Source organism: Bacillus sp. JJ1566, assembly GCF_036962685.1.
Classification (GTDB): Bacteria; Bacillota; Bacilli; order Bacillales; family Bacillaceae_L; genus Ferdinandcohnia.
The window spans coordinates 857-58,527 of the sequence record NZ_JBALOP010000008.1; the positions used below are offsets into that span (position 1 = coordinate 857).

The 57,671-nt window shown below is 37.3% G+C and carries 55 protein-coding genes and 1 pseudogene (1 of these 56 cut by a window edge); 35 read left to right on the forward strand and 21 right to left on the reverse strand.

Going from position 1 to position 57,671, the window contains the following annotated elements; genetic code table 11:
• Positions 1 to 480 (forward strand): hypothetical protein (locus V7112_RS05200; protein WP_335416403.1); only part of this gene is annotated, 480 nt, incomplete at its 5' end.
• Positions 481 to 1,025: 545 nt separating this feature from the next.
• Here V7112_RS05200 and V7112_RS05205 read toward each other — a convergent pair.
• From V7112_RS05205 to V7112_RS05215, 3 genes are all read right to left on the reverse strand, one after another.
• Positions 1,026 to 2,054: a DnaD domain-containing protein gene (locus tag V7112_RS05205; protein ID WP_335416405.1), complete on the reverse strand. Its 1,029-nt coding sequence runs from the start codon at positions 2,052 to 2,054 to the stop codon at positions 1,026 to 1,028.
• Between the two features lie 110 nt (positions 2,055 to 2,164).
• Positions 2,165 to 2,668 carry a competence protein ComK gene (locus tag V7112_RS05210; RefSeq protein ID WP_335416408.1) on the reverse strand — a complete coding sequence of 168 codons (504 nt, stop codon included), beginning with the start codon at positions 2,666 to 2,668 and terminating at the stop codon, positions 2,165 to 2,167.
• Between the two features lie 101 nt (positions 2,669 to 2,769).
• Positions 2,770 to 3,039 carry a helix-turn-helix domain-containing protein gene (locus V7112_RS05215; protein WP_335416410.1) on the reverse strand — a complete coding sequence of 90 codons (270 nt, stop codon included), beginning with the start codon at positions 3,037 to 3,039 and terminating at the stop codon, positions 2,770 to 2,772.
• 197 nt (positions 3,040 to 3,236) lie between these two features.
• Between V7112_RS05215 and V7112_RS05220 the strand changes: the two genes are divergently transcribed.
• Positions 3,237 to 3,575 carry a hypothetical protein gene (locus V7112_RS05220; protein WP_335416412.1) on the forward strand — a complete coding sequence of 113 codons (339 nt, stop codon included), beginning with the start codon at positions 3,237 to 3,239 and terminating at the stop codon, positions 3,573 to 3,575.
• Positions 3,572 to 3,709: a hypothetical protein gene (locus V7112_RS05225; protein WP_335416415.1), complete on the forward strand. Its 138-nt coding sequence runs from the start codon at positions 3,572 to 3,574 to the stop codon at positions 3,707 to 3,709. The genes V7112_RS05220 and V7112_RS05225 overlap by 4 nt, the downstream gene beginning before the upstream one ends.
• 279 nt (positions 3,710 to 3,988) lie before the next feature.
• Here V7112_RS05225 and V7112_RS23800 read toward each other — a convergent pair.
• A pseudogene (locus V7112_RS23800) lies at positions 3,989 to 4,129 on the reverse strand (DNA/RNA non-specific endonuclease); the annotation flags it as partial.
• A 359-nt stretch (positions 4,130 to 4,488) separates the two neighbouring features.
• Here V7112_RS23800 and V7112_RS05230 point away from each other — a divergent pair.
• The 3 genes from V7112_RS05230 (at position 4,489) to V7112_RS05240 (ending at position 7,868) form a co-directional block, all read left to right on the forward strand.
• Positions 4,489 to 5,769 (forward strand): aconitase X catalytic domain-containing protein, encoded by a 1,281-nt coding sequence (locus V7112_RS05230; RefSeq protein WP_335416417.1) that lies wholly within the window; start codon positions 4,489 to 4,491, stop codon positions 5,767 to 5,769.
• Entirely contained in the window at positions 5,769 to 6,206 is a 438-nt protein-coding gene (locus tag V7112_RS05235; protein WP_335416419.1) for an aconitase X swivel domain-containing protein, read from the forward strand. Before V7112_RS05230 ends, V7112_RS05235 begins: the two co-directional genes overlap by 1 nt.
• A gap of 351 nt (positions 6,207 to 6,557) precedes the next feature.
• Entirely contained in the window at positions 6,558 to 7,868 is a 1,311-nt protein-coding gene (locus V7112_RS05240; RefSeq protein WP_335416422.1) for an MFS transporter, read from the forward strand.
• A gap of 370 nt (positions 7,869 to 8,238) precedes the next feature.
• Here V7112_RS05240 and V7112_RS05245 read toward each other — a convergent pair whose 3' ends face one another.
• Entirely contained in the window at positions 8,239 to 9,177 is a 939-nt protein-coding gene (locus V7112_RS05245) for a DNA/RNA non-specific endonuclease (protein ID WP_335416424.1), read from the reverse strand.
• Positions 9,178 to 9,846: 669 nt separating this feature from the next.
• On the opposite strand from V7112_RS05245, the gene V7112_RS05250 reads away from it, so the two are divergent.
• Both V7112_RS05250 and V7112_RS05255 read left to right on the forward strand, forming a co-directional pair.
• A complete protein-coding gene (locus V7112_RS05250; protein WP_335416426.1) occupies positions 9,847 to 10,122 on the forward strand; it encodes a VanZ family protein in 276 nt (91 codons plus the stop codon).
• 20 nt (positions 10,123 to 10,142) lie between these two features.
• Positions 10,143 to 10,289, forward strand: a complete 147-nt coding sequence (locus V7112_RS05255) for a VanZ family protein (protein ID WP_335416519.1) — start codon at positions 10,143 to 10,145, stop codon at positions 10,287 to 10,289.
• A 104-nt stretch (positions 10,290 to 10,393) separates the two neighbouring features.
• Here the strand turns inward: V7112_RS05255 and V7112_RS05260 are convergent, their stop codons facing one another.
• The gene (locus tag V7112_RS05260) at positions 10,394 to 11,551 is read right to left on the reverse strand and encodes a zinc ribbon domain-containing protein (RefSeq protein ID WP_335416428.1); all 1,158 of its coding nucleotides are present in this window, start codon (positions 11,549 to 11,551) and stop codon (positions 10,394 to 10,396) included.
• 613 nt (positions 11,552 to 12,164) lie between these two features.
• Between V7112_RS05260 and V7112_RS05265 the strand changes: the two genes are divergently transcribed.
• From V7112_RS05265 to V7112_RS05275, 3 genes are read left to right on the forward strand one after another with little or no spacing between them, the layout of a single operon-like run.
• The gene (locus tag V7112_RS05265; protein WP_335416432.1) at positions 12,165 to 12,734 is read left to right on the forward strand and encodes a zinc ribbon domain-containing protein; all 570 of its coding nucleotides are present in this window, start codon (positions 12,165 to 12,167) and stop codon (positions 12,732 to 12,734) included.
• A gap of 18 nt (positions 12,735 to 12,752) precedes the next feature.
• A complete protein-coding gene (locus tag V7112_RS05270) occupies positions 12,753 to 13,682 on the forward strand; it encodes a zinc ribbon domain-containing protein (RefSeq protein ID WP_335416434.1) in 930 nt (309 codons plus the stop codon).
• Positions 13,683 to 13,696: 14 nt separating this feature from the next.
• Positions 13,697 to 14,026: a hypothetical protein gene (locus V7112_RS05275; protein WP_335416436.1), complete on the forward strand. Its 330-nt coding sequence runs from the start codon at positions 13,697 to 13,699 to the stop codon at positions 14,024 to 14,026.
• Between the two features lie 42 nt (positions 14,027 to 14,068).
• Here the strand turns inward: V7112_RS05275 and V7112_RS05280 are convergent, their stop codons facing one another.
• Complete coding sequence (locus V7112_RS05280; protein WP_335416438.1) at positions 14,069 to 14,749, reverse strand: RDD family protein; 681 nt, start codon at positions 14,747 to 14,749, stop codon at positions 14,069 to 14,071.
• A 432-nt stretch (positions 14,750 to 15,181) separates the two neighbouring features.
• Between V7112_RS05280 and V7112_RS05285 the strand changes: the two genes are divergently transcribed.
• Positions 15,182 to 15,397: a hypothetical protein gene (locus V7112_RS05285; protein WP_335416440.1), complete on the forward strand. Its 216-nt coding sequence runs from the start codon at positions 15,182 to 15,184 to the stop codon at positions 15,395 to 15,397.
• 41 nt (positions 15,398 to 15,438) lie between these two features.
• Complete coding sequence (locus V7112_RS05290; RefSeq protein WP_335416442.1) at positions 15,439 to 15,663, forward strand: hypothetical protein; 225 nt, start codon at positions 15,439 to 15,441, stop codon at positions 15,661 to 15,663.
• Positions 15,664 to 15,989: 326 nt separating this feature from the next.
• On the opposite strand, the gene V7112_RS05295 is transcribed toward V7112_RS05290, so the two are convergent.
• The 5 genes from V7112_RS05295 to V7112_RS05310 form a co-directional block, all read right to left on the reverse strand.
• Positions 15,990 to 16,739, reverse strand: coding sequence for a WG repeat-containing protein (locus V7112_RS05295; RefSeq protein ID WP_335416445.1), 750 nt, complete (start codon positions 16,737 to 16,739; stop codon positions 15,990 to 15,992).
• Positions 16,740 to 16,753: 14 nt separating this feature from the next.
• Positions 16,754 to 16,936 (reverse strand): WG repeat-containing protein, encoded by a 183-nt coding sequence (locus tag V7112_RS23805; protein WP_438823860.1) that lies wholly within the window; start codon positions 16,934 to 16,936, stop codon positions 16,754 to 16,756.
• Positions 16,914 to 17,606 carry a WG repeat-containing protein gene (locus tag V7112_RS05300; protein WP_335416446.1) on the reverse strand — a complete coding sequence of 231 codons (693 nt, stop codon included), beginning with the start codon at positions 17,604 to 17,606 and terminating at the stop codon, positions 16,914 to 16,916. The genes V7112_RS23805 and V7112_RS05300 overlap by 23 nt, the downstream gene beginning before the upstream one ends.
• 388 nt (positions 17,607 to 17,994) lie before the next feature.
• Entirely contained in the window at positions 17,995 to 18,870 is an 876-nt protein-coding gene (locus tag V7112_RS05305) for an HNH endonuclease (RefSeq protein ID WP_335416448.1), read from the reverse strand.
• Between the two features lie 188 nt (positions 18,871 to 19,058).
• Entirely contained in the window at positions 19,059 to 20,084 is a 1,026-nt protein-coding gene (locus V7112_RS05310) for a hypothetical protein (protein ID WP_335416449.1), read from the reverse strand.
• 244 nt (positions 20,085 to 20,328) lie between these two features.
• Here V7112_RS05310 and V7112_RS05315 point away from each other — a divergent pair, with 244 nt between their 5' ends.
• Both V7112_RS05315 and V7112_RS05320 read left to right on the forward strand, forming a co-directional pair.
• Entirely contained in the window at positions 20,329 to 20,595 is a 267-nt protein-coding gene (locus V7112_RS05315; protein WP_335416451.1) for a hypothetical protein, read from the forward strand.
• Between the two features lie 172 nt (positions 20,596 to 20,767).
• Complete coding sequence (locus V7112_RS05320) at positions 20,768 to 22,219, forward strand: hypothetical protein (protein WP_335416453.1); 1,452 nt, start codon at positions 20,768 to 20,770, stop codon at positions 22,217 to 22,219.
• A 519-nt stretch (positions 22,220 to 22,738) separates the two neighbouring features.
• On the opposite strand, the gene V7112_RS05325 is transcribed toward V7112_RS05320, so the two are convergent.
• Positions 22,739 to 23,584 carry a M15 family metallopeptidase gene (locus V7112_RS05325; RefSeq protein ID WP_335416455.1) on the reverse strand — a complete coding sequence of 282 codons (846 nt, stop codon included), beginning with the start codon at positions 23,582 to 23,584 and terminating at the stop codon, positions 22,739 to 22,741.
• 580 nt (positions 23,585 to 24,164) lie between these two features.
• On the reverse strand, positions 24,165 to 24,656 hold the full coding sequence (locus tag V7112_RS05330; protein ID WP_335416457.1) for a hypothetical protein: 492 nt from the start codon (positions 24,654 to 24,656) through the stop codon (positions 24,165 to 24,167).
• Between the two features lie 219 nt (positions 24,657 to 24,875).
• Between V7112_RS05330 and V7112_RS05335 the strand changes: the two genes are divergently transcribed.
• Together V7112_RS05335 and V7112_RS05340 are read left to right on the forward strand one after the other, a co-directional pair.
• A complete protein-coding gene (locus V7112_RS05335; RefSeq protein ID WP_335416458.1) occupies positions 24,876 to 25,595 on the forward strand; it encodes a VCBS repeat-containing protein in 720 nt (239 codons plus the stop codon).
• 182 nt (positions 25,596 to 25,777) lie between these two features.
• The gene (locus V7112_RS05340) at positions 25,778 to 26,062 is read left to right on the forward strand and encodes a transporter (RefSeq protein ID WP_335416460.1); all 285 of its coding nucleotides are present in this window, start codon (positions 25,778 to 25,780) and stop codon (positions 26,060 to 26,062) included.
• 584 nt (positions 26,063 to 26,646) lie between these two features.
• On the opposite strand, the gene V7112_RS05345 is transcribed toward V7112_RS05340, so the two are convergent.
• On the reverse strand, positions 26,647 to 26,928 hold the full coding sequence (locus V7112_RS05345) for a hypothetical protein (protein ID WP_335416462.1): 282 nt from the start codon (positions 26,926 to 26,928) through the stop codon (positions 26,647 to 26,649).
• 470 nt (positions 26,929 to 27,398) lie between these two features.
• Here V7112_RS05345 and V7112_RS05350 point away from each other — a divergent pair, with 470 nt between their 5' ends.
• The 3 genes from V7112_RS05350 (at position 27,399) to V7112_RS05360 (ending at position 31,806) form a co-directional block, all read left to right on the forward strand.
• Positions 27,399 to 30,605: an immunoglobulin-like domain-containing protein gene (locus tag V7112_RS05350; protein ID WP_438823861.1), complete on the forward strand. Its 3,207-nt coding sequence runs from the start codon at positions 27,399 to 27,401 to the stop codon at positions 30,603 to 30,605.
• Positions 30,602 to 30,850: a hypothetical protein gene (locus V7112_RS05355; RefSeq protein ID WP_335416467.1), complete on the forward strand. Its 249-nt coding sequence runs from the start codon at positions 30,602 to 30,604 to the stop codon at positions 30,848 to 30,850. Before V7112_RS05350 ends, V7112_RS05355 begins: the two co-directional genes overlap by 4 nt.
• Before the next feature lie 332 nt (positions 30,851 to 31,182).
• On the forward strand, positions 31,183 to 31,806 hold the full coding sequence (locus V7112_RS05360; RefSeq protein WP_335416469.1) for an EcsC family protein: 624 nt from the start codon (positions 31,183 to 31,185) through the stop codon (positions 31,804 to 31,806).
• Positions 31,807 to 31,978: 172 nt separating this feature from the next.
• Here V7112_RS05360 and V7112_RS05365 read toward each other — a convergent pair whose 3' ends face one another.
• Entirely contained in the window at positions 31,979 to 33,574 is a 1,596-nt protein-coding gene (locus V7112_RS05365; RefSeq protein WP_335416471.1) for a PTS sugar transporter, read from the reverse strand.
• Positions 33,575 to 33,905: 331 nt separating this feature from the next.
• On the opposite strand from V7112_RS05365, the gene V7112_RS05370 reads away from it, so the two are divergent.
• The 3 genes from V7112_RS05370 to V7112_RS05380 all read left to right on the forward strand — a co-directional run bounded on the left by V7112_RS05370 (position 33,906) and on the right by V7112_RS05380 (position 36,980).
• A complete protein-coding gene (locus V7112_RS05370) occupies positions 33,906 to 34,805 on the forward strand; it encodes an AEC family transporter (RefSeq protein WP_335416474.1) in 900 nt (299 codons plus the stop codon).
• A 659-nt stretch (positions 34,806 to 35,464) separates the two neighbouring features.
• Positions 35,465 to 35,989 carry a sigma-70 family RNA polymerase sigma factor gene (locus V7112_RS05375; protein WP_335416476.1) on the forward strand — a complete coding sequence of 175 codons (525 nt, stop codon included), beginning with the start codon at positions 35,465 to 35,467 and terminating at the stop codon, positions 35,987 to 35,989.
• Positions 35,982 to 36,980, forward strand: coding sequence for an LCP family protein (locus V7112_RS05380; protein ID WP_335416478.1), 999 nt, complete (start codon positions 35,982 to 35,984; stop codon positions 36,978 to 36,980). The genes V7112_RS05375 and V7112_RS05380 overlap by 8 nt, the downstream gene beginning before the upstream one ends.
• A gap of 77 nt (positions 36,981 to 37,057) precedes the next feature.
• On the opposite strand, the gene V7112_RS05385 is transcribed toward V7112_RS05380, so the two are convergent.
• Together V7112_RS05385 and V7112_RS05390 are read right to left on the reverse strand one after the other, a co-directional pair.
• Positions 37,058 to 37,597 (reverse strand): GNAT family N-acetyltransferase, encoded by a 540-nt coding sequence (locus tag V7112_RS05385; protein WP_335416480.1) that lies wholly within the window; start codon positions 37,595 to 37,597, stop codon positions 37,058 to 37,060.
• 313 nt (positions 37,598 to 37,910) lie between these two features.
• A complete protein-coding gene (locus V7112_RS05390; protein WP_335416482.1) occupies positions 37,911 to 38,093 on the reverse strand; it encodes a DUF3896 family protein in 183 nt (60 codons plus the stop codon).
• Positions 38,094 to 38,620: 527 nt separating this feature from the next.
• On the opposite strand from V7112_RS05390, the gene V7112_RS05395 reads away from it, so the two are divergent.
• From V7112_RS05395 to V7112_RS05435, 9 genes are all read left to right on the forward strand, one after another.
• Entirely contained in the window at positions 38,621 to 39,730 is a 1,110-nt protein-coding gene (locus tag V7112_RS05395; RefSeq protein WP_335416484.1) for a LacI family DNA-binding transcriptional regulator, read from the forward strand.
• Positions 39,731 to 39,746: 16 nt separating this feature from the next.
• On the forward strand, positions 39,747 to 40,676 hold the full coding sequence (rbsK, locus tag V7112_RS05400; RefSeq protein WP_335416487.1) for a ribokinase: 930 nt from the start codon (positions 39,747 to 39,749) through the stop codon (positions 40,674 to 40,676).
• 24 nt (positions 40,677 to 40,700) lie between these two features.
• Positions 40,701 to 41,753, forward strand: a complete 1,053-nt coding sequence (locus V7112_RS05405; RefSeq protein ID WP_335416489.1) for a BMP family lipoprotein — start codon at positions 40,701 to 40,703, stop codon at positions 41,751 to 41,753.
• Between the two features lie 72 nt (positions 41,754 to 41,825).
• Positions 41,826 to 43,379 (forward strand): ABC transporter ATP-binding protein, encoded by a 1,554-nt coding sequence (locus V7112_RS05410; RefSeq protein WP_335416491.1) that lies wholly within the window; start codon positions 41,826 to 41,828, stop codon positions 43,377 to 43,379.
• A complete protein-coding gene (locus V7112_RS05415; RefSeq protein ID WP_335416494.1) occupies positions 43,369 to 44,460 on the forward strand; it encodes an ABC transporter permease in 1,092 nt (363 codons plus the stop codon). Before V7112_RS05410 ends, V7112_RS05415 begins: the two co-directional genes overlap by 11 nt.
• Positions 44,450 to 45,379 (forward strand): ABC transporter permease, encoded by a 930-nt coding sequence (locus tag V7112_RS05420; protein ID WP_335416496.1) that lies wholly within the window; start codon positions 44,450 to 44,452, stop codon positions 45,377 to 45,379. The genes V7112_RS05415 and V7112_RS05420 overlap by 11 nt, the downstream gene beginning before the upstream one ends.
• 40 nt (positions 45,380 to 45,419) lie before the next feature.
• Entirely contained in the window at positions 45,420 to 46,361 is a 942-nt protein-coding gene (locus V7112_RS05425) for a nucleoside hydrolase (RefSeq protein WP_335416498.1), read from the forward strand.
• Between the two features lie 268 nt (positions 46,362 to 46,629).
• Positions 46,630 to 47,568: a nucleoside hydrolase gene (locus V7112_RS05430; protein ID WP_335416499.1), complete on the forward strand. Its 939-nt coding sequence runs from the start codon at positions 46,630 to 46,632 to the stop codon at positions 47,566 to 47,568.
• A gap of 31 nt (positions 47,569 to 47,599) precedes the next feature.
• Positions 47,600 to 48,508: a nucleoside hydrolase gene (locus V7112_RS05435; protein WP_335416502.1), complete on the forward strand. Its 909-nt coding sequence runs from the start codon at positions 47,600 to 47,602 to the stop codon at positions 48,506 to 48,508.
• 355 nt (positions 48,509 to 48,863) lie between these two features.
• On the opposite strand, the gene V7112_RS05440 is transcribed toward V7112_RS05435, so the two are convergent.
• Positions 48,864 to 49,883 (reverse strand): acyltransferase, encoded by a 1,020-nt coding sequence (locus tag V7112_RS05440; RefSeq protein WP_335416504.1) that lies wholly within the window; start codon positions 49,881 to 49,883, stop codon positions 48,864 to 48,866.
• A 437-nt stretch (positions 49,884 to 50,320) separates the two neighbouring features.
• Between V7112_RS05440 and gloA2 the strand changes: the two genes are divergently transcribed.
• Positions 50,321 to 50,707, forward strand: coding sequence for an SMU1112c/YaeR family gloxylase I-like metalloprotein (gloA2, locus tag V7112_RS05445; RefSeq protein WP_335416506.1), 387 nt, complete (start codon positions 50,321 to 50,323; stop codon positions 50,705 to 50,707).
• Positions 50,708 to 50,787: 80 nt separating this feature from the next.
• Here the strand turns inward: gloA2 and V7112_RS05450 are convergent, their stop codons facing one another.
• Complete coding sequence (locus V7112_RS05450; protein ID WP_335416508.1) at positions 50,788 to 51,666, reverse strand: N-acetylmuramoyl-L-alanine amidase; 879 nt, start codon at positions 51,664 to 51,666, stop codon at positions 50,788 to 50,790.
• A 109-nt stretch (positions 51,667 to 51,775) separates the two neighbouring features.
• A complete protein-coding gene (locus tag V7112_RS05455) occupies positions 51,776 to 52,156 on the reverse strand; it encodes a hypothetical protein (protein ID WP_335416510.1) in 381 nt (126 codons plus the stop codon).
• A gap of 331 nt (positions 52,157 to 52,487) precedes the next feature.
• Here V7112_RS05455 and V7112_RS05460 point away from each other — a divergent pair, with 331 nt between their 5' ends.
• Both V7112_RS05460 and V7112_RS05465 read left to right on the forward strand, forming a co-directional pair.
• Entirely contained in the window at positions 52,488 to 52,955 is a 468-nt protein-coding gene (locus V7112_RS05460; protein WP_335416512.1) for a DUF3592 domain-containing protein, read from the forward strand.
• Positions 52,952 to 57,671 carry the 5' portion of an InlB B-repeat-containing protein gene (locus V7112_RS05465; protein WP_335416514.1) on the forward strand. 569 nt of this gene lie beyond the right edge of the window, so the window shows 4,720 of its 5,289 coding nt (coding positions 1-4,720); the start codon lies at positions 52,952 to 52,954; its stop codon lies beyond the right edge, outside the window. Before V7112_RS05460 ends, V7112_RS05465 begins: the two co-directional genes overlap by 4 nt.

Below are 57,671 nucleotides of genomic sequence, written 5' to 3' on the forward strand. Positions count from 1 at the left end.
TCTTTTTTAAGTAGTATTTATAAAGATTACAAAAATACCACAGATATTGAAGAAGAATTTCACTATGAAAGCAATATACGAAATCATCTAGTTTCTATTGGAGGTCCGGTACATAACCCACTAACTCATAAACTATTAGAACTTATTAATAGTCCAATTACATTTGATAACATTTCACATGAAATAGTGGATAAAAATACAGGGACCCAATATATTGCAGAGGTACGTGATGAATTTATTATTAAAGATTATGGTCTGATTATTAGAACTAATAACCCGTTTAATAAAGAGCGTACGGTTACAATTTTGGCAGGTAGTAGAACATATGGTACTCTTTCTAGTGCTGAAGCATTAACAATGCCATTTCTTAAAACCTTATTAAGAGAATTAGGCGATAGTAAAAACTTTGCTTTGTTACTTCATGTATATCCTCCAGGTAAACCAGAAATCATAAAGTTTTATAATTTAGATAAACAGTAGTTTTTAAAACTATAAAATGGAATTTTAATTGCGGGGCCAGTCCCCCGCAAACGTAAAAAGTCTAGCTACCAATTAGACAGGTGAAAAACTACAAATGGGCCAGATTATTGAAGAATGGATTGTACCTTTAAATCAGATGCCTGTCATGCCCCGAATTTTATCGAAGATTGATTAATAATATGGATAGTAGGATACGGAAACTATAGTATCAACTAAATATTGCTAGACGGTTGGTTGGCGCGCTTCTTCCCTTTAAAGGAAGGGAAAGGGTGGGGCGATTCATCTTGGAGAGAGGGAAAGGTCCTGTGTCCCACCTCTGAACTTTAAAAAATTTATGTTAGGGTACTTTTTTTTACTTTTACCTGTACTAATCGCGATATTTAATTTCAAACATACGTTTGATTAGCGTTCTAACTTAAGAGCAGCAGGCATTTGAAATTTCAAACAAACGATTGTTTGAACGATTTTTTGAGTGAGTAAGAAATGCTGTTATAGTGATGAAATGTGTATATTTAATATTCTGGAATAGGGACAGAGGGACAGGTTCATTGTCCCAAACCATCATCACTACTTTCTTCTTTCGATCTCCTAAGCCGTTCCTCATACAACCTCTTTTTCTCTTCAAAGGTTAGGATAGAGATCGTTTCCTGGTGCTGTTTGTCATGATGTAACCAATCTGGGATGAGTTCTTGCCGGATGGGTTTTTTTAGGGTTTGTTTCTGCCTTTGTTCTTTGTAGGCAAGACGGGCTGCATAAATATCTTCAAGGCTTTGATAGCCTTTGTCTACCCAATCTCTAAGGATGGCTTCCACATAGCTCCAACGCTTAGAGGCGTTTTCTATTGCAAGTTTCATAGCTTCAATTACTAGCTTTTCTGATAAATCGGTACTCCAAGCGTTGATTTTGTCGGCGATAAAGCTACCAATCGTACCAAATCCATTTTGTTCATAGAAACGGAACGGATTTTCATTGTCTTCTTTTTCGTTCGAGGGTTTTGAAGAAGAAGAAGTCTCTGTAGTACTCTTTGTAGTAATCTCTGAAGTACTCTCTGGTAATGGCCTGTTCAAATTGAGCACATCCTCTGCCCAATTTGAGCAGCTCGTCTGCTCATTTTGAACAGATGGTCTGTCCATATTGGGCAGTTCGTCTGTCTGATTTGAACACGTGGTCTGTTCATTTTGGTCAGATGGCGGGATTTCGTCTTCTGAAGGAGTATATTCGAGGTTCACACACCCGTTGTCGCTCGTTTTTAAATTTTCAAGTTTTTCATAGTTAATCGAATACCATTTTGTATTATCTATTTTCAATTTGTTGAATTGGTCTGAAGAGAGAAGACCTTTGTTTTCTAAATTTAAGATGGATCGGCGAATGGTGCTTTTTGAAATGAAAGGGAACTGCTTTGCAAGATCGTCATAGGTGAAATATACCCATTTACGGTTCAAATGGATATTATTCGTTCGTTTTAACCAGTAATGAATTTGTTGCAAGACAATGCTCTCATTTAAGCCGATCAAAGTAGCTAGAGTAGGGGCAACAATTAGAGGTCTATCATCCAGTAGAATATTTCCATACATGTCTATCATCATCCTTTGTATATTTAATTGAGGGGTGGGACAGAGGGACAGGTCCACTGTCCCACATTTTTTATATTGGTTTTTAGGCAAAGTAGACTTTTCCGGTACTATTAAATTCCTAGTAATGGATGCGCTATCATTTTTTCTTGAATTGCATATTGTAAGATGCACATGCCAGTACGAGTGTATTGCTTTTGTAGTAGATAGTGAGATTCGTTCATGGGAAGCTCATGATGATTTTTGAATTGGATAATGGATTGGATTGCTTTGCCTGTTTGAAGGGCCGGTACGATTGATTTAATATGGTGGTAGAAGATCCAGTTGCACTCAAACGCGGTTGGTGAGTGAGTGGGGAACGCGAAGATATTTCTTCGAGGGTTGATTGGAATGGGTACCTTTTGGATCGCACCGGTCAGATGAGTGACAGCTTTGCGCCTGCCTTCGTAGGTGGCTCCGCCTTCGAGGCAGGCTGCTTTGATTAATTGCAAGGGTGTCTTTTTAACATAAAGGATTTGATGTCTTTCACGAACAATTGTGGCGTAATCGATATGGGCTGCTGATAAAAGCGTCATGGTGTCTGGATTAATTTCATAATCAATAAGTACAGGATTCATATAATAACACTCCTTTGGGGATAAATGGGGAAACCGGAGATAAAAAAACATTGAGGAGTTAGTCATTCTACTAACCATAGGGGGACTGAAAACCAGAGGAATCATTTATCTTCAGGATCGTCTAATACTTGGTCTTCAGGGATTTTATCAAAAATTTCGTCTACACTGATATTTACTCTTTTACGAAGCTTAAAGAGAGTAAGAAGTTCAGGACCTCTATTACCATTCTCAATTTTGCCAAGATTTTTTTCATCTAAATATGAATCTCTGGCTACTTCTTCTAGAGTAAGACTCTTTTCGATTCTAGATTCTCGTAGTAGTTTACCAAAATTTTTCTTAAGTTTTTCTGGATTTATGTCTCGATTTACCAAACTAGTAACCCCTTTTTACAACTATTATCTAGTTGCATAGGGGGTTGTACCACGTCCAACTGGACCCCTTATCGAAATTTTTTGATGGAGGGGGTGGTTGATTGAAGACAAATCAAAAAATATAAAGTTGTTTAGTAGAATCGTTCAATAGTAAAATAAGACTATCATACGTTTTTCAGAAATAGCGGGGAGATATTATGCCAAAAAACACACAAGAAGACTCGGTTCTAAAAGAACTTGAACAAAATTTTAATAATAAAATATCAGATTTAACAGTAACTACTGTAAAAAACAGCAATGAGTTAATACCATTGAACAATATTCATTCTTTGCAAGCACAGGTGAAAGGTGAAATTCAAGTAGATGTTAAAGAATTATCACAGGTTGCTAGTGATTTGATCGAGAAAAATGAAAAATTGTCAGACCAAGAAGTTGCCATTGAGTTACTTAAAAATATAGCAAGCAACAGTAAAAGTAAGATCATGAGAAAATTAGCATCAAATATGATTAAAGAAAAGTGGTGGAACAAGAAATGATCAAAACTGTTCTGCACTTTATTTTTGAGTTTTTCAAGAAATGGGTCAAAGAGAACGAAGAAGAAATAAAAGAGTATTTATGGGAACTGCTGATTTCAATAGTGAAAACAATAAGGGAAAGCCGTAAAGGGTAAGTGGGACAGAGGGACAGGTCCCTTGTCCCACTTCGTCCGCACTTCACGGAATCAAGGATTGCGCAGAATGGAGCCTGCCCCCCAAAAGCTAACGGATGTATTTATTGATCCAATTGGGGCGAATTCTGGTATGTATTTGTTAATTGATAGGATTGTAAAGAACTCCGAAGACCAACAGTATTATAGAATATTAAACGAATGATTAAAAGAGTGCGGAACCTTGCAAGTTATTTTATTGCAAAGCTCTGCACTTTTATTTTGCCTCAACGTTCTAGGTGCCTACTCACCTACCATACCGTCACCATCACGATCATCCATGTATTTGTATAACCAATGATCACTCGTGATTGGCATCTTGAAACCTGCTGCTTTTGCTTCTTTAATTGTCACCTGTCCATTACCGTTTGGGGAAATAGAATTAAATAATCAATAATATGGATTTGTTTACATATTTTACTAGTTTGGACTTCAAACCGAATCAATTATAAAAACTTTATTTTTAACTACTATATTATCGGGAAAAAGAATAGTAATTAATATATAAATCATTTTCATAGGGGGGATGATTCAGATGGGTACATGATTATCAACTGGTTGGAAAAATATTCTAGTAGGGAAATTCGCAAAAACTATTTTTGACATTTCCAAAAAAATGAGAACAAATCCACAAGGAATGGGGAAATTTTCTGTTTTACTGACATGCCTGTAGTATGGTTCTCGGCCAACGTTTAGAGGTAAAGCTTGGATACAAATTGATTAAAAATAAAGGAGTTGTTTGGATGAAATTGAGTCCTGAAGAATCCTATATGTTAAGTGGGGAAGCCGGGCAAGCAATGCAATTCGGTATGAAGATAATTGTATCAGCTGCACAAGCTTCTGGGGCATCACGACTCCAGCCGATAACATCTGCCCATATAGTTGATACTTTGTTAACTGGTTCTGGGGAAACTGGACCTGATTTCGCACGTACACTCGCGCGAATGGGTGCGCGGGTCGCGGTCCCCACATCTATCAACACGGGTAGTGTGGACATGAAGCACCCACACTTAAATAGACCAACAAGCGAACATGACTTCAATACATCCCAGGAGGTCATGCAAATCTTCCGAGATATGGGTTGCTCACCCACTTACACCTGCTCACCGTTTCAAGAGCCACAGAATCAATTAAGGTTTGGAGAACAAGTTGCTTGGGCAGAATCAAGTGCTGTTCCGTATGCAAATTCGGTGTTTGGTGCTCGCACCAACCGCTATGGGCATTTTATAGCAACCGCTGCTGCCATTACTGGACGGGTTCCTTTCAGTGGCTTGCATTGCGAAGAGAATCGACGCGGAAAAATAGTTATTCATGTAGATCATCTGCCTCGGGGATGGTTCGAGAATAGCTTATTTTATCACATTTTGGGCTATCGAGTAGGTCAAATATCCGGAGAACGAATCCCAGTGATTTCAGGTTTTGATAGTATTATTTCCAACGATAACCTTAAAGCATTCGGAGCAGCCGCAGCGACTTCTGGCGGCATCTCGATGTACCATATTATAGGGACAACACCAGAAGCACCGACTCTTCAAGATGCGTTACATGGTGAATCCCCAGAAGAGGTTTGGGAGCTGCAGCCTAAGGATCTGATTAGGACCTATGAGCAACTATCAAAAAATGAACGTGGAGCCCCGCTGGATGCAATTTGTTTGGGGGCACCGCACCTATCAATAGATGAAATCGGAAAGGTTTATGAATTACTAAATAAGGTTGGATGGGAACTTCAAATTCCAATGTATCTCGCAATGAGTCGACGTTCGCTAGAGGTAATTGAGAAACGTGGGTGGGCTGATAAATTTAAAGACGCGGGCGTGAATCTTATCGTCGATCGTTGTGTTTATTTTCCTGGAATCCTATGGGATCATGGATTAGCAATCATGACTGACTCCGCAAAATGGGCAAGTTATGCACCTCAGTGTATTTCTGCGAGTGTGACTATAGGCACACTGGCTGATTGTATTTCTTCCGGAAAAAAGGGGAAAGTGATTCTAGAAGAGGGCTTAGGAGGTGACGCAGTATAATGGAATTTCAAGGAAAGGAACTTCTTACTGGGTCAGCGAAGGGCCATACATTGATATTAGAGGCCTCACTAAATCTTTGGAACGGAATCGACTCCAAACAGGGAATAATTGTTCAATCAGGGCATCCCCAAGAAGGGCAAAGCATAGTTGACACTATCCTTGTTTTTGCAAAAGGTCTCAGTGGAGCAACTGCCGGTATATCGTTGACAGAATGTTTACGAACTGGACATGGACCAGTTGCTATGGTTCTTCCGGAAGTAGATGTGATGGTAGTCTGTGCATCGGTCGTTGCTGGTGAACTTTATAATAAACAGATTCCCATCCTTCAAGTTGCCTCGGAGGATATCATCCAAATTCCCAATGGGATACACGCAGAAATTAAAAATGGCATTCTAACTGCAGACAAGAGTCGGATAAGAGGGAATAAAGGTTCTTGAACTATGATTCTGCAAGACTACTTGGATCTGTGGATGAGGTATCCATTAATCACTAAAGATAAATGAGGTTCAGCCAACAAAACGTAGATATTATACTCTAAGGAATGAATTGAAGGAAAGACCTTGTTTTTTCAACGTTAAAAGAAAAATCAAGGTTTTAATTTTATTCTAAGCGGGGAGTAGTGGATGGGATAGATCTAAAAAGTGAATAAAGGGGATATATGAGGTAATAAAGTCCTCCATATATTTTAGGTCGTTCAATAGCTAGCGATAAATATACCGTATTCCAAATACTTAATCATATTATTTGCTTTGTTTTAATTTTAACCATTAATTAGGGGGGATTTTAGGATGTCTGATAATCAAATTGGAACAAATAATAAGATTAGTTTCACCGAACGTAGAAAAGTAGTATTTGCTTCGTTTGTTGGTACTGCTGTTGAATGGTATGATTTTATCCTTTACGGCTTAATGGCTGCCCTTGTTTTTCCAGAATTGTTTTTTCCTTCACTTTCTCCGATTTACGGTACTTTGGCTTCATTTATAACTTTTGCTGTAGGGTTTATTGCCCGCCCATTGGGAGGGGTCCTCTTTGGACATATTGCAGATAAATACGGGAGGAAACCTGCCTTAATGATTTCACTTTTAGGTATGGGGATTGCTACAGTCTTAATTGGTTTCCTGCCAACCGCAGCAATGATTGGTATATGGGCGCCAATTTTATTAGGTTTAATGCGTTTAATTCAAGGATTATCAGCTGGAGGTGAGTGGGGATCTGCTGTTACATTAGTGTTAGAAAATGCTCCACCCAAAAAACGCGGGTTATTTGGAAGTATCCCGCAGATGGGTGTTCCAGCAGGGTTGCTTTTGAGCAACGCAGCCGTTTTTCTTACCCAAATGGGAATGTCAGATGAGGCTTTTATGGCTTGGGGATGGCGTGTTCCTTTTTTTGTAAGTATTGTAATGATAGTAATTGGTATATATATACGTAAAAATATTAATGAATCCCCTATATTTTTGGAAAAAGTGGAGAAGATTAAACAGCATAAAAAAAGTCCTGTACTTTCTGTATTAAAAAAAGAGAAGAAGCTGTTGTTTTTAACTGCCGGAATGAAGCTTCTGCAAAACTCTGTTTTTTATATTTATACCGTTTTTATCTTAAGTTACTTAACGAACGAGCTGCACATGCAAAAATCAGATGGGATAATAGCACTTATGATTGCTTCTGCATTAGGGTTTTTATCATTACCAGCTTGGGGTTATTTAAGTGATAAAATTGGCCGTAAGCCAGTATATTTATCTGGGACCATTTTGTCAGCGTTGTTCATGTTTCCGTTTTTCTGGATGCTCCATTCACAATCATTATTAATAACAATTATTGCGGTTGTAATAGGTTTGAACATCTTTCACGATGCAGTGTATGGACCTCAGGCTGCCTATTATACTGAATTGTTTAATACCGAAGAACGAGCAAGTGGTGCTTCAATTGGTTATTCACTTGGGACTGTATTAGCAGGTGGATTTACTCCAATGATTGCAACTGCCCTTCTGGCACTTTCCGGTGGGTATACATTAATTGTGATTTTTCTTTTAGTTGTGGGTGCTGTAAGTACCATCGCCACATTGTACGCTCGAGAAACCTACAAAGACTCCATAAATTAGTGAATTTAAATGCCAATATTTTAAAATATGTAAGTACTAACCTTTTGCACCTATCAAGCAGATAAACCTTGATGTAACGGGGGTTAACCCGCAACCCATTACTAGGGGTAATGACAGCTACGCTGTTACTACCCCCATAGCGCAAATAATCATGACATTGGGCCTGACCCCAGCTGTGATAAAATTTTACCGTTCTAAATAAGACGCGATGCGTGCCAGAACTTCTATTAATTGTAAAGGTAATGGGACAGTGGCGTGCAAAGTTTGTAGCTGCATTCCCGGAAAGAAACAATCTGTACTAACCTTGCTATTTTTGATAATGCAGATTTCTTGCTCTTTCGTCTTTATTTTACCTGAACGTTCTAGGTGCCTACTCACCTACCATACCGTCACCATCACGATCATCCATATATTTGTATAACCAATGATCGCTCGTGATTGGCATCTTGAAACCTGCTGCTTTTGCTTCTTTTATTGTCACCTGTCCATTACCGTTTGTATCAATACTAGAAATATCACCGTCCGTGTTTGAACTAGTTGAATTGGAAGGCTGACTACCTGTTAAACCGAGTGATGCGTTTACTTCATCAGGGTTCACATTGTCAAATCTATCAACGATCACGCTACCCATTAAAGTATAGGTATACTGATAACTTGAAGGAATCTGCGTTTCCGTATTCGGATATGTGATAATTGCTTCAAATTTAGTGGCTCCACCTGCGCGACGGATCGCGTCTTCCATATAAGCTTGATCACCATGACGGTTGAGTGTACTATCCTGTGGCGTAATATTATAAGCATTCGATACCCCTCCGAGAGAATCAGCAATGATATGTCCTTCATCTAAAATGTCACTTTCGACACCAGGAACCTTTGCCTCATCAGAGTAGTATCTGCCTGACGATAATACAGGTTCGTTACGGTCATCCTGTAAAATGATTTCGTCAGCAATGACACGTACTAGTTGCCCGTATTCATTCGTAAATGCCCAATATTCACGGTCCCCAAAACCAATGTCAACGACGACGTTTGGCTCACGATATCCAGACAAATCACCACCATCAACTTCAATAAGTTTGTATCCTGAGAATAATTCATTTTTTAGTTGGGTTGGTGTTTCCTCTACCACTGGTTCATCACCAACCGTAGTGATAGCTTCTTCTTTTTCGCTATTTTGATTTGTATTAACTGTGGTTACTTCTTGTGAAACTGTTTCTCCATCTGTACTGGATGCATCTTCTACGCTGGTACAACCGAACATCAAGATGGCTGTTAAAAGTAAGATTAAATAGTTCATTTTCTTTTTCAATTCAGGACTCTCCTATAATAGTTCATATTATTTTCTAAAAATCTCAGAATGTGAACACGGGTTAACACTGTTATCCCATTGTTAATAGTACATTCTAAAATTATTCCTATCAACTATTATAAAATTCCAAAATGGGACAGAGGGACAGGTCCCTTGTCCCAGCAATTATCATCTCCACTGTCATTTCTGCGGTAGCTCTGAATTAGTATATGGGGTCATAATTAATAACAGTTTCGCAGATTTTAGGGGCCAGTGTGCCTAATCCCACTATGATAAAGTTTTATCGTATTAAGGTTTGCGAGAGATAGAGGTATTATTTTACTTGCAATTTTTGTCGTGAAATAGACCATCTGTACTAATTGGGTGCTTTTTAAAAATGGCAATTTCAAACAAACGTTTGTTTAAGGGTTTAGGCCAGTGATAGCGCGAAACATTTGATTCAATCAAGCGTTTGTTTGATTTCATTTTGTGGGGAAAAGGTGCATGTGATTGGAACTGTTATACTTGGCCGAAGCGTAAGTTCGACATTTTTATTTATAAATTGAGGCCCACATGACGCGGTCACAAAGATGTTGCCACAGGACTTGGCGCACTAAGTCATTGTTCCTTTTATTTGATAAGTTGAATTCAGAAACAGAAAGATAAATAGTAGGGGATAGATACTATAATATGGTTAAAATACTGTCTTGGACTGTTGTTATATTGTGGATGGCAGCAATCTTTCATTTTTCACATCAACCCGTAACAAAATCTAATAACCTTAGTAAAGGAATTGCAACAACGATCGTTGAAAAGGTTGAAAAGGTTTCTCCTGATAGGGAATTTACCATTAGTAAGGTTAATCATATTGTTCGAAAGAATGCTCACTTCTTTGTTTATTTAGTTTTAGGTCTTTTAGTCTTAAATGCCTTGAAAAGAAGTAGAGTGTTAGGTTATCGGGAATAGGATTGGCACTTCTGATTTGTGTGATATATGCCATATCCGATGAAATCCATCAAATCTTTGTACCAGGAAGAGGCCCACAGGTGGCCGATGTAGTGATTGATTCGGCTAGGGCGATTGCTGGTATAGCAATGTATATGTTAATTGTTAGGATTGTAAAGAACTTCTGAGGATCAACGGTATTCTAGTATATTAAAACTAATGTTTAAAAGGGTGCGGAACTTTGCGTGACTACTGCAAAGCTCTGCACCTTTATTTTGCCATAAATAATGGATTATCTTAGTTGTTCTATAAGTGGATGGCCATACCTTATATCCACCATCTGCTGTGCGTAGTATTCACCTTGATAGAAATCAACATATAGCTGAAAAGGAATATTTTCATGTTTTTTTCCTTTTGTATCCTTTAATATTGCAGTACCTCTCACCTTGAAAATACCCGATTGCTGGGTGTTTATGTTTTCTTCTCTTGTAAGGGTAGCATTCATCTCTTTAACTTTAATAAACTTAAAACCATCAGCTACGATCTGACCTTTTACAGACTTTTCAGCAGCCTCTAAGGCATTCTCCTCATTTTTTTCAAAAGCCTTTTGAGCCGCTTCTTCGGGACTATCCACTATTACCATCACCAATAGCGCAGTAGTAACCACAGCAACTAATAAGGAAACAAAAGGATTCTTTTTTACTTTCATGTTCATTTTATTTAAAAAATGATTTATATCTGGTTTTTTAAGCTTTGAACTGAGATTTTGAACATTAATAGTTGATGTATTAAGAGTATCATTGCCATTACTTGCTACAAGGTTATCTTTTAAATTTTGACCACAGTTCATACAATATTGGGCATTACCCACAATTTCTTGCCCACAAGATGAACAGAAATTCATTGATGTCTTTTTAGTACTATTAGAAGATCTTAAAATATTATTAGTTTTAGAATTAAAGAAAGATATTATACTATTGAAATTCCCGGAAAGCTTGGAAGATAAGGCTAATCCTATTGTTGAAAAAACTGCCAAGAAATATCCTAGTTTTAATGAAATTTCTCCTACTTCTATATTGTTCGAGGACAAATTTGAAATAAATTGTATTATTATTATTAAAAAAGAAAAGATGATTGTTGCATTCTTTAAACCCTTGAACGTTTTATTTTTAATCATTCGGTATAGTGTTATACCTCCTAAAATTGGAGGCAAAATACCACATGCAATAATAAAAATAATGATAAAATCCCCAAATGATAAATTACCCATTTTAATCATAAGATTTATAGAAAAAAAAGTTTGTTCAAATAAATTACTACTGTTTATTTCTAGTACGTCAATGCTTCTTTCATTTGGTATAAACTTTGTCCATGGTAAAAAATATGAAATTACAATTAATAGTAGGAAAAAAATTTGTACCTTTTTTTCTTTATTATGAACTTCCACCATCCTGCACCTCTTATTATATTATTCTTTCTTACATAAAATATCTAAAGGATCGGCACCTCTGTTCTCCTTCATATCATTTCTTTAAACTACGAGACTATTTTAATAGTTAATCTGTCATAGAGATATCGACCCATTCCAACAAATATTTTACAGTATTTTAAAAGTTTGTCGAATCTTTGTAGAGAATTAGCATGAAAACATTTTCTTGAGTTTTAAAGAGAGGTTTTGGAGGGGATAGTGCGTGAAGGCAATTGCCCAGTATCTTTAAAGGAATTAGCTTCAAAGTTGGAAAAGTAGCGGTTTGTATGAAAGTATATTTAATTTTTATAGTAAATCACCTTCTAGAATAGTAAAATATATATAGGAATTGTAAAGATATAGGAGAATGATTGTAGTAGTTTTATACTATTTATTAAAGCTTAATTTTACACTTGTTGGAGGAGTAGTTTTCAACCGAAATAGTCTTTCCAACGCCAATTACTTTTGTACACAGTTAACAGTACTACATATTTGTTGATTAAGCCGCAGAAACAGAACATAAGTAATTTGTTATTTATTTAGTAAGTTTTTCTGAGAGAGCAATTTATTTTAAAACATCCAAGGAGTGGACTTAATGGTAGAGAAGTTTTGTACAACTTGCGGACATGAAAGAGTTCAGGAGGAAAAGTTTTGTGGTAACTGTGGTACTGTATACTCCGCATCGACAGAAGTAGCTGCTACTTTGACATCTAATGGATCTTCTCCAATCAATAATCAAAGTATTTTAAATGGTGCTGTGAAAAGAAGTCGGTTTAGAACCCTCCCGAACATTCTTGTTAATATTGTCATAGCTATTCTCCTTCTAATGTTTAATAGTGTGTTAGAAAGGCAAGTAAGTTGGGGTGGGGGAGAGTCGTTTTTAATGGTCCTTCTACTTTTAGTAATAGGACTCCAGGTGTTAACTCTTGTATTGCAAAAAAGGAATAAGAGTTATTCACTTCTGTTACCGACTGCAATTAGTTTGATCAGTATCTTTCCTACTTTGTCTTTATTTAATGATTTTAAAAGGTGGCTTGGAAGCCAAGGATATCAAACACAGGCAGTAGCAGGAGGAGATCTTTCATTAATTTTAATGGTTCTGTTTACTTTTCTCATCATTACAGTCTTAAATATTATCTTTCTATTTGTTCGCAACAAAAAATAAATTTGGCCAGGTGAAAAGATGTTTTGTGGAAACTGTGGAACTCAATTGATTGAGCATGCAAAATTTTGTGGGAATTGTGGTGCAAAAGTGATGACCACACCAGCGGCATCGGCCCAACCCAGTGAGAATTTATCAAAGGTTATTAAGCAGGAGATTTCATCACTCCCTCTTGTCACTTTGATTGGTGACTCGATAAAAGGGGCATCAGGTTTATCAAATTTGCAAGAACAACTTAAACAAGACTATAAAAACCCGTTACTTTGGCTTTTCTATTATGAGGGCTTTGTTACCTATAAAAAAATCAATAGGGGCGCAAGTGTTGCTAGAATTATTTATAACCCAGTTGGTTTTGCAGTATCAAAGGGCATTGCTACCGGACTTAATGCGATGGATGATGAATTTGAGGCTTTTGACCCTAAAAAATGTTTATCCATGTCACTTTCATTAAGTATGGAACACATAAAGAAAGGTACAACAAAGCCGGTGCATTTATTGGTAGCAGGTAAAGCTCTGTATTATATGGGAATCAATGAAATAAATACAAAATTACAGGAGGCATTCTTTTTGCGGTCCATTAAATATCTAAGTTTGGCCATTCAAGTTGAGCAAAATCAAAAGTATATTTCGGAGTACTTTTTCTATCTTTCACAGGTTTACGGGTTGGCGGGTAAAAAGAAATTGCAATTTAGGTCCCTCAATATCTCAAGAAAAATGGGGTTTATGCCTTCATTGGAAATGATCAAAAGTGAATTAAAGAAGAAAGGGTTTACGGAGGAAAAAATCAACGGTATGTCCCTTGTTACTCACGGAGAACCAACGTACGATTTTACATTTACTTTTAAACAGGATACTTTTACTAGACTTGAAAATACAGTAAAGTTTGCTTTTACAGAACAAAGCAAAAAATTAAAAACAACAACAAACCGGATAAAAAATTTCTTTTCATAATAGGAGGGTTTCGAATGGCATTTGATTTTGATCCATTTTCACACCTTGATATGAATTTTGATCAGATTGTAGACGCTAGTGACTTGCAAATGTACGAATTTGTTAATGGTAATGGTTTTGATTTGTTAGATTTAAATCATGATACACTATTAGATCAATACCAGCTGGACCTTAATTTGGACAATCAATTAGATTCCTATCAAGCAGATTTAAATGGAAACTCTATCTTGGACAAATATGAATTCCAGAACATGGGTATGACAGATTTTAATTATGATTTAAACCATGATGGAACTGTTGATGAGTTAGATAAAGCTCTAGCTACAACTCTTTTTCCAAAATAAGTGAAGCGCCTGGGTACTAAACACCAGGCGCTTTTATATCGTCTATTTTTTGATAACGATTGTACTTGCGATCATATCGTGAAGGGTCTGGCGTTTTGAAGTAAAGGCAGCCATTAGGTACCCTATTCCTATGATAAGTGCAGAGAGATAGCCGGCGAAAAATCTTCCAAGTGCTCTTAAGAAGGAAATGCGATTTCCATCTGCGTCAGCAACCTTAATGCCCATTATCATTTTTCCAAGTGTTCCCTGACTTCTAGAGCTTTCCATACCAGCTTTATAACCTAGTCCAAAAATGAAACCCCAAAACCGCATTTTACCTTCAACATCATACGAGTTAGATAAGAATAGTAATGTAAAAATAACAATAAATACAAATGAAAATACTCCATCTAGTAGTGAGGCAGCAGCCCTTCTGCCAAAAGAGGCATACAATACTCCCGGAGTCTGTGTGTATGCTTTTTGTTCTGGTTGTATATATGTATTAAATGATTGCGAAGTAGAGCTTTGTACTGTTGCAGCAGTCTCCTGGGGCGCACCTTTTTGCTCCGAAAAGTTAAACCCACAATTCATACAAAAGTTTGTATCATGTTCCCTCTTTGTACCACATCCAGGGCAGAAATTCAAAACGGGTTTTATTTCTTTTGGTGCTTCTAACTTTTCCCCACAATTTGTACAGAATTTTACACCATCTTTTTCTTGATGATTACATTTACTACATTGCAACTTGAACCCTCCTAGAAAATAATAATATAGTGAAATTATACTATATCATTATACCTATCTACTAGATGGAAAAACTTTTGGTCACAGTGACGCCTCGAAAAATCATGGTGAAATTCGGCCGTGGGACAGAGGGACAGGTCCCTTGTCCCAATTCAGTGGATTGCAATGAACCACTGATGCCATGAAATTAATTCACTTAAACCAATTTGAGTGGATTAAAAATATGACAGTGCTTGTTCTATTGGCTGGCAATATCCAGCTCTCAAAAGATCTTCGGATTGCCCAGCAATAGCCGCTGGCCTTAACATTTTGTATAGTTAAGAGTAACCTATCTAATTGAAAGGTTTATAATAGTAAAATAGTTTTTACCCCAAACCTCCTACTTTTGTATTAGAATAGTAATAGTAAATTTATCCTGCTTTGGAGGGTATTATGGCAGATAATCAATTAACAGAGAGTAAAGTGGGTAAATTATTGGATTGGGCTTATGAAAAGTCTATAAACGGATTACCAGGTACGGGTACAGCATTTGAACTAGCTGAAAATTTTATGGGGAAGCACGATTCCATAGATAAAGCGATTAATAGTTTGGTTCGCTGGCAAAATACTAAATCCGCAACTAGTGGATTTTTATTAGATTTGAAGTAAGATTAATATTCTAGACAGAGTTGTAAAGGGAGAGGTTTTTTATGTTTTGGATTATCATCGGAGGGATTTACGCAGCGGTTATTAATTATTTTGGGGCAAAGGCCGCTTGGATTTCATTTGGAATAGGGCTATTTTTAGGTTTGATTTCATTTGGTGGACTAGCAGGAATTGCTACATTTTTATCAATTCCGGTAATATTAAGACTTATTTTTGTACAAGTTCTACCTTTTCTCCATGTTTGGTGGAATGATGTAAAGAGTAAATAATGATAAGGAAGTGTTACTTAATATGGATTATCTCCCAAAGGTAACTACATTATGTAGATATTGTGGCAGGGAAATTAAAGTGACTAGAAGAGATGCCTTATCTTTAAACTATACAAAAGCAATAATTGATTCTTGTTGTATAAAATGTAAAGTAAAAAGGATATTTCAATTGAAAAGAAATAATTAATTTTTGACATAAAAAATGCACCTCCAATTGTTAGATTCATGTCTACCAATTGGGGTGCAGTTCATCTTGGTTCAACGCACGATTTTCTTATAATATTTATCACATAACCCATCCGAATTTAAGTGTAACTATTAGTCTTTTATTCAAATGCCCAAAGATTCTCCATTCTTTCTTTAGTCCTGACAATCTGTTCACCATTTTTATTAATAATAGACCAATTTGAAGTTGTATTCCATCCGGCATAATTCGTAACGGGTGCTATCCCTTTATAGAAACGTTTACCAACTAAAAATTTGTTTGGTATGATCTGATTACCCTTTGTATCAATATATCCAACCATATTATCCATACCTGAATGTACAGCAGCGAGGCCATCTGAAAAAGGTTCTATTTTAATATACAATGGATTAACTAAAAAGTTACCGTTTGTATCGATAATACCTTCCTTGTTACCAATTTTCACATATGCATAACCCTTTGTTAATGCTATCGGTTTTGCTGTCTTAAAATCAGTAGGACGTTCAACTCCATCATATTTAGGTTTTACAACGAATTGACCAGAATAGTCAATAAATCCCCATTTACTATTTACTTTAACAGCTGCTAAGCCTTTTACAAATGACCTTCCTTCTTCAACTGGTTTAGAAAGTAATTTTTTTCCCTGTAAATCGATAAAATTATACCCTTTTTCGGAAATAGCATCCGATTTAACAACAGCAAATCCTTCTGAATAATCTATAATTTCACCTCCTATTAAGTAGTAATGTAATTTTTCAATGTTTAGCAATTGATTACCCGTTTTATCTATAACAATATTATTTCTTTGAGAATTGTTATGAAATCTATCTGATACAATTGCAACACCATTCTTAAAAGGCGTAGCTCTCACATATCTTTCCTCTATTACAATGTACCTGATCTTCTGTTATAAGTTTTATTACCAACCATTTTTCCTTTTTTATCGATATAGTAAGTACAATTATTGGTCTCCACTAATGCAATACCTTCAATAAAATTCGTTACAGAATCAAATACTTGATCAATTACAACTTTCCCTTGTTTATTAATAAAATCGCCATTTATCATTTATTGCTGCAGCCGTTAACCCATCATGAAATATTGTTCCTATTTCATTAGGATTAGTAAAGGACGTATGATCAACAAGCATTCTTTCGAAGATAGGTTCTATTACAACCTCACCGTGCGGATTAATAAAGCCAAATTTCTTTTCTCTAGGAGTACCACCGGTTCTGAATAAAGCAATAGCTGCATTTTTTGTTTTTTCTAAGTTACCTATATTTCTTAGCTCTTTACCAATGTCGTTACCATTTTTCCTTTCTTTATAGGAAGTGCCCATTCTAAATGCAGGTACACTGGAGTTTGAATTATTACTTCCATATTTTTCATAAAACCATTTTCCAATTTGGTAACAATAAAAAATTAGTAATTTAGATTCTTCATATGAACCTGATAGTTCATGTACTGAGGCATTCCCTTTCATTCTAACTTCATTAAAGAGGTGGTATGTGTCAATTGATAAGATCTCTTTCTCTTTTAATAGCTCTATATTGTTTGCTAAGGTTGAGTTTGTATTGGCTAGTTTTTCGTATTGAAGAACATAGTTAGTTAAAACTTCAACAAATTGTCTACATTTAATTGCACTACTATTTGAATCTTTATCTAAATATAGTTCTGCTGTTTCACCTAGCAAATATAAATCTAACCAGGAGTGCAAAAATTTAAAATTACTATCCATTTATATCCTCCTAAAATCCAATTCATTAGAAATTACAACAATGCACATAGATGTGAAATATATTCGTTATTTTTAAAAAAATTCATTCTTAAACAAACCTACTCCGGTAGTTAATTAACTTCAACAAAAAGGTGCATTAATCCTACTTGGATCAACGCACCCATTAGTGAAGTAACATTTTTAATTAGTGGAAAGAATTGTTTGTTCATGTGCTATAGTAGTCTCGATACAATCTACGTCAATTTTATAGAATACTTTTTTTAGATTCTCCGTTTCTCCCATTTCTTCAAACCAATTCTGTACACGTTGAACGTGTTTTTTATCCTTTTAACATTATGCTCAATACTTTCGTAATCTCAAGGCTATCATATGACATATAGCAGAAAGCCTAGCGGTAATCAGCTCCGCCACCCCAAAGCTCTCTTCCGCCTGTGTGTCCGGTGTTTTGGTGGACTTCTTCATCAACGAGCTGCAAAAGACCTGCTTCTTCATTATGATGCCACGTATAACCATCTGGCGTGTTGCCTTGGGAAAGCATTTGAATGTCATGATCTGATAAATCTAGTTCTTGAATTAAACTAGGATTCGAATGGATTTCATTATATAAATGCGTGTTTGCATAAGAGAAATGAACGGAATCCGATTGGAGATAAAGATTCTCTGGTAGTTGTACTTCATAGAAAGCATCGAACACAGGGAAGGTTCCTGTATACTCACCATCAGATAGCTCCACGTTTTTTTCCTCAAATGATATTCCGGTTTCCGGATGTGTTTCACCAACTAAATGGTCATTTCTTGTTTCAAGTTCGGCTGCTTCTACAGTGTCCGAACCATCGACAAAGTCTAAAACACCTACAGCAAGAGTCGCAACAGCAGCCACTTTTCCGATGTTTTTTACACCTTCCATTGCAGTGGCTTTGTCACCAGTCTTAATTCCTTGATACGTGGTTCCGGCATTTTTAATTGTATAGCCAATCGTCGTTCCAATGCCCTTGACCGTTCTGCCTGTGGAATCCTTTAGGTCATGAAACCCATCTTTCATGATCTCATCGTCCTTTTTGATAGCGCCATAGACCCCTTTTACAGCACCATCCACAAATTGGCCAGCACTATCTAGGGCAACCTTGGATGCTAGGTGGATACCATCCCCCACATCCTCAACCCAGGTCGACTTCACAGCCTTCCCAGCCAGCTTCACACCACCGCCAATCACACCACCAGTAACCGTACCAATCCCCTTACCAACCTCTCGAAAAACCCCCATTTTCCACCCTCCTAGGGACTAGGGACAGGTTCCTTGTCCCAGTCCTTATGTACTATGAAGCTATCATATCAGAATGTTGGGAAAATGGGAATTTGAATCGGAGTAGACCATTACTGTGCAGCAATGATCTTTATTTCCAGATAACTCATGAAAAAGGGAACTTTTCCCATGTATTCATTATTCAATTCCTAATAATTCAGTAGAATGTCTATTTCGTGTGCCATCCACTTTTCAACGTAATCGATATCCCAATATGGAAGGGTTAGATAGGGGATACGATTATTGAGGCAGTATTTCCTTTTTATTGCTTCCTTTCTTTTGACATCGGAAAGGTTGAAAGGGCTGACAGATTCATAGTGGTGGATACCTTTGAAATCAATGAGACATAGCAAAGAATTGCTATGATAAACAGCAAAGTCAAAGGTTAATGGCCTAATATCACGACACTCTTCCAATTTTGTGTTTATCTTATATTTTAGTTTAAATTGGTCTAAGGATTTGATAATTTCTTTCTCCCATTTTGATGCAGAACATTTAGGACACCGGGGGCTTTTAAGAAAGTCTTTTGGTTTTTTTTCAAAAGTGGTGCCACATTCAATATGCTTGAATATAATTGGACTAAAATTATTTACATAATATCCAATTAATTGGAAATGTCCATTTGTCAGCAATTCTACTTCTTTTATAAATCTCTCAGTTGTCTTTCGTGCATTGGAGGCACAGTAGGGACAACGCTTCCCATCAAGGAAACTCCTTGGCGTTGCCACATATTCCATTTGACATTTGTTATGCCTGAACGCAATTTTTGTATGAGAATTTAGGTATTCTCCTAGAACGGTATACTCTTTTTCTGTAAGTTTTTGAACTTGACTTTTGAAATTACGAAGGGTTTTCCGGGTTACTCCTGCACAAAATGCGCATCCTCTTCCCTTTAGAAAATTGTTAGGCGTGATTGTAAAAATATTCCCGCAAGAATTATGGATCATTTCTACCTTGGTGTGGGCGTTAACGTATTCGCTCAATACCTGGTATTCGAAATCGGTTAAGTCCTGAACCTCATCGGAAAATTCCCTTGTGGTTTTTTTCCATTTGTTTGGAATGAGCCCCAGTTGTTTTAATTTAGTTCTAACCGTGAAGGGGGATATAGACATTGTTTTCGCAATTTCTAAACTGGAAAATCCCTGTTTGTATAATCTTTCTACTTGACCATCCATCATTTTTCCCCCTTGGTTTCTTTCATTTTTCTTACTACATAGTATAACAGCAAAACAAGAAACATATACTTTCAGTCGGACAAAAAGTAGTCACCATACACTATCTGGTTTATGTGTATAAAAAATGTTTGCATGGGTAAGAATGTACTAGGTCTTAATTTACCAAGAAAGGAAGTTTCGTAAGTATGGATTAAAAAACACCAATGCTTTGCAATAGGATCAATCGATTATAGAAGGATGGTGAATGGGGTTGTTTAATAGAAAAAAGCACAATATTGAGAATATGAGATACCTGGCTAAAGAACGTGGTGGACAATGTCTTTCCCAACAATATGTGAATATCAATACAAAACTGCAGTGGATGTGCAGCAATGGTCACATTTTTGAATCCAGACCTGTGGATGTTTTAAGGGGGAATTGGTGCCCAATTGATATTGGGAAAAAAATGAATGGGGGAACAAAAAACGATGATGAAAAAACAACGTTTAAAACATACCGAGGAAAGTACTAAGAAAGCTTTATGGGATTTATATCAAGGTGAATATGTTTTAATCTCGTTTCACTCAGGCAGTCAGTTTGAAGTTCTCCATAAATGTGGCCATAGGTACAAGACTACATTTGATACGTTAATCAGAAAAAAGTCTCGATGTAAGTACTGTTCCAATTCAGAGAGGACGACTGATATGTTTAAACTACAACTGGAAGGAAGTTTTCCTGGCAGGTATCGAGTGGTGGGGGATTACAAAGGGTGGGAAAATCCAGTTTTAATTGAGTGGATTACCTGTGGGCATCAGTATTCTGTTATAGCAGGATCAGTATTAAGGGGGAGTAAATGCCCACACTGCTCGGGTAAGGATAAAAAAGACACAACGAGATTTATCCAAGAAGTACGGAAGTTGGTAGGAGACAAATTCACTGTCATCGGTGAATACGTGAATACTCATACTCCTGTCTTGCTGCAGCATAATTCCTGCAATAACAAGTTTCCTGTGCTTCGCAAGAATTTTTTGAAGGATCCGCGTTGCCCTAAGTGCTCCAAAAAGACTTCCAAACGAATTAGATGGGACACGGAGAGCTTCTCTAAGAAGGTTTTGGAGCTTGAGGGGGAGGAATATAAAGTTCAATCCACTTATGTGGACAGTAAAACACATATCGATATTCTCCATGTAAAATGCGGAAAAGTGTCTCCAATCTCACCGAGTAAGTTTTTACAAGGGAATCGGTGCCGGTATTGTTATGGGAGTTTGCGTATAGAACATGAGTGGTTCCTGCAAAAGGTTGAGCAACTCGTGGGAAAGGAATACAGGGTACTTTCCATGTATCAGAGCATGCATAAACATGTCGATATGGAGCATGTAACATGTGGCCATCAATTTCCGGTTAAACCCAATAATTTTATTCGTCTGAATACCAGGTGCCCAAATTGTGCCGGTAATCAAAAAAAGACCACTGCTGAATTTAAAAAAGAAGTTTACTGCCTGGTTGGTGAAGAGTATGAAGTTCTGGGTGAATACTTGAATACAAACACACCAATTGATATCAAACATGTTAAGTGCGGTAAGGTGTATTCCGTTACTCCTGCGAATTTTTTACGGGAGAGGCGATGTGCGCTATGTCAAGGGAAGGCAGCCAAAACAATTGAGATGTTTGGGAAGGAAGTATTTGATTTAGTTGGTGACGAGTATGCTGTTTTGGGTGGTTACGTAGATTCCAATACGAAAATTGAGATGAAACATCATTCATGTGGATACACATTCTCCATCGTTCCGCATTCTTTTTTATCCGGGACACGATGCCCAGCTTGTAATATAAATAAGGGACAGAAGCGGATTGTTGATCATCTGAAAAATAGAAACTTACCATTTGAAGTTGAATACAAAATCCCCTGTCGTTTACGTTTGGATGTAGCTGTTCTCGATCCAAAACATCCTGGTAAGCTCCTTGCGGTTTTTGAATTCCAAGGCCCGCAACATTACCAACCAATCGGATTTTTTGGGGGCCGTGAAAAGTTTCGAAGACAAATCAAAAATGACCAAAAAAAACGGCTCTATTGTATGAAAAATGATATCCGCTTAATTATCATCCCATATTGGGAATACGACCAAATTGAGAAAATTATAGACAAGCATATTTGATGCAATTGAGGGAAGGTCTATGTAAACAAAGGATGGGGAGTCCGCCTTTCTGGACTATTTATGCGGTAACCTGTGAGCCACTGTTAAGGACTTTTTAGTGACAAGATTGAAAAAAGTTTCAGGTTCTGGATCAACAGAAATTATTTCAATGCAATGATTCATTACAAATAACCGTACCGGCAAAGATGACGTTTATTTCTGGTACGATTGGTCATGCAAAACCGAAAAGAGAAGTATTTGATTTTATTGAACAGAAACTGGACCTGGATCAAACCAAAACCGTGTATATCTGGGATAATTTTGAAAAAAGATATTATCGGAGCAAAACAAGCAGGCTGGCAAGCCATCTGGATGAAATCACCGTAAAAAAGATTTACCGACTAATGCTCCCTTTAAACCAGATCAAGAAGTACACAGTGCCAAGGAGTTATTCGAATTATTTGCGTAGGGACAAAGGGACAGGTCCATCGTCCCTATTTTAAAATAGTAGATACTTGTAAACGGCGACCATTTCAGCAATTACTTATATCTTGTCACGACAACCCCATCAACATTATTCCCGGAAACTTCATATTCAGAAAAGATTGGTTCAACCATTTCAAGTGTTTCCGAAACAGGGTGGTAGGAGATGAAGTATTCTTTTTCGTCAAAAGTGGTCTTCATGGTCTTTTCCTCTTTCAGATAATCTATGTATTCCTCCAACACGAAATTCTTTTCCTTCATAAGCACACTATGGGGCAAGCCCACATAGCGAAAGTGCCAAGGCTCGTACTCAATGCCGGTAATGTCTGTTTTGTCTTTTGGATATCGGAGAATAAACCCGTATTTCCAAGCGTTTTCTTCCATCCATTTTCCTTCAGGAGCACTTTCCATTTTCATCAAGGTCGAACCAACATCAATGGATAGTCCTAGATTATGTTCACTATACCCAGGTGGCAGGGCGTAGCTAGACCCCATCTCTTCATAGAGCTTTGCTTGTTGTTCAAAGTCACGAAACCCACTATTCACAGAAAAGTGAACCAGTCCGTCCTTTTTCGCGGCCTCCATCATCCTTGAGAATTCAAGTCCCGCCTCTTTCGATAGAGAAATAGAATCAATGCTTGTCCCGAATTGTTTCCCTAATTCTACTATTGAAGACAATGGTTCAATATCATCTTTTATACCAATTTGATTAATCGGAAAAATAGTGTTGACTAACAGCAAATCTCCTTGAAAAATCTGATCCTTATTAATATCAACGGTTCTGATTTTCTTAGTTGGGGCTTCCCTTATTATCATATTCGAAACGCATTTAACTTCAGATTGAGTTCCTTCATGCTGCTGAAGGAAAGTAAAAGAAATCACAAAAATAGTAGCAATAACCAAACCCAAGACTCCTAGAGAAAATAACCACATATTTCTCCGTTGCAATTTTTCCGCCTCCCTTTTGGGACAGAGGGACAGGTCCCGTGTCCCAACTTTAACATGAGCCATGAACGATGGCTAAGATTGTTATGCTTACAAGTATTTGAACTAGAACTCTCTTTTCTCTAGTTGATAATTAAGTAATATCATCATTATATAAGGAGGGATATGAGAATAGATACGATAATTTTTGATGTCGATGATACACTATATGATCAAGCACATCTTTTCATAAAACGGTTAGGGACAGAGGGACAGGTCCCGTGTCCCAAACTCGTAATGAAAATTGAACAAAACAATAGATTATCCGTTTGTTGTACGAATAATCTATTAAATGGGTTATATAGCCTAGCGGTAATCAGTACCACTACCCCAAAGCCCTCTTCCACCTGTGTGTCTGGTATTTTGGTGCACTTCTTCATATTATTATATATTCTTTATAGGCTGCTGGGTAAATTAGATAAAAAACACCTCAAATCTCGAGAAAAACGAAATATACACAATAAGGGGCTGCTATACCCCTTAAATTTTCTAAATGCGGTTAACACAAAACAATGATTTTATAGGGAGTAGTTTGGGCCGGAATGCTAAATGTGGCGGGACCATATACAACAAGTAGATTTCGGTTTGTAGGACTAAGGGTGAAGGATTGATTGTTTTGTAATAAGATCGGTGTATAACTAGAGATATTCAATTGTAACTGACCATCACTACTTACCAGCATGCTGTTAAAATAGTCAACCTTAACATTTTGATAAGGGTTATCTTTTACGATAATGAGGGCTTGATATTGGGGCGGGTAAATAAGAATAACAGGTACATTGACATCATAAAAGCCAGTTATACGGTCTCCAACTGAAACCATAACATGGTCTAGAAAATAGGTGGTTGGACTGATAACGAAATTTACGATCGAACCATCTTCTCTTAATACGGACATTAATTTAAAACACCCTTTTAATTCCTCATCTGAACCTACTAGATAATCTTGAATCATGGTAACCGTACCAGAAAAAGAATTGTATTTCTTCATTTTTTCTCCTCCTTTATGTTGAATAATAAACGTAATTCACTCTTTAGGAAACTTCGAGAGCGGGGTACGTATAATATTCTAATGTTAATTCAGTTGGCTTTATAAATTTTATGAAGCTGGTGATTAGATATTACTTAATGAAGGCTAGTTATAAGGAGCAATAATTCTTTAAGACAGTTAGAAAATGATAATGCAAATCCTCATAAAAAGGAGTTTATTATGTATAACCATTATTCTAGGAAAACTATGAATCAGCCAAAGATTGTTTCGTTTGCTCGTGGTGATGTAACGGGGGATAGAGTGCTTGATAATGTTTACTTAACCGGAATAAAGACTCCAGCTAGTCCATTTATTCAAAATATAACTCTGCTCGTTCAAGATGGAAGAACTGGAACTGCTAAAAGTGTTACACTTCGAGAAAATGCTGGCTACAATCCTACTGTATTCTTGGGGGATTTTACTGGGAATGGAGTAGATGATATTTTAATAAGTATTGCTACAGGCGGTAGTGGTGGAATCATGTACTATTATATTTATTCCTTTGTGGAAAATACGGCACATTTACTGTTTGATTTCAATGTATATAATGAGCAATATCAATATGAGGTTACTTATCAAGACTACTACAAAGTGGAAGTTGTCAGTAAAATCAATAATAAAAAGTACATGATAGATATTTCAACAAAAGGTGTTGAGTATTTAACTGAAATATATGATGAAAATGGTAAACTGAAAAGTCCTATTACAGGTTTTGTAAATCCTCTAAGTGGCTTATATCCTGTTGACTTTAATTCGGATAAAAAGTATGAGCTATTGGCTTATCAAAAAATTGCTGGAAGATATAATGCAGATTCTTTAGGGTATATTTTGAACACTTTAGGATGGTCGGATAATCGATTTGTTTTGCAAAATCAGAATGTAGCTATTTGGGGATATTAGGGCAACTTATCCAATAAGGTTTTAGAAACATGAGAATTCTATTAATTTATTAATAATTATTATCTAAGTAAAAATAAAAAGCTGATTTATATACATTCTATCCATAGTTATTTGTCCTTTTGAACCTTTTGGGTGTTTATTCATATAATGTTGAAGAACTATCCGAAAAGGAGTGAAATCATATGTCATTTTTTTCACCGCAGGGTTTAATGAGACAACAACCACAATCTCCTCCACCACCATACATTCCACCAAAACCGTTTCCTTCACATTATATAATAGACTGTTTAAATAATTACACTTATGTTTGGTTAGTAAATGGGGAGGGATTTTGGTTTTACCCGACGTACCTCCAATACGGTGAAGTTGCAGGATATAGATGGAACGGTACATTCTGGACGTTCTATGGTTTTGATGAACGATTTATTGAAACGGTTGCCTGTTATCCAATCCCTACTTTGTACTAAACCACGATAAATAACAAATAAATAATAAATTCCTCATTTAGATACATCACGGAGAACCTTACCATAAATAGGTGAGTTTTTTTCAAATTGAGGCTACTAGAAAAAAGAAGAGCGGTTATTTTTTTATATGGTTCACCTTTAAATTTAAATTTTTTACTTTATAACTGTAGAAAGTCTTCCAATTTTCTTGTCTAGCAAACTGAGGATAATTATGATTGTGTCTTAATGGCAGTTTTAATAATCCACTTTATTCATCTTACAGAAAGGTTATGGATGACTAGAGCTATTGTTGTACCAACTAATGAAGATACAAAGGTCAAAAAGAAGAAGGTAATTATCCATTACTGATGGATTTTATCTTCTTCTTATTTTTATGTGTATAAAGTTGATGGAAATTAAAAATACATAAAAAAAGTAAATATTGCTATGACCGTGAACCTCTTACCATAAGTAAATGAGTTTTTAAAATTAAAACCATCAGCTTTGGTCTATTTTGGTTACAAAAGTAAATCAGTTTTTAATTATCAAATGTGGAGGGTGTTAAATCAGATTCAAGATAAATAGATGTACGTGTTTGATCACCGTTATTCTTCAGCTTTAGTTGCACCACAGCTAGGGCAGTGACGGGACTCCTTATTATTCAAGGTATTGCAATAATGACAAATCCAATCCTTTTTTATTTCCTTCTGTAGGGAGAATCCATCTAATACATAATCGATCGTCTTACTTAAAATATTTTTATTTGCCTTAGGATTTAAGACAACGACATCCTTTCTGTAATCTATATAGGCATTTTTTAATATTTTATATTCCTTTTTATTATGTTTTGTTTTTTCTATTATTTCTTCGATAAGTGTTTCTATCAAATATTATTAAAAAAGTCCAAATACCTACCATCATAAGTATAGAAATAGCACTATAGAAAAAGTCTGCCACATCTAATCCCCCTTTTCTCCCCCATATTCCTTATACAACAAATTATATTTCAATTTGTTAACGCTTCCAACGTTAAATCATCACATCGCCAATCTATCTATTTATTCATGTCATACCCTTTACGGAAACTGGTGAGTTAGGGGAGGGGCTGTTGCAGATATTTCTAAATCTATAAAAAGTTGGGACAAGGGACCTGTCCCCCTGTCCCACCAAGGCATCTGTCCCAGTTTTTGGATGGTTGAGAAAAGAGGAGAACCGGCCCAAGTGGTGGTACAATAAGGCTAGATATAATTTGGATGAGGGGTGTCCTTATTCCATAGAGGGAGATGTAATGATGAGGGTTGGTCGTACTATTTTTAATCTAGCAATCATATTAACTTTAATTCTACAAGTATTTCCGATGTTTGCAGCGGGAGCTACAGCTTCTGCTTCGTCGGTATTATCACGAGAGGAAGCAAAGCAATTTGAAGGGAAACTTTCTGCGTCTTCTAGTGGTTCTTATCTAGTACAGGAAGATGGAAGGGTCGTTGGGACTTTTCTTTCTGCTTGGCGGGAGATTCCAAATTGGCGGGACATTACAGCCATTTCGGCTAGTTCACAATATGTGGTTGGGCTAAAAAGCGATGGAACAGTCATTGCGAATGGAGATAATGTGTATGGTGAAAAGGAAGTCGATAAATGGGCTGATATCGTACAGGTAGCAACCGGTGAGTGGCATACGGTGGGTTTGAAGGCGGATGGTACGGTAGTAGCAGTTGGTTTGAATGATAAAAACCAAACAAATGTACAAGATTGGAAGGATATCGTCGCGATTGCAGCAGGATACAATCATACAGTCGGTCTAAAAGCGGATGGAACTGCTGTGATGACTGACTACTATAAAGGAACACATGGCCAAGTCGGTAACTGGACAAATATTGAAGCCATTGCTGCAGGTTCTCGTCACACGGTAGGTTTGAAAAAAGATGGGACTGTAGTTGCTACAGGTGAGAACCATCACGGGCAATTAAATGTTAGTGATTGGACTGATATCGTGGCTATCGCAGCTGGGGAGGTTTCTACAGTCGGGCTTAAAGCAGACGGTACGGTTATTGCTACAGGGGAGAATTATTTTGGAAATCTGAATGTGGATGATTGGACCGGTATTGTAGCTATTGCAACAACTTCTACACATACCGTTGGATTAAAAAAGGACGGAACGTTAGTGGCCACAGGTGATAATTGGCTAGATCGAGTGAATGTAAAGGGATGGCAAGACATTACTGCTTTGGACTCTACTGGGGGACAATTTACATTAGGAGTAAAAGCAGATGGAACGGTTCTTGGTACAGGCTATGACTGGAATGGTCAGCTGAATATCCAAGATTGGCAAGATATTTCGGCAGTTGCTGGAGGTTCCGATTTTTCGATTGGCTTAAAAAAAGATGGGTCCGTTGTGGCGGCTGGAGCCATTCAATTTAATACAGGGGAAACAAATGTCAGCTCATGGAGAGACATAACTGCTATCGCAACAGGTTCTAACCATACGGTTGGCTTGAAGTCTGATGGTACTGTGGTTGCTGTCGGGGATAATTATTACGGGCAATTAAATGTAACGGAATGGGTAGACATTGTAAGTATTTCAGCCGGCTTTTCGACTACGCTAGGGCTGAAAGCGGATGGTACAATCGTAACCGCAGGGTACACTGGACACGGACAATTACAAGTAGATGACTGGAAAGATCTTGTTGCTGTTTCTGGTGGGGTTATATTTTCTGCTGGACTTAAGGCAGATGGTACTGTTCTAGTAGCAGGAGATTTACAACATAAAGACCAAGTAGAAGCCTGGCAAGATATCGTTGCGATTGATGCTGGGGGCGGGAGTTTACTTGGACAAAAATCAGATGGTACGATATTGGCGGTTGGAGAATTTTTTACAGGTAATTTAACTGAAGAAATGGGCTGGACCGATATTGTTTCCTTTTCAGCAGGGGCTAGTTCTCTTCTTGGACTAAAGAAAGATGGTACACCTGTTGCGATTGGTCCAAATGACGCTGGAGAAATTAATATCTCACCATTAAGGTATTATCTAACCGATCTTGTGCAATCGGTTCAGGTAAATAAACATAAAGTTTCATCAGGTGAAAAGGTACTTGTTACCGTTACTTTTTCTAAAAGTATTCAAAATGGTGTGGAAATCGCCTTGCGAGGCGTTCAAAGCTCGGACCCAATGCCAATGACGGGAGTAGAAAATAGCAATGGACTCAAATATCAATATGAATTTGATGCAGAGGATGTAGATGGAGCAATCCATTTTCGTCTCACTCAAATAAGAGATGAGGAAGGCTATTTATACGATGATCGGTTTGCTAACAATCTAATGCAAATTGATAACACAGCACCAACGTTTTACGGTGGAGAAACGCTGACAATCCCTGTGCTTAGTCAATTTGACCCTATGGTGGGAATATCAGCATACGATACAGTGGATAAATTTATTACATCTACTATTGAAGTTAACGGAGAGGTAGATAAACAAAAGTTAGGAACAACCAGCCTAACGTATACGGTATCAGACCAAGCTGGAAATACGGTGTCAAAAGAGCGGGAAGTCATCGTAGTCGATGAAGAGGCTCCTATTTTTAATGGTGTTTCAGATGTAACGATTGGATATGGAACTGAATGGGATAGCATGCAGGGTGTTTCAGCCATTGATAATTTGGATGGAGATGTGACAGCTAGCATTACAGTCACAGGAGAAGTGAACACACAAAAAGTGGGGGAACAGGTAGTTACCTATTCTGTGCAAGACCATTCAGGAAATGTCACAGTTGCAGAAAGAGTAATCACTGTCATTGATGATGTTCCTCCAGTCTTTTCAGGTATCGAGAATGTAGAAATAAGTGTAAATGGTTCGTTTGATCCGCTTGCTGGAGTAACGGCCCATGATAATGTGGACGGCGAGATTACCATGATTGAAGTGCTCGGCAAGGTCAATCTATCAACCCCTGGAACTTACACTCTCACCTACACAATTGTAGACATCGCTGGAAATATGACGTCAGTTGAAAGAATCATCACAGTTGTTGATGATGAGGCACCGGTACTAACAGGTGTGACCGACATTATTCTTCCATTACGTTCTTCATTTAATGTAATGGAAGGGATCTCTGCGACAGATAACCTAGATGGTGATCTAACAATTGATATCGTAGTATCCGGGAATGTTGATACAAATGTAGATGGCAAGTATATCATTACGTACACTGTAAAAGATTCTTCCGGAAACACGACAACCAAGTCAAGAACTGTTACCGTAGTGAAATCTGGTTGGATAGAGGAAACAGGAACTTGGTATTATTATGTGGGACTTACCGGGAAAAAGAAAACAGGCTGGCTAGAAAGCGGAAGTAAGTGGTATTTCTTCGACGCTACCGGAGCAATGAAAACGGGTTGGGTTTATAGTAATTGGAAGTGGTACTACATGGACGCAAGTGGCGCGATGAGAACCGGCTGGGTCCTAGACAGTGGCAAATGGTACTTTATGGACGCAGGCGGCGTAATGAAAACTGGCTNNGGGTTTATAGTAATTGGAAGTGGTACTACATGGACGCAAGTGGCGCGATGAGAACCGGCTGGGTCCTAGACAGTGGCAAATGGTACTTTATGGACGCAGGCGGCGTAATGAAAACTGGCTGGGTAAGTAGCGGCGGCAAATGGTACTACATGAATGCAGGCGGTGTGATGCAAACTGGCTGGGTACTGGACAGCGGCAAATGGTATTACATGAACGCAAGCGGTGCGATGCAAACCGGCTGGATCCTAGACAATGGCAAATGGTACTACCTAAACGCCAATGGCGTATGGGTCTAATGCTGGGACAGAGGGACAGGTCCCTTGTCCCAAGTCACGCATACTACTTTAACCCTTCAAATTTTTTTGGTAGGAACAAACATATTATTATAGAATAGCAAAAATTTTTGGATACAGAGACGTCCCGAAGTTTTTCTATGGAAATCAAACAGCACCAGTCCATAATAGGATTGGTGCTGTGTTATTAATTGCTAAAACAAGTTTAACCTCTTTTTATCAATCTAATGATTAATATGTTAATAGTATTGGAATACATACTCTTATGGTAGAATAATAGTGCAAATTACCTATTATTCAAAAGGTGTATCGATTTTATTTTAGGGGAGATTATCTTGTCAACAAACTCTTTAACAGAAAGTAAAATGACGCAAGTACTAGATTGGGCATATGAAAAGGCAGTTAATGGTCTACCAGGAACCGAGTCCGCAGCGGAGTTGGCAGATAGTTATTTAAGGAAGAATTCATCCGTCGAGAAGGCGATTGATAGTTTAATCCGTTGGCAAAATGCTAAAGGAGCAACAAGTGGTTTTCTAACGGGATTAGGCGGACTTATTACATTGCCAGTAGCTATCCCAGCAAATGTTGCTTCAGTTATGTATGTGCAAATTAGGATGATTGCTACGATAGCTCATATGAGGGGCTATGATTTAAAAGATGACCAAGTTAAAACGTTTGTATTTGTATGCTTAACTGGACAAGCTGCCACTGATATTCTAAAACAGGCAGGATTAAAATTTGGCACGGCTCTTGCTAAAGAAGCCATAAAAAAAATACCTGTTGAAGTAATTAAAGCAATAAATAAAGCAGTTGGATTTAGACTTGTAACGAAATTTGGACAAAAGGGAATTGTCAATTTAGGAAAAGCAGTCCCCCTTGTCGGTGGAATTATAGGTGGAACTGTTGACGGTATAGGAACTAATACCATCGGAAAAACAGCTAAGAAGGTTTTTGTTTAGGGACAGAGGGACAGGTCCCTTGTCCCAAAGAAAATCGTAGTAGAAAACGAACTTAATATAATAGAATACCAAAAGCCCGATTAGTAGAATCTGTACTAATCGGGCTATTTTAAAATTGTTGATTTCAAACAAATCTTTGATTGACGCAAATGTGCCAAGATGTATTTTATTGTTAAGCCGACAACAATTCAGCTTTATATTTACTATTTTTCTTAGCAACAAGATTAACAAAAAGCGTAATGATGAACGCACAGAGTAAGCTTCCTAGCATCGCGATGATAAATCCGAATGTGTTGTTGGATAGTAAAGGTGCCATGACGGAAGGAACATATGCTGTTCCGCGTACATCGAAAAGACCGACAAGCAAGCCTCCCAAACCAGATGAGATGATTGCTCCTGCAAAAATAAACTTGTTAGAGAACATGAATGGATAGGCCGCTTCAACAAATGTTCCGAATCCCACGTTTATCAAAAATCCTGGTGCGGCTACTGCAGCTTCACCTTTGTCTCGAGGGGCTACAATATTGGCTAAAGTGATACCAGCTGACACCATTACGAGTCCGACCATGTCTACGGCGCCTAAGAAGCTATTTCCTGTCTTTTCCATCTCCAATAAGACGATTGGGAGAATGGCTGCATGATAGATGCCACCTATGATGGCTGGCCAAATGAGTATACCTGCAACTAGGCCAGCAAAAATCGGATTCATGGCTACGAGTGCATCTAGTAAGGAGCGAATTCCTTCCCCAATTTGAAGGGCGATTGGAGCAACAAGAAAATAAACGATGAGTCCTGAAATTAACCCGGCAATTCCCCCAGCTGCAATATTAACCGTTGTGGCTGGAAATTTCCACTCGACACATTTTCTAAAAATATATTGAACTAATAGACCTGCACCAATCCCGCCGATAATTCCCCCAATGATTCCGCCGTTTACCGATAAAACCCCTGCGACAATGCCGGCAACGATGGACACATCATCTAGATCGGACACCTGCTTTGCAGCAATAACAGCTAGAATAACAGGGAGTGCTTTGATCATGACATCAAAGACATCACCCATCATGGATAACGCCGGAATTTTGCTTAATGCCAATACTAATGCCATCGCGATAAAGCCAGGCAAGGAGGACAGCATCATGCCACGAATATTGATTCGCTTCCATGGTGGCCCAGCTGGGTTTTGGGTACTTTCAGAGCTGACTGCTTTTCCAATAATGGGACGATAGGGGATGTTCCAGTGCTTACATAATGAAGTCATGAAGGTCACCGCGCGTGTCCGATTAGTGGTTCCAGTCGTCCCGGAAGTAGAAATAACATGAACCCCTTTTGAACTAATCGTTGCCATGGAGGTGCCGCCTGTTCCGGTCGCAGGCAGCTTTCCTTTTGCTGCGGCTTCAACAACATGCTTGTTCGCACCATTGGGGTCCGCACTCATAAAGATTAATCCATCTATTTCGCCGTTTTCAATTTTAGCAGCAATCTCCTGATCCATTTTTCCAGCTTCGACATTGACCTCCTTTAATGTTCCTTGAGCCATAATCGCAGGTTTATTCTGCGCCGGATCCCAGCCATATACGATGGCCTCGGTTGATTCTTTCACAGAATCCATCGATCCTTTTGCTGCAATGAACTGAAGAGATACACATGTCACACCAGCGGCTTCTATTTGTAAAAGAAGTTCATCTAGAAGCTTTTCAGGCTCCTTGCCTCCAAGAGAATATAGATTCCCCCCACTGCTTCCGATAATAGCAACTTTCTTTTTCATAATGACTCCTCCAACTATCTAAGTTTATGTAACTATTATACTTTAGTATATTAGTTAATTAAAGTATTAATTGAATAAAAAGTAAGAGACCTGTCCGCGGAGGGACAGAGGGACAGGTCCCTCGTCCCGATCTTCAAGAAGCTATATGCATAACTAATACATTCATATTTGTAAACCAAAGAGGAGGTACCTTCTTATATTTTTTAGTGTGGTTGTTCATTTCCACTACTTGAGGATAGATTGACGTACACACCGAATTTTTCATGGACATCTGAACTTGGCCCATTATAATAGAATGAGATAATAGTAGAAACACGAAAGGAAATTTCAAATGGAGTTACTATTAATCGTCTTACCAGCCTTTCTTATTTTCACAGCCGGATTTATTGGTCAGAGGCTCCTCAAAATGGATATAAAACCTATCTCAACGTTTTCTTTGTATTTATTATTACCTTTTTTAGCATTTGATACCTTTTATACCAATCAATTAAATACGGATTATTTGTACATGTTTGTTTTTACGATCCTCCTTGCAGTTCTAATGATTGGCATTACATATTTGGTTGGAAAGGTGATAAAGGCAGACCGTCCGCATATGTCTGCTTTACAGCTCGGAAGCGTTTTTCCGAATAGCGGGAATTACGGAGCGCCAGTTGCCTTATTTGCATTTGGTAGTATCGGTTTTGATTACGCGGTCATTATTCTGGTTATCCATTCCTTCATCATTAATTCAGTGGGTATTTTTATTGCCTCTCTAGGTAGTACAACTCCAACTGGTCCAAAAGAGGCATTTCGACGATTAATACGGATGCCTGTGTTATACGGGGCGGTATTGGGGATACTTTTCCAACTATTTAATCTCTCATTGCCATCTACGATCATTGATGGAATAAGCATGGTAGGAGTGGCGTCGATACCAGTCGTCATGTTAATACTAGGGATGCAGTTGGCTGAAATAAAACCGCAAAAATTTAGTTTGAAATATATTAGCACCATTACCATTTTACGCATGGGTGTCTCCCCGTTACTTGCTGTAGCATTAATTCAATTCATGCCAGTAAGCGAGACTATCCAACATGTATTTATTCTCTTAGCCGCAATGCCTGTCGCAGCCAACACGACCATACTGGCTGTCCAATTCAACTGCAAACCAGACCTAATCTCATTCACAACCCTGGTCACAACCTTAATTAGCTTGATTACCATTCCTTTTGTGCTTTATTTGCTTTGAGGAAACATGGAAACATGGAAACATGGGGACTCACGACGATTCCTGTGTTTCCAATTTTTTTAGGCAAAGTACTTTTAAATTTAAGTAACAATTATTTTTCAATCCTTATTTTCTCCAATTTTTCAAATGCCTCGATTTCGTCTTTTTCGGTAAAAGAGCCGATTAAGAGTTGCGTTTCTTTAGGTTTACCAGCATGAGAGGCCACAGTCATTTTAAGTATTCGTTGTGCATCACACTGGATTTTTGGCTCCTAATAGAACCTCTTTCTCTCCAATAAATTTGAAGTATTCACCTTACAATTATTGATTTCTATTTCGTAAACATGATCTCAGGGATTCAACATACTTAAACCCGATTCAAAGACATCAAACGATTTTCGATCCAATATAAAAAAGAAGTATTCAAACCAATGCTTAAAGTGTTAAATTTCTGTATTTACATATAAGATAAGAATACTAGTTTATGGGATAATGATAGCGAAGATTTGTAAAGTAGGGCATCTGTAAGATGCTTTTTTTTTATAATTAAAAAACCAATTAAAGGATAAAAACCAATAGAAATGATATTTGTAAAATAAATTTTTAAAATATTGAACCTAAAATGATTTGATAATCGTCTAATAGCAGAATTTGAAGTAGGTTGAATGGGAGGGTAGTAGATTGGACAGAGAAGAAAAAGATTACATATTAGAAAAAATGATGATTGACTATGGTAATGAGTTGGTACGATTGGCATATTCTTATGTGAAGGACACAGAGATTGCCAAGGATATCGTTCAAAATACGTTTATAAAATGCTACAAAAACCTTGATTCGTTTCGTTATGAAGCAAAAATAAAAACATGGCTCTATCGCATCACAATTAACGAATGCAAGGATTATTTAAGAAGTTGGAATTACAAAATGGTACAAGTAAGAAGTTTTATAAATGAAACAACCAGGTCAATATTACCGTCAACAGAAAAATCAGTTATTGATAAATATGATAATGAAGAAATGAAAGAAAATATCTTTTCTCTTCCGAAAGTGTATCGGGAAGTGATTTATCTTTATTACTATGAATCATTAAAAACAGAGGAAATTGCTAACGTTCTAGATATTAAAGTTAATACAGTGAAAACACGATTAAGTAGAGCAAGACAAAGATTAAAAACGATGATAAAGGAGGCTGAATTTTATGGATGATAAACGGATAAAAGATAAATTTAATAATATGTCTTTTCAAGAATTAACATTTACGAAGGAAGACCGTCGAAAAGTGTTTGAACAAATTAATAAAATGGAGAAAAGTAATAATACACAAAAGAAATCTTTAGTTTCTATTCCAAAACAATTCTCCGTTTTTACAGCTTCTTTATTAGTGGTCGGCTTGTGTATCGTTTTGTTTATTCCTTCGATACTTCAAGGAAACTATAATAATGAAAACAACGGAAGAAATGCAAGTGGAGTAGTACCTCAAGAAGACGGGTATTTTACCACTCTATTTATGGTGAAAGATGAGAATAATAGAATACCTATTAACCTTTTATTTACGTATAGTAAAGATAAAAAGATGTTGAAGGTTTTATCCATTCCTCGAGATACTTATGCGCCGATATTAGATAAGAATGATCAAACTACTCCATATGATAAATTGTCACATGCTTATGCTAACAGTTCTGGAGGAGCTGAAGATGTAAGAACAACAGTTTCTAACCTATTTGATTTAAAGATTGATTATTATGCTGTTATGGATTTAGAAACCTTTTCTACGATGGTTGATTCAGTGAATGGAATAGAGTACAACTTGCAAGAAGATATTCGAGTAAGAGCTATATCTCAAGTGGCATTTGATTTCAAAAAGGGGACGCATCGTTTCAATGGGGAAGAGGTTGTGGCATTAATGATGGCTGCTACAGTGAGAGAATTGGGAGAAGATAGCCTATTAAATCTCATTAAGGCAGTTATAAATCAGACAATAAACGTATTACCAGAAACACAATTAAAACAATTTATGACTAATATGGAAGGCAGTTTTCCAATTGAACAATTGGTAGAGAATAAAAAGGAGCTTCCCACGATACAATCGGTATCATTAGTAGATGGAATGATAGACACAATGGTAGATGAGTCTTACTATATTAAATTTGAAGAAGAATTTTTAAATTCTGTTATAGACGAGTTAACCACATTTTAGTGACAGAGGGACAGGTCCCTCGTCCCGGGCAAAAAAACAGGTGGGACACGGGACCTGTCCCTGTGTCCCACCTGCTGCTATCTTAATTCTTTCTGGAAAACGATAAACTTGCAGGGGATAGCAAGCATCTCCGCAAGCCTTGGGAATGAAGCATCTATGGTTTCTGTATGAATCGGTTGATAGCCGATACGAGAATACCAGTTTTTCAAGATTACTTTGTCTGGATGAGTACCTTCCTGAGGTACTAATAATTCAAGTTGCATCTTACGAAGTTGTTCGTTTTGGCATTTCTGTTCAGCGAAGCGGATTAACTCACGTCCAATGCCAGTTCCTTGGTACTTATCATCCACCGCTAGCATACCGAATTCTCCCGTTTCTTGGTTAATCCGTCGAACACGGACACATCCAATAATTTGCCCCATTGTTTGAGCTACGGCAATCTCACCGCTGTTCGTTAACTCTGCAATTTCCGCTGCTGTCGTACGTGATGCACCAGGTATCCAAAGACTTCCTTCAGATGCCTCATATACACGGTTAACGATGTTCGCAATGTGCTCCATCTCCACTAGATTGGTACTCTCATTACAAGGCAACATATGTATCTCGATTGACTGCATAATAAATGATACCTCCTCATCACTGTTGAACTTATGAAGCTTCAAGAAGCTGTATGCTTAACCAATACATTCATAATCCCTCTACTTCTTAACAAGTCCAAAGCTGTGTCTTTACATTCCTATCCTAACAATTATTTCAAATTCCCAACGCTTGTACAACGATTTTCTTTGGGACAGAGGGACAGGTCCCTCGTCCCAACTGCCATTTAGGAACAACAAGCAACATAAAGCCCATCACCTAAAAGGTGATGGGCAATTTTAAAACAATTCGCGGATCTAATCTATTTAAAAACAGTTCCTTTTTTTATCTGAACTATTTATTTATAGTCCCGCGTTCAAAGTAGTTCATATCCGTCAATTCGATAATGTAGTCATAATTGGCAATGAACTTTTGAATTTGTTCAATTTCTTCTCCAGTTAAATCAGGGTCGTTCATCTTGTTAACCAGTTCTTGTTTCGTATCATCCAGTATTTCTTTAACTTCTTTGTATTTCATTTTCAACATCCTCTCTTCTAATTAAATTTAGTAACGAGTTGTCTGGAATGTATACGCTTTCTCTATACTTCCATTATAGAATAAAAATATAAGGATGGATGATCGAATGTATTGCAAAATCTTGAACAAAGGCAGTTCGTGCAGCTGACGTCTGCGCCTATGACCCCTCCACGACTTCCCGGAACGACACAGGCCGTAGGGACAGGGGGACAGGTCCCGCGTCCCAGAGTACGTTTATCACTTTCGACCCTCAATTTTTGAGTAGAAATAAACTTATTATAATAGACTACCAATGGCCCGATTAGTAGCAATCTGTACTAATCGGGCTATTTTTGAAATTGCGTTTGTTTAACGTTCCAGACCAATGGTGCTGGGACACCTTACATTCAATCAATCGCTTGTTTAATTTTATTTTGTGAGGCGAAGTCACGCTCTGAAGTTTGTCGAAAGTTTTTACTAGAATAAAAGAAATATATTTTATGAAAGTTATATATTGACATTAATGGTAGATTGGTGTAAATATATAATTGAGAAATCGTTTACAGACTATTCTTACAAATAATAGAAACTGGTTTCTTTCCTATTTGTTTAATGAGAAAACGGTTTCTCAATTTTATCGGTCAAATGAAAACGGTTTCACAAAGAAAGGGATATTTATGAAAATTACGATTAACGATGTGGCTAAACATGCAAGGGTTTCAAAAGCAACAGTATCTCGAGTTATTAACAAGAATATGAGTGTTAACATTGAAATTCGAGAACGGGTACTTGATTCTATTAAAACTCTAGGTTACTTTCCAAATGCATTTGCAAAGAACTTAGTGAAAAACACGTCAAATGTAATTGGATTAGTTTTGCCAGATATTACGAATCCGTATTTTCCAACGGTTGCACGAGGAATTGAAGATGCCGCACATCGATATGGCTACTCTTTATTTATTGCTAATACAGATAATAACCCTACAGTGGAAAGGGAATATATTGAAAAAATGATTAGTCAGCAGGTGGGGGGGATTATTTTAATATCTTCCGCACTTGATGATCAAAGGGTACAAGAACTGGAGAGTTTGAATCTTCCATTTGTTTTGTGCGACCGATTATTAACTAATACATCCTTTGATACTGTTACGATTGATAATTATACAGCTGCATATGAAGCAGTAACGCGATTGATAAATCTTGGTCATACACGTATATGCCATTTGGCTGGTCCGAAAAATGTATACTCGTCTGAAAGACGCGTAAAGGGGTATTTACAAGCAATTAGGGAGTATCAATTAGAGCCTATTATTTTATCTGGTGATTTTAATTATGAATCAGGATATCAGTTAACAAAATCCATGCTTAAAAGTCATAACCCTTCTGCTATTTTTGCTGGGAATGATTTGATTGCTTTAGGAGCAATGAATGCGGTTCAAGAAGAAGGCTTTACGATTCCAACAGATATTTCCATTGTTGGATTTGATGATATTTTGTTTTCTCAAATGTCACGACCAAAGCTTAGCACCATTTCAGTACCTGCTTATCAACTAGGGACGACAGCCCTTGACATGCTTGTCGATCGAATAAAGGGGGTGAGGATAGAACCGAAAAATATGGTTCTAGACTATCAATTTATCCAACGAGAAACAAATTAACAGGAGGACAAATTTCATGAACCCAGAAATTGTTGTAGTTGGAAGCTTAAACATGGATCTGGTTGTGGAAGTAAATCAAAAACCAGAGTGGGGACAAACAGTATTAGGAAACAACTTTTTTATGGGTTGTGGTGGTAAAGGGGGGAATCAGGCATTCGCAGCTGGAAAGCTAGGTGCAAAGGTCGCCATAATTGGTAGAGTTGGTGATGATGTTTTTGCAGACTACATAATTCAAAACTTACAAAATGTAGGTGTTGAAACAGCTTATATTGAACGTACAAAAGGATTGTCAACAGGTGTAGCGTCTATAAATATAAGTTCTGAAGGAGATAACAGCATCATTGTTGCTCCAGGAGCTAATTATCAAGTTACTCCAGCTTATGTTCAAAAATATAAAGATATTATTACGAACGCTAAGATTGTATTAGTCCAGTTAGAAATTCCCTTAGAGACCGTTATAGAAGTTGCGAAACTTTGTAATGAGTATCATGTGCCAATCATGCTTGATCCTGCGCCAGCAATGGAAATACCTGATAATCTATTTAAAATGATCGATTATCTTGTTCCTAATGAAACGGAAATAAGAGAACTTACTGATATTGAAGTTTCAGATGCCCTTTCAGCCAAAATAGCAAGTGTAAGGCTATTAAATAAAGGCGTTCGTCATGTTTTTGCTAAGCTCGGTGGTAAAGGTGTGGTTGTAACCAATACAAATCGTACATTTCAGCTTGAGGGGTATGAAGTCCCTGTTGTTGATACGACTGCCGCGGGAGATGCTTTTGCAGGTGCACTAGCTGCAGCCCTAGTAAGTGGTGAGGATTTATGGTCTGCTACACAATATGCGAATGCAGTAGGAGCATTAACAGTTACAAAGTCTGGTGCACAAGAATCTATGCCATCAAAGATTGCAACAGAGGATTTTATTAGAATGCATGCAATTCAATAAAAATAAAAAAGGGTGGTAACGTAGATGAGTAAATTAAAATTCTTATATATTTCTATTTTTGCAGTCATGTTATTAATATTAGGTGCTTGTAGCAATAGCTCGTCGGGTAATAATGAAAGCGATAACAAGTCAGAAGATTCTTTATCAGTCGGTTATTATGTAAACCATACATTAGGAGATAAATCTTTCTTTGATTCAGCAAAACGTGGTGTTGATAAAGCAGGATCAGATCTAGGTTACAAAGTAAAGACAGTTGAAGGCGGAACAAACCAAGGTGACTGGGCAGCAGGACTTGAATCAATGGTTTCTTCTAAAGATTACGATGTAATTGTTGTTGGAACAAGCCAAATGACCGAAATTGTTGGAGATATAGCTGAAAGATATCCTGACCAAAAGTTTATCTTCTTTGATGATATTGTTAAGGACCGTTCAAATGTTTATTCTATGACATATTCTCAAAGTGAAGGTTCATTCTTAGCAGGTGCTTTTGCCGCTTTAGTTACAACAAGCACTGATTTAGAAAAAGCAAATTCTGATAAGGTAATCGGATTTGTTGGGGGTATGGATATTCCAATTATTAATGATTTCCTTTCTGGTTATGATCAGGGTGCTAAATATATTGACGAGGAAGTAGAAGTAATTGCTTCTTATATTGGTAACTTTGCAGATGCACCAAAAGGGAAAGAAATCGCATTATCCCAAATTAAATCCCAAAATGCTGATATCGTCTATCAAGTTGCTTCTACTGCAGGATTAGGTGTTTTAGAAGCTGCCAATGAAGAAGGTGTTTATTCTATTGGAGTAGACAGTAACCAAAATGATATTTATCCGGGTAGCGTTTTAACTTCCATGTTGAAAAATATCGATAACTCTGTATTCCGTGCTTTAGAACTTTTTAAAGAAGATAGCCTTGAATTTGGGAAGAGTGAAGAACTTGGTATTGAGGAAGGCGGTATCGGTCTAGCACAAGATGATCTATATGAACAACATGTTCCTCAATCTATTCGTGACAGAATTGTCGAGGTTCAGAAAAAAATAAGTTCTGGTGAAATCGTAGTTAAATCAACTCTAGATTAATTGAAAGTGGATGTGGAAAAGGGGCATATTTTTTTATGCCTCTTACCCTTCCCTTTATAGGGGGTATGGAAAGTGCCAACTTTATTGCAAATGAAAGATATTTACAAGATATATCCCAATGGTACGGTTGCCAATCAGGGGGTAAACCTTGATATAAATGAAGGCGAAATACACGCGTTAGTTGGAGAGAACGGTGCGGGAAAATCCACTTTAATGAAAATCCTATTTGGATTAGAAGCCCCTACTCAAGGTGAAATCATTTACAAAGGCAAGAGCATCCATTTTAAAGGACCCGGAGATGCTATTAAAGAAGGATTGGGAATGGTACATCAGCACTTTATGCTAGCCTCATCGTTAACTGTTGCAGAAAATATTGTACTTGGCGAGGAACCGAGAAAAGGCCTCTTTCATCTATTTAGAAATAGAAAGGAAGAGTTTGAGAAAATTCAAGAAGTTTTGAAGAAGTTTCCGATCAAAGTAGACATGAATGCCCCAATTGAATCGATATCCGTTGGACAAAAACAGCGGGTTGAAATTATTAAGGTACTTTACCGAGGTGCTCGACTTATTATCCTAGATGAACCAACAGCTGTTTTAACCCCGCAAGAAACAGCAGAATTATTTGAATCACTAAAGACATTGGTAAACCAAGGTTATACTGTTATCTTCATCACCCATAAGCTTCGTGAGGTTATGGAAATTTCTGATCGAATTACGGTATTAAAAGCAGGGAAAACAATCAAAACCTTGAATACAAGTGAAACAAGTGAAGAAGAGATTTCAAGATTAATGGTCGGAAGAGATGTCCTATTTAGAGTTGATAAAAAAGAAAATACACCTGGTGAAACAGTAATTGAATTAAAAAATGTTACAGTCAAAAACGATAAAGGATTAAAGCTATTAAATAATGTTTCATTACATATTCGGGCTGGAGAAGTATTCGGTATTGCTGGTGTTGAAGGAAATGGACAAAGTGAACTAGTTGAAGTTATTACCGGTCTATGTAGCGCGGAAGACGGCCAAATTCTTTATTTGAATGAGGAGTTAATTGGTAAGAGCATAGCTGAAATTCGAAACCTCAATATCGGACATGTACCTGAAGATCGGCAAACTACTGGTGCTTGTTTGGATTCTACTATAGAAGAGAATTTAATATTAGATGTGTACAAAGATTCTCAATATCGTGTTGGGCCGTTTCTTAACCAAAAGAAATTAAAAGAGTTTTCTAAGGAACTAGTTCGAAAATTTGATGTAAGAGTAGATAGTGAGGAGCAGTTGGCTGGTTCATTATCTGGAGGGAATTTACAAAAGGTTGTAATTGCTCGAGAGTTAAATAAAAACCCTAAGCTTCTTATCGCCTCCCAACCTACTCGTGGAGTCGATATCGGGGCAATAGAGTTTATTCATCAAGAGATTATTAAGAGAAGAGATGAGGGTTCAGCTGTTTTAGTTGTTTCAGCTGAATTATCGGAAGTTATGAGCCTAAGTGATAGAATCGGTGTTTTATATAATGGTGAATTAGTCGCCGTTCTTCAAAATCATCCTGATTTAACAGAAGAAGAGATTGGTATGTATATGCTTGGCATCAAAAAGCATATGAAGGGAGCGACAGAAGATGAAAAATAACCGCTTCTTATATTTGGATGTTGTTGGGATTATTAGTGCTGTGATACTAGCAATTTTATGTGGATTTATTATTATTTTCTTCGTAAGTGATGAACCGCTTAACGCTATTTCAGCATTTGTAGTAGGACCTGTATCAAACCTATTTAACATGAGTACGATTATCAATAAAGCCGTTCCGTTAATTTTCACTGGTTTGGCATTGGCGGTTGTATTTCAGTCGAATGTTTTCAGTATGGGTGCGGAAGGCCAATTATTCGTAGGGGCATTTATAGGTGCTATGGCTACGGCATATATTAGCGGAATTTCACCGCTCATTCACATACCTTTAATTTTACTCATTGCCATGTTGGCAGGTGGGGCATATGGATTTATACCTGGCTACCTAAAAGGTAAATGGAATGCGGATGAAGTTGTCACTACCCTGATGTTAAACTACGTAGCTACCATTCTCATTTCATATTTTATTAATAATGTGTTTAAGGATCCAGAGAGTGGTGGATTTGCAAGAATGCCATATTTCGAAGAGAGTCTACTTTTAAGAAAAATTTCTGGTTCTTTTCCTGTCCATTATGGAATCTTTATTGCGATTGTAGCGGCTATTCTAGTATATCTGTTGCTTTATAAAACGAAACTAGGGTATGAAATGCGTTTAGTAGGAAAAAACGCGAAATTTGCAAATTACGGTGGTATCCGACCTAAAAAGATCATTATTTTAAGTACCATGATCAGTGGTTCACTAGCGGGCCTTGCTGGAATTGTAGAGTTGTTAGGGATACATGGAACATATAAAGATAGTTTCTCTGTAAATCTAGGTTTTGATGGGATTATCATTGCTTTATTGGTTCGTAATCACCCACTATTAGTTATTCCATCTGCGTTGTTTTATGCGTATTTACAAGTTGGAGGACAAGTGATGCAAGCTGAAAGTGATGTTTCTCGTGAGCTGGCTGTTATTATTCAAGCGCTATTAGTAATCTTTGTATCAGCTCAAGCTCTTTTTAAATATTTGAAACAAAAGGCTATTTTAAACAAGTCAAAACTAATTCCAAGTGACAAGGCGGTGGGGTCTGATGTGGTCTAGTATATTAGAACAGATAGTGGATTTATCAATCATTGCTATCATTTTACGGGCAACAACACCAATATTACTTGCATCACTTGGTGGGCTGATTTCTGATATTACAGGTGTAACAAATATTGGTCTAGAAGGTTTACTGCTAATTTCAGCATTTACTTCAATTGCTGTAAGTTCTGTTACCGGAGTGTGGTATGTTGGCGTACTGGCGGGTGTGTTAATTTGTGTGCTAATTTCTCTATTAATGGGCGTTTTCCATTTGAAAATGGATGTAAATATCATTATTACAGGATTTGCGATTAACTTAGTTGGTTCGGCAGGGACTATTTTTATGATGAGTAAATTATTTAATGTTACTGGTAGCTACAATCCGACTAATTTAGATCGGATTCCTACTGTAAATATCCCATTCATCAAAGATATTCCATTACTAGGAAACCTTTTGAGTGGCCACAATTTAATGGTTTGGATTGCGCTTTTAAGTGTTGTATTTGTATTTATTGTTTTGTATAAAACCCCTTATGGTGTCCATTTACGTGCAATTGGTGAGTCACCGCAAGCTGCGAATTCATTAGGAATATCCGTTCGTCGTCTTCAATACTCTGCTTTTGCTTGGAGTGGTGTATTTGTAGGGCTTGGCGGCGCATTTTTATCAATGGGTATGACGGGAATGTTTGTAAAAGATATGACAGCTGGAACAGGATTTTTAGCCTTAGCAGTAGTTTTACTTGGAAATAGAAATCCGATAGGGGTGCTTATTGGTTCTTTAGTATTTGGAACAGCGAAAGCATTTGAAACGATTCTTCAAACAGTTCCAAATAGCCCAATTCCAAGTCAATTTGTACAGGTTATGCCATATATAGTAACGATACTGGCCTTAGTAATTTATGCTGTTCAAAGAAAGGGACGAGTAGTAAACGCTTAAAACAGACTTTTTATAACAAAAAATAAAGGCGGAGATTTTCATGAAAGAAACCCTAAAGAGAAAGATCATTCTTGACTGTGATCCTGGACATGATGATGCAATTGCATTGTTATTGGCGGCGGGAAATCCGAATATTGAATTGGTAGGGATAACAACTGTTTCTGGAAATGCAGAAGTTGACAAAGTAACTGTGAATGCACTAAAGGTTTGTGAGATTGCCCAGCTTCGTAATATTCCAGTTGCAAAAGGCAGTGGCCAACCACTGATACGTACGCTTGAAAATGCACCATCCATTCATGGGGATTCAGGAATGGATGGTCCCGAATTACCAACTCCAAGCCTAAAAGAAATAGATCAACATGCAGTTGGCTTTATTATTGAAAAACTAATGGAATCAGAAGGTGATATTACATTAGTACCAGTTGGGCCATTAACCAATATAGCTACAGCAATGAGGCTTGAGCCAGCCATTCTGCCTAAAATACAAGAAATTGTCTTAATGGGCGGAGGTTCATTTGGCAACTGGACACCAGCAGCAGAATTTAATATTTTTGCAGATGCGGATGCCGCAAAGGTTGTTTTTGAAAGTGGTGTTCCTATTACAATGATGGGGCTTGATTTAACACACCAAGCATTGGCAACAAATGAGGTGTGCAAACGTATTGCGGAAATTGACAATTCAGCCGCACAGTTTGTAAATGAACTACTAATCTTTTTCCGTAAAACATATTTGGAGGTATTTGGATTTGAACATCCACCTGTACATGATGCGTGCAGTGTAGCGTATGTTATCGATCCAACCGTTGTCGAAACGAAGAAATTACGTGTGGATATTGAAACAAATAGTGAATTAACATATGGAATGACTGTTATTGATTATAATGGCGTAACGGGGAAAGAACCAAACGTAAATGTTGGTATAAAACTAGATCATAAAAAGTTTTGGGATTTGGTGGCAGAATCACTACAAAATTTAAAGTAATGCCTATCACCAGCTTACTTGTTTCCACATAATATTGTCATGCAGATTTTTTAAATGTATTGATGATGCCCCAAACCATAAAATTGCCAGACAAATTAAGGAAGAATTCATAAAAAATTTGCTGGCATAATTGAATTTACACAATACTTAAGATCCGACTTATAAATATATTGCATAAAGTCATCTAGTAGATTCCAAATATATAATACTGTCAAAAAAACAAGATTTCAAACAAGTACACGTAAATTACTGAAGGGGAGGATGCGCTGTGGCAGAAAAAGAAATAAAAAAAATTATTTTAGATTGTGATCCTGGTCATGATGATGCAATTGCATTATTATTGGCTGCGGGAAATCCAACGATTGAAATAGTCGGGGTAACTACAGTATCAGGAAATGCAGAAATTGATAACGTAACGGTAAATGCGCTAAAGATTTGTGAAATTGCCGAACTGCATGATGTAAAAGTTATTAAGGGATGTGGAGAACCCCTCGTACGAAAACGTCAAAATGCCCATAAAGTTCATGGAGATTCGGGTATGGATGGACCAATCCTGCCTGAGCCAAGTTTACAAGCCGAAAAACAGCACGCTGTTCAATTTATCATCAACAAGTTAATGGAATCCGATGGTGATATTCATTTAGTACCAGTGGGTCCACTAACAAATATAGCCATGGCAATGCGATTGGAACCAGCTATTTTACCTAAGATTAAGGAAATCGTCATTATGGGTGGGGGTTCTTTTGGCAACTGGACACCAGCGGCAGAATTTAATATTTTTGCGGATGCAGAAGCTGCGAATGTTGTTTTTGAAAGTGGTGTTCCTATCACAATGATGGGGCTTGATTTAACACATCAAGCATGGGCGACGGACGAGGTTTGCAAACGTATTGCGGAAATTGACAATCCAGCCGCAAGATTTGTAAATGAACTACTAGATTTTGTTCGTAAAACACAATTTGAATCATTTGGACTCGAACATCCTCCCGTACATGATGCGTGCAGTGTAGCGTATGTTATCGACCCAACCGTTGTAGAGACGAAGAAATTACGGGTGGATATTGAAACAGACAGTGAATTAACATATGGAATGACAGTTATTGATTATAATGGCGTAACTGGGAAAGAACCTAATGTAAACGTAGGACTAACATTAAATCAAGGTAAGTTTTGGGATATGATTTTCCAATCTCTTAAGAATCTATAATGCTCTCGACTAGATGAGTGGGGTGAAAGATTTGAAACCAATTATTTTAGACGTTGATACAGGTATTGATGATGCATTAGCGATTAAATATGCTTTAGGCTCTCCGGAACTAGATGTACTAGGAATTACAACTTGTTTTGGTAATGTACCAGCCGTTATTGCTTCTCGTAATTCCCTAGCCATCTTACAAATGCTTGGAAAAGATATTCCTGTATATCAAGGTGCCAGTAAACCACTTACTCGCAAACCAAAATATGCTACACTCGTGCATGGTGAAGATGGTTTAGGAAATGCACTTCATTTTAATCCTATTCGAACGGTTGCTAATGAAACGGCAGTTAATTATCTGATTGACCAAGTAAGGTCTAGACCTAATGAAATCACAATTATTGCAGTCGGCCCTTTAACAAATCTAGCGCTCGCTATTAATCTAGCACCTGATATCATCCCATTAATAAAAGAAGTAATCATTATGGGTGGTGCAGTTACGGTACCTGGTAATGTTACTCCATATGGTGAAGCAAATATCGTATCAGATCCTGAAGCAGCTGATGTTGTTTTTAACTCAGGTTTGCCAATCACTTTGGTTGGACTAGATGTAACGATGAAAACATTATTGCCTTTAACTGAATTGGATAAGTGGAGAGTAAGTGAAAAGTATGAAGTTAGACTATTCACTAACATGACTGAGCATTATATGAAAGCTTATGAAATGTTTTATCCGGGCATTAATGGATGTGCCTTACATGATCCACTTGCCGTTGCCGTTGCGATTGATTCCAGTTTTGTAACAAAAGAATCCATGAATGTGAAAGTTGTAAAAGAAGGGATTGAAACTGGCAAAACAATAGGAACCCTCGAGAAAGATCCAAAAATAAATGTTTGCACTAAAGTTGATGCTGAAAGATTTTTAAACCACTTTTTACAAACTGCTTTTTAAACAAAATGGGAATAGGTTATTGTCTCTGAGAAGGAATAAAGGGCTGTTCTATTCTCACCCATGCTGTCAAAATCCCTTTTTGGGATGGGGTGTGTATGTGCTTTCTAGTGTTAGCGCCGGGAAGCAATTTCTTGAACTATTTTTTTCGATTCAAAGCTAGAATTACGTATAGGTTCTTGTGTACCCAAGTTTCCCTTTTCGCTATGTTTTTAAATTCAAACAAACGCTTGTTTGAATTCCTTTATTGTGAAGTCCAATCATAAAAGCCATCACAAGGAAGAGATTGTGATGGCTTTGTCAGTAAGCAGAGATCCCTTTTTAGACTGTCCTTCCCCACAGTAAATGCAACTATGGACTATCTTATTCTGATTAGCTTATGCCGTAAGTATGACATAATAAATGCCAACAGAAATGTAGACAATACCACAATTGGCGCAAAGTAAAAGAGCTCTTGTTGCATATAACCCGGATATTTCGATAAAAAATAGGAATAAACAATTTTGTCAGATATAAATGAAGCAAGATATATATCTAAAGAAAGAACAGAAATAAGAGCAAATAATGTTGTAAGTAGTTTCGATTTTATATTGATATCATAAAAAACAAGGAAAAATACAACAGTTTGAAATGCAATGATCAAAGAACCAAAATACCCTGCACTACCTGAAAAGACATTTCCTTTTGCCGCAAAAATTTCAATAATAGTCCCTACTATACAAAGGACAATTAATAGCAATGCCCCTTTAAACTTATTTATTTTTATCTGATACTCTTTTATAAAACTTCCTAAAAAGTAATAAGTGATCGGATACATTGGAATCCAATAGTTAGCCGAAAAAAATAGTTGTCCTCCAATATATCTATTAAAAAAGTCCGGAAATGAAGTAACAAACAAAAGGGATGAAATAAGAAGGATTTTCTGTTTCTTCGTAGGGATATTTTTATACAAAATATTAAGGTAAGGACTTAGTAAAAACAGCCCAATATACATATTAATATACCAAGAATATCCATCCGCAGAGAAATTAAAGATGGAATAAATATATTCCTTCAAGCTTCTATCATCATTTAAAATAAAGTGGAAATATAAAAGGGATAAAATCGAATATATAATATAGACCATCAATATTGGTAAAAGTTTTTTGTAATAAGACTTGGTTGGCATTTTATTTGTTTGTAAGTACCCAGTTAGGACTAAAAATAAAGGGACACAAATCATAAAAAACATACGAAAAAAAGTTTCGAAATACATATTTTTTCCTATAATGGGTGTACTGTAAAAATAAGTATTTAAGAAAAAATGTACAGAAAGTACAAATAAAATTGCAAAAGACCTCACGATGTCCAATCCAGATTGCCGCTGTCCTGCATTCACTTGAAAAAAGCACTCCTCAAAAAGTTATTTTAGAGATTATAACAAAACAACCTAAACTTTTCCACAATATTATTTTGAAATAGGGACGGAGGGACAGGTCCCGTGTCCCACTTTTAGTATCTTCGAGTACCAGTTTATTATAATAGGATGGAAAAGGCTGATTTCAAACGAACATTTGTTTAGTGTTTTAGGGGAATAATTCTGCGAAGTTTTTAATTCAATTAAACGTTTGTTTGGATTTATTGTGTAGGAGAAATGGTGTTGGAAATTAAACTGTTATACTATTAATTTAGTATCCGACAATAAGAAAAGCGGAGTCTGCGTACAAATTTGGAGACAAATATAATGTTTTTGGGAAAGGAACGAAGTGCAGCGCACGTTTTACAAAATTCTGTTTTTGATTGCAATTGATAAAATTTAGATAGGGGCTGTCCACTATGAAAATTAACCGTATTCATCATGTAGCTATCATTTGTTCGGACTACGATAAGTCCAAAGAATTTTATGTAAATAAGCTGGGTTTTACTGTTTTAAACGAAACTTTTCGCGCAGAACGTGGTTCGTACAAGCTTGATTTGGCAGTTGGAGATACTTATCAGATTGAGTTGTTCTCTTTTGTTGACCCTCCAAAGAGACCGAGTTACCCTGAGGCAGCGGGTCTTCGACATTTAGCTTTTGAAGTTGAGAATATCGTGGAAGCGGTGAAGGAGTTAACATCAAAAAATGTCGCTGTAGAAGATATACGTTTTGATGAAATAACAGGTAAAAAGTACACATTCTTTAAAGATCCTGATGACTTGCCTTTGGAAATTTATGAGGGATAGGTGGTATGTTAGGGACGGAGGGACAGGTCCCGTGTCCCAGAAAAAAAGAGGTGGGACGAGGGACCTGTCCCCGTGTCCCACTATCCCAAGTTTCCTTTGTTCAATCTTTTTTGCAATTCTTTAATTACAAGAGATGGTTTGCTAATATATCCATCAACGTGTGTGCCTAACCGTTTTTGTAAAGCAGTAATTGTAATTGGCCCGAAGTATCCATCTTGCGTTACGCCAAGCCATTTTTGCAAGGCTTTGATGACTACGGATGGTTTGCTAATGAAGCCGTCTACTGGAGTTCCGAAATATCGTTGGAGAGCGCTGATAGTTTTGGAACCAAGATAACCGTCAACTACTAGGTTCTCTTTTGCCAGATCGGCTGGTTTTGGTGTAGATGCGGGCGATTGTCCGGAACCCAAACCTTGTTCCCTATAACTTACACCTTCCTCTCGGCAAATCGCACGTACCACACATTCATACATACCTTCACGATAGGTTTTATCCTTGATCTTTTCTGATTGTGGGCCATCCACAAATTCGTACTCAAGTATAGTTGTTCGGCAGGCTCCTGTTAGTCTATGCATATAGTAATAATCGCCACCGGAAGAATTCTTGCGGGTGTACACTGGTCTTGGTCTAACTGGATACCCAGCCTTACTAAACTCTTCAATCAGCAATTGCTCAAACTTGCCTTCAGAGTAAATTGAATGGATGGTCTCAACTCCACTTCCTCCACCTGCATTAAAATGATGGGAAATGCACTTCTTGTATTTCTTCACCTTCGAGGTTCTTGGTTCAGGATTTACTGTAACATCACCTGACCTAGTCAAATCACTTACAATTCCTTGCTCCGCCAAGCGTTTGTCCACATAGAGTGCAGCTTCTAACGTATATATTTTTTCAGTATTGCCATTTGCTACAGCACCCGGGTCACTACCACCATGTCCAGCATCTTGAATCCAACTCATTACTAAATCACTCCTTTTTCTGGGACAGGGGGACAGGTCCACTGTCCCATTTTCAACTCGTCTGGGACGAGGGACCTGTCCCTTTGTCCCATCCCATCCCTTTGTCCCATCAACCTAAAAATGGTGGGTATGGATGGAATATGTATAGGTTGCCGCTTTGTGCTCTGTGTTTATTTTCGGTTTCATAGGCGGTTAGCATGTTAAATTCGATACATTTCCAAATCATTCGTTTAAAGGTTGAGCGGGAAATGGCATGTTTGCTAAAGCTCAAATCCTCACAACAAACGATGGTTTTCATCGCTTCGTGGCAAACTCCTGGGATGTTTGATGATAATTGTATTAATTGATGCAATCCAAGCATTTCTCCTCTTGTGAATTTCTTTTGATGATCAATGAGCCAAATCTCCATATTGACCTTAAATTCTTCATAATCATGAAACTGAGAATACTCCTGAATGTCCTTTTCGGAACCTATTTTTATTCTCAACATCGCTTGAACCCCCTTTTACTATTGTTATAGAAAGGTAAACCGAAAAAAGGGGTGTTCATTTGTAAGTTTTTTTGATCCACTGGGCCTGGTCCTCGGCTTCGGTAAAACCGAGCTTTGAAGGCTCCTCTCCTACTCGACCAGGTCTGACACTTATCACCAAAATATTCTGACATTTATGGAGGAATTTGGATGTTGGTGTAGAAATAAAAGGAATGGGAGTTTTTACCCAGTTCCTAATACCTAAAAACAGAAGTGGGGGGATGGATGAAAGAAGGTATTTTAAAAAGAAAAAGGGAGTTGTTATGGATTTTTTATAAGAGAGTAGGTGCACATGGAAGTGATTTCATTTCTTAAAGAAAATGGATTATTTAATTTTGGAGACCTGATTTTACTATTTATTGGGTGTATAACGTTATGTTTTTTTGCTTTTCGTACTGCATTATTTTTATATTTTAATAGAGTCGGTGTACCTTTTTCTGCCAAAATTATTTCCTATGAGAAGGTACCAGTTTTAAAAAACAGTAGTGTAGATGGCGTATATATAGATGCTTACCAATACAACTATCAATATGAAGATCAGAAAGGAACCAAATATAACGGGACACTCAAAAGGTTGTTTTTAAGAGGGAGATATGAAATAGGCGATGAAATTCAAATCCGATATTTGAAAAATAACCCAAACATTTCTAGGGTTTATAACCTATCGGACTGGTATATGTATGAATTTATGAGCCTCATTATTGCTATAGTTTTATTTTCTATAGTAATGGTAAAGACTTTGATAGGAGAGGGCGTATGAAAGGGAAAAAGATAGCAAGTTTGTTAATGGTTACAATGATGATTCTCACAATCTTCATTCAGCCATTTTATGCTGTGTCTGCGAATAGTGTTTCTAGTAAAATAGCAATTGAAGATTTAAAACTTGAATTGGCAAATGAAGGTTTGACTAGCGAGGATTCCCATTCTACTGAAGTGGAAGCGCAAGATGAGCATGCGCAACCAAACGAAGAGGAAGTAATTGTTCAACAGGAACCAAATGTAGAAGAAATCAATGAAGACCAACCAAGTAAAATAGAAGAAGCACTCAATCAAGAACCTTCAATGAAGGGCACTTCAACTACTGAGGCGCCTGAAGGGTACGAACTTGAATATAATGAGTCAGAGCAAGATAGTATTGCTCCTAATTTGTCAATCAATCAATCTGAAGCAGTAACGGAGAAACGCGTATTACTCATTGAAGATGTGAGGCCATGGAGTACAACCACAAATGATCAGGTCTTATCTAAAATAGGTGAATACGACAAGGTGACAACATCGCAATTCTTGAGAGTGAATCTAGCAAATTATGCCGTCGTTGTCTTTGCCAATGACCAGCCATTTAACTCCTATGAAAATTATACAGATTTTAAAGAACACCTTGAAACATTTGCTGAACTTGGTGGAGTTATCGTTTTTGGCGCTGCTGATGGTGGCTGGGCAAATGGTAATTTAATTGAAGCGTTGCCAGGTGGAATACAAAAGAATAGTCACTATGAGTATCGAAATTATATAACAGATCAATCTCATCCAATTGTGACTGGTAGCTTGACGGATCAAAAGGTCCTGCAAAATAGTGAGCTTTATGAAAATTATACGAGTCATGTTTCCTTTGAGGAGGCTACATTGCCGCCAGGGACAAAAGTTATTTTACGTGAAACAACAACAGATAGACCGACTCTTATCGAATATCCTTTAGAAAAAGGGAGGGTCATCGCTTCTGGTCTGACATGGGAATACAACTATCTCTATGGTGGAAACAATAGTCATCCCCAAGGTGGAGTGACTGGTACCTACGCACAAACGGCTATGGAGGATATGTTTAGATATGCCATCCGTGTCAGCGATATTAGTGTAAATGATTTAAAAATTCTCGAGGAACTATACTTAGATAGCAATTCACATCATATTGTTGTTGCTTCGAAAGAAACGGGTCAAGCCATTTCAGGTGTTCAAGTCAAGGTTGGAGACTCCGAATACATAACGGATGAAAATGGAAAGGTTAGGTATGACGGACCTTATGAAAAAAGGCTTGTTACTGTTTCGAAGGAAGGGTACAGAACGATTCAACAAGAGTATGACTTGAAGAAAAGAACAGCCCGTTTTCTCTTCCTAGAACCAGATGCCAACGATGGTTTACCTTATTTTACTAGAGTACAAGATCGGGAGACCAACTTTGATTTACGATCACAAACGGTTCGTTTTATAGAAGGTGACAAAGATTTGCTTCACCTAAAGGTTGCAGGTGACTGGGGTGAGGAAAGTGGCGGAATGTATTATCTTTACCAAGAAGGGGAAAAAGGTGGTCCTGCCGGGAAGCAATTAAGGAGTATATCAGGTGAGTTTATTTTATTCCCTGGGCTTCAGTTGAATCCGGAGCAGCCAGTTAAACTCAAGATGGTATCAGATAATAATGTATCTAGTGAGCCGATCACAATCAATCTATTTATTGATGAAGCACCTGAGTCTGATATAGGTAACAATGGAGAGGGTTTAGAAAACATACAAAGTTTCCTTGTCGCTGAAGAACAACAAGGATCAATAAACAATGATTTAATCACTCGTATTTTTCCAGGTGATTTTAAATTGAAAGCGCCGTCTTTACCTGTTGATATATTAAAAAAGGTAAACGATGATGGTACTGTAACTTATAGAGGTACGATAGGGATAAAACGTGATAACCTATTGAAAAAAGACACCGAATGGAATACTTATAAAAAAGACTTTGATAAGGCACAGAAAAATGGTGATCGTTTGTCTGATCTAAATAGATTACTAAATACGTATGGTGGTTATTCAGGCGGATTTACGATCGAAAGAAAGTTCTGGAATCCAAAGGTTAATGCTGTAGGATATATAGAAGTGAAACAAGACAAGAATGGTAAAATTCTTGAAAATGCAGGTGGCGTGATTCTAACTGGTAGTAATACATCCGTGTATTCACAACAGTTTTTATATGGTCCAGTTCCGCTGTACCTTGATCTTACAGGACAAATTTCAATTTCAGCTCAGGTTGGTACGGAATACTCCTATGAAAAAGAAAAATTGATGCTTGCTTCCGGAGAATTAAAAGTTAGACCTACGGGGGCATTAGGTGGAGGTCTTGGTGTTAGTGGCTTGGCAACCGTTGGTGTAGAAGGTGGAGCGGGCTTCAACATTAAGATTTATCCAGAAATCGATGCAGCCTTTGAAACCTGGGCTAAGATTAAAGCCAAATTGTTGTTTGTAGTTGATTGGGAATATACTCTTGCCAGATCTACTATTAAAGTATGGCCAAGGGATAACAAGAACCTAATGAGAATGGCCGGTGAAGATTTCGAAATCATTGAATCTGAAATGTCGTTAACTTCACGGGATTATGCACAAAAAACAACAAATTGGAATGGTGCCAATCAAGATAGATTACGTTCATTGAACATGGTCCAACCATTGAATGAGGATGCTTTGGAAGGTCTGCAAATGTTACAGGATTGGATTATGCCGAACAGTATTCCTCAATTTGCAAAAGTAGATGATACGTTAGTCATGCTATTTCATAGCGATGATCCGACAAGAGAAATTGGTAATCATACCGTTCTAATGTATTCCATGTATCTAAATAATGCATGGAGTGAACCGGTACCAGTTTGGGATAGTGAAACAGCGGACTTTTTCTTCCAGCCATTTGAATATAAGGATGAATTATATGCCGTTTGGCAAAAGTCTAAAGCTAAGGTAAGTGAAACTGAAGTGGAAGATTTGCTTGATGAGGTCACTAAAAACAGTGAAATCAGTTTTGCTAAATGGAATAATAAAACGATGAAATTCGAAAATCAACAGTTTGTAACAGATAACAAGGTACTTGATATGTATGCAACTCTTGCGTCTAATGGTAAAAATCTTACGTCGGTGTGGGTAAGTAATAGTGAAAACGACCCATTAGGAGAATCAGGAACCTATTCAATTATGAAAAGCACGTTATCACAAGGGAAATGGTCTACCCCAACAGTTGTTTACCAAACGACAGACTATATTACTGAACTTTCAGCAGGGTACGTGGATGAGGATTTGAGTATTGCATATAGCGTGCAGTCTGAGGAAGGCCATTCTGATATTTATACCATAAAGGATGGTAAAGCTAAACAGATTTCTCAAAATCCAAATGCAAGAGCCCTCAAATTTAACGATAATCATTTCTACTGGCATTCAGACGGAAGTGTCATTGAATATGATATTGCAAAAGCAACTAGAAATCAGATAAATTCTGGTCAAGAAGCTGTCATCACATCGTCCTATCAGTTGTTGGAAAATGAGGGAAGATCCGCAATTGTATGGCATGGTGAAGCAGATGGAAGCTCGACAGTTTACGCTTCTCTAAGAACGAATGATGGATGGAGTGCTCCGATTTCACTTTTTGAGAGTGAGAATTTTACGATTCAGTATATGGATATTGAGCGGATGAAAAATGGAGATTGGAAGATGATCATGAACGCACTTCAGTATGTGAATGAAGATCCGAAGAATTCTTTCATTTTCGCGAATGTGGAGCCAAAAGCAGATACACTTCTGAATGATGTATATGCGAACGAGGCTTTACGGGATGGAGCTACTCAGCCGATTGAATTTAGTGTGACCAATCTTGGTGAGAATCAAGTGAACACGCTAACTCTAAAAATGCAAATTGGAGATGATGTTTTCTTAGAGAAAACCATCGAGACCCAGATTAAGCCTGGAGAAACCGTTAACTTAAAAGAAACCGTTAATGTTTCGAGTATTACGAAAGAAACAGAGATCAATTTTTCCGTGTATGCAAATGAGGAGCGCGATAAGACTAACAATCATGAAGTGATTACTTTAGGTCTGACGAATGTATCCTTGACACTTCAACAGCATCGACTCGATGACAAAATCATTGTAACAGCCAATGTGTCAAATCATTCAGCTACACCTGCCAATGTTGCAATCAAGGTCATGGAAGACTCAATCGATGGACTCGTGCTTGATGTTAAAGATATCGGAAAGCTGAAGAACGATACAGATTATGTGTACGTATACTCGATTGATTTAAATAACGTCAATTTTAATAATAGTGATAGTAAACAGTATTATTTTAAAATTGAAACGCTCGAGACTGATTTAAATGAATACGACAATTCAGATATGGTGGTCGTGTTTGACGAAAAGGAAAAAGAAATCAGTGACGAACCTATTGAAGATATTGAAATGGTTCGAGTAACGGGGATGGAAATATCTCAAAAACAGGTGGCACTCGTGTTAGATGATCCTGAGGCTTCCAGTTTCCAACTCCATGCAGAAATAAAGCCTTTCAATGCTAGTAATCCATATGTAAAATGGACAACAAGCGATGGTGGAGTGGCAAGCGTCGACCAAAATGGATTGGTTACTGCTACTGGTTTGGGGACAACCCAAGTTACTGCAACAACATATGATGGTGAATTTGTTGGAACGGTTGATGTAACCGTTAGTGATGAAGCATTGA

Bases quoted from the DNA above. Each gene is read 5' to 3' on its own strand.
- V7112_RS05370 (WP_335416474.1), top strand. From the start codon at position 33,906: ATGGAGTTACTATTAATCGTCTTACCAGCCTTTCTTATTTTCACAGCC.
- V7112_RS05455 (WP_335416510.1), bottom strand. From the start codon at position 52,156: ATGTTGAGAATAAAAATAGGTTCCGAAAAGGACATTCAGGAGTATTCT.
- V7112_RS05230 (WP_335416417.1), top strand. From the start codon at position 4,489: ATGAAATTGAGTCCTGAAGAATCCTATATGTTAAGTGGGGAAGCCGGG.
- V7112_RS05225 (WP_335416415.1), top strand. From the start codon at position 3,572: ATGATCAAAACTGTTCTGCACTTTATTTTTGAGTTTTTCAAGAAATGG.
- V7112_RS05330 (WP_335416457.1), bottom strand. From the start codon at position 24,656: ATGAAGAAATACAATTCTTTTTCTGGTACGGTTACCATGATTCAAGAT.
- V7112_RS05450 (WP_335416508.1), bottom strand. From the start codon at position 51,666: ATGAGTTGGATTCAAGATGCTGGACATGGTGGTAGTGACCCGGGTGCT.
- V7112_RS05380 (WP_335416478.1), top strand. From the start codon at position 35,982: ATGGATGATAAACGGATAAAAGATAAATTTAATAATATGTCTTTTCAA.
- gloA2 (WP_335416506.1), top strand. From the start codon at position 50,321: ATGAAAATTAACCGTATTCATCATGTAGCTATCATTTGTTCGGACTAC.
- V7112_RS05270 (WP_335416434.1), top strand. From the start codon at position 12,753: ATGTTTTGTGGAAACTGTGGAACTCAATTGATTGAGCATGCAAAATTT.
- V7112_RS05420 (WP_335416496.1), top strand. From the start codon at position 44,450: ATGTGGTCTAGTATATTAGAACAGATAGTGGATTTATCAATCATTGCT.
- V7112_RS05300 (WP_335416446.1), bottom strand. From the start codon at position 17,606: ATGGATAGTAATTTTAAATTTTTGCACTCCTGGTTAGATTTATATTTG.
- V7112_RS05205 (WP_335416405.1), bottom strand. From the start codon at position 2,054: ATGTATGGAAATATTCTACTGGATGATAGACCTCTAATTGTTGCCCCT.
- V7112_RS05390 (WP_335416482.1), bottom strand. From the start codon at position 38,093: ATGAAATACAAAGAAGTTAAAGAAATACTGGATGATACGAAACAAGAA.
- V7112_RS05320 (WP_335416453.1), top strand. From the start codon at position 20,768: ATGTTTAAACTACAACTGGAAGGAAGTTTTCCTGGCAGGTATCGAGTG.
- V7112_RS05235 (WP_335416419.1), top strand. From the start codon at position 5,769: ATGGAATTTCAAGGAAAGGAACTTCTTACTGGGTCAGCGAAGGGCCAT.
- V7112_RS05340 (WP_335416460.1), top strand. From the start codon at position 25,778: ATGTCATTTTTTTCACCGCAGGGTTTAATGAGACAACAACCACAATCT.
- V7112_RS05355 (WP_335416467.1), top strand. From the start codon at position 30,602: ATGAGAACCGGCTGGGTCCTAGACAGTGGCAAATGGTACTTTATGGAC.
- V7112_RS05210 (WP_335416408.1), bottom strand. From the start codon at position 2,668: ATGAATCCTGTACTTATTGATTATGAAATTAATCCAGACACCATGACG.
- V7112_RS05385 (WP_335416480.1), bottom strand. From the start codon at position 37,597: ATGCAGTCAATCGAGATACATATGTTGCCTTGTAATGAGAGTACCAAT.
- V7112_RS05460 (WP_335416512.1), top strand. From the start codon at position 52,488: ATGGAAGTGATTTCATTTCTTAAAGAAAATGGATTATTTAATTTTGGA.
- V7112_RS05405 (WP_335416489.1), top strand. From the start codon at position 40,701: ATGAGTAAATTAAAATTCTTATATATTTCTATTTTTGCAGTCATGTTA.
- V7112_RS05335 (WP_335416458.1), top strand. From the start codon at position 24,876: ATGTATAACCATTATTCTAGGAAAACTATGAATCAGCCAAAGATTGTT.
- V7112_RS05290 (WP_335416442.1), top strand. From the start codon at position 15,439: ATGTTTTGGATTATCATCGGAGGGATTTACGCAGCGGTTATTAATTAT.
- V7112_RS05250 (WP_335416426.1), top strand. From the start codon at position 9,847: ATGGTTAAAATACTGTCTTGGACTGTTGTTATATTGTGGATGGCAGCA.
- V7112_RS05310 (WP_335416449.1), bottom strand. From the start codon at position 20,084: ATGGATGGTCAAGTAGAAAGATTATACAAACAGGGATTTTCCAGTTTA.
- V7112_RS05220 (WP_335416412.1), top strand. From the start codon at position 3,237: ATGCCAAAAAACACACAAGAAGACTCGGTTCTAAAAGAACTTGAACAA.
- V7112_RS05305 (WP_335416448.1), bottom strand. From the start codon at position 18,870: ATGGGGGTTTTTCGAGAGGTTGGTAAGGGGATTGGTACGGTTACTGGT.
- V7112_RS05315 (WP_335416451.1), top strand. From the start codon at position 20,329: ATGGGGTTGTTTAATAGAAAAAAGCACAATATTGAGAATATGAGATAC.
- V7112_RS05275 (WP_335416436.1), top strand. From the start codon at position 13,697: ATGGCATTTGATTTTGATCCATTTTCACACCTTGATATGAATTTTGAT.
- V7112_RS05285 (WP_335416440.1), top strand. From the start codon at position 15,182: ATGGCAGATAATCAATTAACAGAGAGTAAAGTGGGTAAATTATTGGAT.
- V7112_RS05240 (WP_335416422.1), top strand. From the start codon at position 6,558: ATGTCTGATAATCAAATTGGAACAAATAATAAGATTAGTTTCACCGAA.
- V7112_RS23805 (WP_438823860.1), bottom strand. From the start codon at position 16,936: ATGATAAATGGCGATTTTATTAATAAACAAGGGAAAGTTGTAATTGAT.
- V7112_RS05415 (WP_335416494.1), top strand. From the start codon at position 43,369: ATGAAAAATAACCGCTTCTTATATTTGGATGTTGTTGGGATTATTAGT.
- rbsK (WP_335416487.1), top strand. From the start codon at position 39,747: ATGAACCCAGAAATTGTTGTAGTTGGAAGCTTAAACATGGATCTGGTT.
- V7112_RS05365 (WP_335416471.1), bottom strand. From the start codon at position 33,574: ATGAAAAAGAAAGTTGCTATTATCGGAAGCAGTGGGGGGAATCTATAT.
- V7112_RS05425 (WP_335416498.1), top strand. From the start codon at position 45,420: ATGAAAGAAACCCTAAAGAGAAAGATCATTCTTGACTGTGATCCTGGA.
- V7112_RS05265 (WP_335416432.1), top strand. From the start codon at position 12,165: ATGGTAGAGAAGTTTTGTACAACTTGCGGACATGAAAGAGTTCAGGAG.
- V7112_RS05260 (WP_335416428.1), bottom strand. From the start codon at position 11,551: ATGGTGGAAGTTCATAATAAAGAAAAAAAGGTACAAATTTTTTTCCTA.